57 protein-coding genes (1 of these 57 running past the window's edge) are annotated in these 54,080 nt (G+C 70.4%); 31 read left to right on the top strand and 26 right to left on the bottom strand.

Annotated features, from left to right (window positions below):
- The 4 genes from AAHM41_RS03725 to AAHM41_RS03710 form a co-directional block, all read right to left on the bottom strand.
- On the bottom strand, nucleotides 1-445 hold the 5' portion of the coding sequence (locus AAHM41_RS03725; protein ID WP_342235167.1) for an undecaprenyl-diphosphate phosphatase. Its footprint begins 350 nt before the window's first position; 445 of the gene's 795 nt are visible here — the first part of the coding sequence; the start codon lies at nucleotides 443-445; the stop codon falls past the left edge of the window.
- Nucleotides 446-566: 121 nt separating this feature from the next.
- Nucleotides 567-2,024, bottom strand: a complete 1,458-nt coding sequence (locus tag AAHM41_RS03720; protein ID WP_342235166.1) for a hypothetical protein — start codon at nucleotides 2,022-2,024, stop codon at nucleotides 567-569.
- A gap of 149 nt (nucleotides 2,025-2,173) precedes the next feature.
- A complete protein-coding gene (locus AAHM41_RS03715; protein ID WP_342235165.1) occupies nucleotides 2,174-5,290 on the bottom strand; it encodes an efflux RND transporter permease subunit in 3,117 nt (1,038 codons plus the stop codon).
- A gap of 1 nt (nucleotide 5,291) precedes the next feature.
- Complete coding sequence (locus AAHM41_RS03710; protein WP_342235164.1) at nucleotides 5,292-6,344, bottom strand: efflux RND transporter periplasmic adaptor subunit; 1,053 nt, start codon at nucleotides 6,342-6,344, stop codon at nucleotides 5,292-5,294.
- Between the two features lie 285 nt (nucleotides 6,345-6,629).
- Here AAHM41_RS03710 and AAHM41_RS03705 point away from each other — a divergent pair, with 285 nt between their 5' ends.
- Nucleotides 6,630-7,046: a response regulator gene (locus AAHM41_RS03705; RefSeq protein ID WP_342235163.1), complete on the top strand. Its 417-nt coding sequence runs from the start codon at nucleotides 6,630-6,632 to the stop codon at nucleotides 7,044-7,046.
- Nucleotides 7,047-7,058: 12 nt separating this feature from the next.
- Here AAHM41_RS03705 and AAHM41_RS03700 read toward each other — a convergent pair whose 3' ends face one another.
- Complete coding sequence (locus tag AAHM41_RS03700; protein ID WP_342235162.1) at nucleotides 7,059-8,132, bottom strand: Gfo/Idh/MocA family protein; 1,074 nt, start codon at nucleotides 8,130-8,132, stop codon at nucleotides 7,059-7,061.
- A 97-nt stretch (nucleotides 8,133-8,229) separates the two neighbouring features.
- Here AAHM41_RS03700 and AAHM41_RS03695 point away from each other — a divergent pair, with 97 nt between their 5' ends.
- Nucleotides 8,230-8,973, top strand: coding sequence for a TlyA family RNA methyltransferase (locus tag AAHM41_RS03695; protein WP_342235161.1), 744 nt, complete (start codon nucleotides 8,230-8,232; stop codon nucleotides 8,971-8,973).
- A gap of 6 nt (nucleotides 8,974-8,979) precedes the next feature.
- On the opposite strand, the gene AAHM41_RS03690 is transcribed toward AAHM41_RS03695, so the two are convergent.
- Entirely contained in the window at nucleotides 8,980-9,468 is a 489-nt protein-coding gene (locus tag AAHM41_RS03690) for a MarR family winged helix-turn-helix transcriptional regulator (RefSeq protein ID WP_342235160.1), read from the bottom strand.
- A 172-nt stretch (nucleotides 9,469-9,640) separates the two neighbouring features.
- On the opposite strand from AAHM41_RS03690, the gene AAHM41_RS03685 reads away from it, so the two are divergent.
- The 5 genes from AAHM41_RS03685 (at nucleotide 9,641) to AAHM41_RS03665 (ending at nucleotide 15,739) form a co-directional block, all read left to right on the top strand.
- Nucleotides 9,641-10,240 carry a VOC family protein gene (locus AAHM41_RS03685; RefSeq protein ID WP_342235159.1) on the top strand — a complete coding sequence of 200 codons (600 nt, stop codon included), beginning with the start codon at nucleotides 9,641-9,643 and terminating at the stop codon, nucleotides 10,238-10,240.
- Between the two features lie 320 nt (nucleotides 10,241-10,560).
- Nucleotides 10,561-12,762, top strand: coding sequence for a mechanosensitive ion channel family protein (locus AAHM41_RS03680; protein WP_342235158.1), 2,202 nt, complete (start codon nucleotides 10,561-10,563; stop codon nucleotides 12,760-12,762).
- A gap of 152 nt (nucleotides 12,763-12,914) precedes the next feature.
- Nucleotides 12,915-13,547 (top strand): MarC family protein, encoded by a 633-nt coding sequence (locus tag AAHM41_RS03675; protein WP_342235157.1) that lies wholly within the window; start codon nucleotides 12,915-12,917, stop codon nucleotides 13,545-13,547.
- A 34-nt stretch (nucleotides 13,548-13,581) separates the two neighbouring features.
- Complete coding sequence (locus AAHM41_RS03670; RefSeq protein ID WP_342235156.1) at nucleotides 13,582-14,706, top strand: HlyD family secretion protein; 1,125 nt, start codon at nucleotides 13,582-13,584, stop codon at nucleotides 14,704-14,706.
- Nucleotides 14,696-15,739 (top strand): DUF2955 domain-containing protein, encoded by a 1,044-nt coding sequence (locus AAHM41_RS03665; protein WP_342235155.1) that lies wholly within the window; start codon nucleotides 14,696-14,698, stop codon nucleotides 15,737-15,739. Before AAHM41_RS03670 ends, AAHM41_RS03665 begins: the two co-directional genes overlap by 11 nt.
- An 8-nt stretch (nucleotides 15,740-15,747) precedes the next feature.
- Here AAHM41_RS03665 and sppA read toward each other — a convergent pair whose 3' ends face one another.
- From sppA to pdxH, 4 genes are all read right to left on the bottom strand, one after another.
- Nucleotides 15,748-17,502 carry a signal peptide peptidase SppA gene (sppA, locus tag AAHM41_RS03660; protein ID WP_342235154.1) on the bottom strand — a complete coding sequence of 585 codons (1,755 nt, stop codon included), beginning with the start codon at nucleotides 17,500-17,502 and terminating at the stop codon, nucleotides 15,748-15,750.
- A 21-nt stretch (nucleotides 17,503-17,523) separates the two neighbouring features.
- Nucleotides 17,524-18,075, bottom strand: a complete 552-nt coding sequence (locus tag AAHM41_RS03655) for a peroxidase-related enzyme (RefSeq protein WP_342235153.1) — start codon at nucleotides 18,073-18,075, stop codon at nucleotides 17,524-17,526.
- 107 nt (nucleotides 18,076-18,182) lie between these two features.
- Nucleotides 18,183-19,121 carry a cation diffusion facilitator family transporter gene (locus AAHM41_RS03650; protein ID WP_342235152.1) on the bottom strand — a complete coding sequence of 313 codons (939 nt, stop codon included), beginning with the start codon at nucleotides 19,119-19,121 and terminating at the stop codon, nucleotides 18,183-18,185.
- The gene (pdxH, locus tag AAHM41_RS03645) at nucleotides 19,118-19,795 is read right to left on the bottom strand and encodes a pyridoxamine 5'-phosphate oxidase (RefSeq protein ID WP_342235151.1); all 678 of its coding nucleotides are present in this window, start codon (nucleotides 19,793-19,795) and stop codon (nucleotides 19,118-19,120) included. Before pdxH ends, AAHM41_RS03650 begins: the two co-directional genes overlap by 4 nt.
- Before the next feature lie 117 nt (nucleotides 19,796-19,912).
- Here pdxH and AAHM41_RS03640 point away from each other — a divergent pair, with 117 nt between their 5' ends.
- Nucleotides 19,913-20,389, top strand: a complete 477-nt coding sequence (locus AAHM41_RS03640; protein WP_342235150.1) for an RT0821/Lpp0805 family surface protein — start codon at nucleotides 19,913-19,915, stop codon at nucleotides 20,387-20,389.
- 42 nt (nucleotides 20,390-20,431) lie between these two features.
- Here the strand turns inward: AAHM41_RS03640 and AAHM41_RS03635 are convergent, their stop codons facing one another.
- Nucleotides 20,432-21,799 carry a YihY family inner membrane protein gene (locus AAHM41_RS03635; RefSeq protein WP_342235149.1) on the bottom strand — a complete coding sequence of 456 codons (1,368 nt, stop codon included), beginning with the start codon at nucleotides 21,797-21,799 and terminating at the stop codon, nucleotides 20,432-20,434.
- Nucleotides 21,800-21,911: 112 nt separating this feature from the next.
- On the opposite strand from AAHM41_RS03635, the gene fabI reads away from it, so the two are divergent.
- The 4 genes from fabI (at nucleotide 21,912) to AAHM41_RS03615 (ending at nucleotide 24,748) form a co-directional block, all read left to right on the top strand.
- A complete protein-coding gene (gene fabI, locus AAHM41_RS03630) occupies nucleotides 21,912-22,751 on the top strand; it encodes an enoyl-ACP reductase FabI (protein WP_342235148.1) in 840 nt (279 codons plus the stop codon).
- Nucleotides 22,748-23,242: a GNAT family N-acetyltransferase gene (locus AAHM41_RS03625; protein WP_342235147.1), complete on the top strand. Its 495-nt coding sequence runs from the start codon at nucleotides 22,748-22,750 to the stop codon at nucleotides 23,240-23,242. The genes fabI and AAHM41_RS03625 overlap by 4 nt, the downstream gene beginning before the upstream one ends.
- A 19-nt stretch (nucleotides 23,243-23,261) precedes the next feature.
- On the top strand, nucleotides 23,262-24,338 hold the full coding sequence (gene aroC, locus AAHM41_RS03620) for a chorismate synthase (RefSeq protein ID WP_342235146.1): 1,077 nt from the start codon (nucleotides 23,262-23,264) through the stop codon (nucleotides 24,336-24,338).
- 104 nt (nucleotides 24,339-24,442) lie between these two features.
- Nucleotides 24,443-24,748 (top strand): FitA-like ribbon-helix-helix domain-containing protein, encoded by a 306-nt coding sequence (locus AAHM41_RS03615; RefSeq protein WP_342235145.1) that lies wholly within the window; start codon nucleotides 24,443-24,445, stop codon nucleotides 24,746-24,748.
- Nucleotides 24,749-24,772: 24 nt separating this feature from the next.
- On the opposite strand, the gene AAHM41_RS03610 is transcribed toward AAHM41_RS03615, so the two are convergent.
- The gene (locus tag AAHM41_RS03610) at nucleotides 24,773-25,000 is read right to left on the bottom strand and encodes a hypothetical protein (protein ID WP_342235144.1); all 228 of its coding nucleotides are present in this window, start codon (nucleotides 24,998-25,000) and stop codon (nucleotides 24,773-24,775) included.
- A 282-nt stretch (nucleotides 25,001-25,282) separates the two neighbouring features.
- Between AAHM41_RS03610 and AAHM41_RS03605 the strand changes: the two genes are divergently transcribed.
- The 3 genes from AAHM41_RS03605 to AAHM41_RS03595 all read left to right on the top strand — a co-directional run bounded on the left by AAHM41_RS03605 (nucleotide 25,283) and on the right by AAHM41_RS03595 (nucleotide 27,717).
- Nucleotides 25,283-26,344: a trypsin-like peptidase domain-containing protein gene (locus AAHM41_RS03605; RefSeq protein ID WP_342235143.1), complete on the top strand. Its 1,062-nt coding sequence runs from the start codon at nucleotides 25,283-25,285 to the stop codon at nucleotides 26,342-26,344.
- 131 nt (nucleotides 26,345-26,475) lie between these two features.
- Nucleotides 26,476-27,264 (top strand): phosphodiesterase, encoded by a 789-nt coding sequence (locus AAHM41_RS03600; protein WP_342235142.1) that lies wholly within the window; start codon nucleotides 26,476-26,478, stop codon nucleotides 27,262-27,264.
- 24 nt (nucleotides 27,265-27,288) lie between these two features.
- Nucleotides 27,289-27,717 carry a GNAT family N-acetyltransferase gene (locus AAHM41_RS03595; protein ID WP_342235141.1) on the top strand — a complete coding sequence of 143 codons (429 nt, stop codon included), beginning with the start codon at nucleotides 27,289-27,291 and terminating at the stop codon, nucleotides 27,715-27,717.
- Here AAHM41_RS03595 and AAHM41_RS03590 read toward each other — a convergent pair.
- On the bottom strand, nucleotides 27,714-28,739 hold the full coding sequence (locus AAHM41_RS03590) for a LacI family DNA-binding transcriptional regulator (protein WP_342235140.1): 1,026 nt from the start codon (nucleotides 28,737-28,739) through the stop codon (nucleotides 27,714-27,716). The genes AAHM41_RS03595 and AAHM41_RS03590 overlap by 4 nt on opposite strands.
- Before the next feature lie 263 nt (nucleotides 28,740-29,002).
- Here AAHM41_RS03590 and AAHM41_RS03585 point away from each other — a divergent pair, with 263 nt between their 5' ends.
- From AAHM41_RS03585 to AAHM41_RS03550, 8 genes are all read left to right on the top strand, one after another.
- Complete coding sequence (locus AAHM41_RS03585) at nucleotides 29,003-30,268, top strand: ABC transporter substrate-binding protein (protein WP_342235139.1); 1,266 nt, start codon at nucleotides 29,003-29,005, stop codon at nucleotides 30,266-30,268.
- A gap of 137 nt (nucleotides 30,269-30,405) precedes the next feature.
- Nucleotides 30,406-31,275, top strand: a complete 870-nt coding sequence (locus AAHM41_RS03580; protein WP_342235138.1) for a carbohydrate ABC transporter permease — start codon at nucleotides 30,406-30,408, stop codon at nucleotides 31,273-31,275.
- Nucleotides 31,272-32,078, top strand: a complete 807-nt coding sequence (locus AAHM41_RS03575; protein ID WP_342235137.1) for a carbohydrate ABC transporter permease — start codon at nucleotides 31,272-31,274, stop codon at nucleotides 32,076-32,078. The genes AAHM41_RS03580 and AAHM41_RS03575 overlap by 4 nt, the downstream gene beginning before the upstream one ends.
- A gap of 92 nt (nucleotides 32,079-32,170) precedes the next feature.
- Entirely contained in the window at nucleotides 32,171-33,067 is an 897-nt protein-coding gene (locus AAHM41_RS03570; RefSeq protein ID WP_342235136.1) for a bifunctional 5,10-methylenetetrahydrofolate dehydrogenase/5,10-methenyltetrahydrofolate cyclohydrolase, read from the top strand.
- Nucleotides 33,068-33,134: 67 nt separating this feature from the next.
- Nucleotides 33,135-33,377, top strand: coding sequence for an antitoxin (locus tag AAHM41_RS03565; RefSeq protein ID WP_342235135.1), 243 nt, complete (start codon nucleotides 33,135-33,137; stop codon nucleotides 33,375-33,377).
- Between the two features lie 150 nt (nucleotides 33,378-33,527).
- Nucleotides 33,528-33,920 (top strand): hypothetical protein, encoded by a 393-nt coding sequence (locus tag AAHM41_RS03560; RefSeq protein WP_342235134.1) that lies wholly within the window; start codon nucleotides 33,528-33,530, stop codon nucleotides 33,918-33,920.
- A 68-nt stretch (nucleotides 33,921-33,988) separates the two neighbouring features.
- On the top strand, nucleotides 33,989-34,792 hold the full coding sequence (locus tag AAHM41_RS03555; RefSeq protein ID WP_342235133.1) for an FAD-binding oxidoreductase: 804 nt from the start codon (nucleotides 33,989-33,991) through the stop codon (nucleotides 34,790-34,792).
- Nucleotides 34,793-34,815: 23 nt separating this feature from the next.
- A complete protein-coding gene (locus AAHM41_RS03550; RefSeq protein ID WP_342235132.1) occupies nucleotides 34,816-35,781 on the top strand; it encodes a BBE domain-containing protein in 966 nt (321 codons plus the stop codon).
- A gap of 113 nt (nucleotides 35,782-35,894) precedes the next feature.
- Here AAHM41_RS03550 and hemA read toward each other — a convergent pair whose 3' ends face one another.
- Nucleotides 35,895-37,115, bottom strand: a complete 1,221-nt coding sequence (gene hemA / locus AAHM41_RS03545; protein WP_342235131.1) for a 5-aminolevulinate synthase — start codon at nucleotides 37,113-37,115, stop codon at nucleotides 35,895-35,897.
- A gap of 219 nt (nucleotides 37,116-37,334) precedes the next feature.
- Between hemA and AAHM41_RS03540 the strand changes: the two genes are divergently transcribed.
- From AAHM41_RS03540 to AAHM41_RS03530, 3 genes are all read left to right on the top strand, one after another.
- Nucleotides 37,335-37,829 carry a VOC family protein gene (locus AAHM41_RS03540; RefSeq protein ID WP_342235130.1) on the top strand — a complete coding sequence of 165 codons (495 nt, stop codon included), beginning with the start codon at nucleotides 37,335-37,337 and terminating at the stop codon, nucleotides 37,827-37,829.
- 141 nt (nucleotides 37,830-37,970) lie between these two features.
- Nucleotides 37,971-38,594, top strand: a complete 624-nt coding sequence (locus tag AAHM41_RS03535) for a TetR/AcrR family transcriptional regulator (protein WP_342235129.1) — start codon at nucleotides 37,971-37,973, stop codon at nucleotides 38,592-38,594.
- Nucleotides 38,595-38,671: 77 nt separating this feature from the next.
- Nucleotides 38,672-39,244 carry a hypothetical protein gene (locus tag AAHM41_RS03530; protein WP_342235128.1) on the top strand — a complete coding sequence of 191 codons (573 nt, stop codon included), beginning with the start codon at nucleotides 38,672-38,674 and terminating at the stop codon, nucleotides 39,242-39,244.
- On the opposite strand, the gene AAHM41_RS03525 is transcribed toward AAHM41_RS03530, so the two are convergent.
- On the bottom strand, nucleotides 39,245-40,450 hold the full coding sequence (locus AAHM41_RS03525) for a M20 aminoacylase family protein (RefSeq protein WP_342235127.1): 1,206 nt from the start codon (nucleotides 40,448-40,450) through the stop codon (nucleotides 39,245-39,247).
- Nucleotides 40,451-40,608: 158 nt separating this feature from the next.
- Here AAHM41_RS03525 and AAHM41_RS03520 point away from each other — a divergent pair, with 158 nt between their 5' ends.
- On the top strand, nucleotides 40,609-41,547 hold the full coding sequence (locus tag AAHM41_RS03520) for a ribokinase (protein WP_342235126.1): 939 nt from the start codon (nucleotides 40,609-40,611) through the stop codon (nucleotides 41,545-41,547).
- Nucleotides 41,548-41,553: 6 nt separating this feature from the next.
- On the opposite strand, the gene clpS is transcribed toward AAHM41_RS03520, so the two are convergent.
- A complete protein-coding gene (gene clpS / locus AAHM41_RS03515) occupies nucleotides 41,554-41,862 on the bottom strand; it encodes an ATP-dependent Clp protease adapter ClpS (protein ID WP_342235125.1) in 309 nt (102 codons plus the stop codon).
- Between the two features lie 195 nt (nucleotides 41,863-42,057).
- Between clpS and AAHM41_RS03510 the strand changes: the two genes are divergently transcribed.
- A complete protein-coding gene (locus AAHM41_RS03510; protein ID WP_342235124.1) occupies nucleotides 42,058-43,230 on the top strand; it encodes a M20 aminoacylase family protein in 1,173 nt (390 codons plus the stop codon).
- Nucleotides 43,231-43,345: 115 nt separating this feature from the next.
- On the opposite strand, the gene AAHM41_RS03505 is transcribed toward AAHM41_RS03510, so the two are convergent.
- Nucleotides 43,346-44,386: a TAXI family TRAP transporter solute-binding subunit gene (locus AAHM41_RS03505; RefSeq protein WP_342235123.1), complete on the bottom strand. Its 1,041-nt coding sequence runs from the start codon at nucleotides 44,384-44,386 to the stop codon at nucleotides 43,346-43,348.
- 35 nt (nucleotides 44,387-44,421) lie between these two features.
- A complete protein-coding gene (locus AAHM41_RS03500) occupies nucleotides 44,422-45,342 on the bottom strand; it encodes a LysR substrate-binding domain-containing protein (protein WP_342235122.1) in 921 nt (306 codons plus the stop codon).
- Between the two features lie 135 nt (nucleotides 45,343-45,477).
- Between AAHM41_RS03500 and AAHM41_RS03495 the strand changes: the two genes are divergently transcribed.
- The 3 genes from AAHM41_RS03495 (at nucleotide 45,478) to AAHM41_RS03485 (ending at nucleotide 47,129) form a co-directional block, all read left to right on the top strand.
- The gene (locus tag AAHM41_RS03495; RefSeq protein WP_342235121.1) at nucleotides 45,478-45,612 is read left to right on the top strand and encodes a hypothetical protein; all 135 of its coding nucleotides are present in this window, start codon (nucleotides 45,478-45,480) and stop codon (nucleotides 45,610-45,612) included.
- A 71-nt stretch (nucleotides 45,613-45,683) separates the two neighbouring features.
- Nucleotides 45,684-46,394: a VWA domain-containing protein gene (locus tag AAHM41_RS03490; protein WP_342235120.1), complete on the top strand. Its 711-nt coding sequence runs from the start codon at nucleotides 45,684-45,686 to the stop codon at nucleotides 46,392-46,394.
- Nucleotides 46,395-46,403: 9 nt separating this feature from the next.
- On the top strand, nucleotides 46,404-47,129 hold the full coding sequence (locus AAHM41_RS03485; protein ID WP_342235119.1) for a hypothetical protein: 726 nt from the start codon (nucleotides 46,404-46,406) through the stop codon (nucleotides 47,127-47,129).
- 3 nt (nucleotides 47,130-47,132) lie between these two features.
- Here AAHM41_RS03485 and AAHM41_RS03480 read toward each other — a convergent pair whose 3' ends face one another.
- From AAHM41_RS03480 to AAHM41_RS03445, 8 genes are all read right to left on the bottom strand, one after another.
- Nucleotides 47,133-48,578, bottom strand: coding sequence for a DHA2 family efflux MFS transporter permease subunit (locus AAHM41_RS03480; RefSeq protein WP_342235118.1), 1,446 nt, complete (start codon nucleotides 48,576-48,578; stop codon nucleotides 47,133-47,135).
- 305 nt (nucleotides 48,579-48,883) lie between these two features.
- Nucleotides 48,884-50,377: a carboxypeptidase M32 gene (locus AAHM41_RS03475; RefSeq protein ID WP_342235117.1), complete on the bottom strand. Its 1,494-nt coding sequence runs from the start codon at nucleotides 50,375-50,377 to the stop codon at nucleotides 48,884-48,886.
- Nucleotides 50,374-51,099: an SURF1 family protein gene (locus AAHM41_RS03470; RefSeq protein ID WP_342235116.1), complete on the bottom strand. Its 726-nt coding sequence runs from the start codon at nucleotides 51,097-51,099 to the stop codon at nucleotides 50,374-50,376. Before AAHM41_RS03470 ends, AAHM41_RS03475 begins: the two co-directional genes overlap by 4 nt.
- A gap of 11 nt (nucleotides 51,100-51,110) precedes the next feature.
- Nucleotides 51,111-51,458: a DUF983 domain-containing protein gene (locus AAHM41_RS03465; RefSeq protein WP_342235115.1), complete on the bottom strand. Its 348-nt coding sequence runs from the start codon at nucleotides 51,456-51,458 to the stop codon at nucleotides 51,111-51,113.
- Nucleotides 51,459-51,464: 6 nt separating this feature from the next.
- A complete protein-coding gene (locus tag AAHM41_RS03460; RefSeq protein WP_342235114.1) occupies nucleotides 51,465-52,346 on the bottom strand; it encodes a cytochrome c oxidase subunit 3 in 882 nt (293 codons plus the stop codon).
- Nucleotides 52,347-52,416: 70 nt separating this feature from the next.
- Nucleotides 52,417-53,016, bottom strand: coding sequence for a cytochrome c oxidase assembly protein (locus AAHM41_RS03455; protein WP_342235113.1), 600 nt, complete (start codon nucleotides 53,014-53,016; stop codon nucleotides 52,417-52,419).
- Between the two features lies 1 nt (nucleotide 53,017).
- The gene (locus tag AAHM41_RS03450) at nucleotides 53,018-53,164 is read right to left on the bottom strand and encodes a hypothetical protein (protein WP_342235112.1); all 147 of its coding nucleotides are present in this window, start codon (nucleotides 53,162-53,164) and stop codon (nucleotides 53,018-53,020) included.
- Nucleotide 53,165: 1 nt separating this feature from the next.
- A partial coding sequence (locus AAHM41_RS03445) for a heme o synthase (protein ID WP_342235111.1) occupies nucleotides 53,166-54,080 on the bottom strand: 915 nt, incomplete at its 5' end.

Raw genomic sequence — 54,080 nt, 5'->3', positions numbered from 1 at the left:
CGAACTGGGCCAGGCCGACCACGATCGCCACCAGCCAGGTGATCTTGTGGCTGTCGGGCAGCTTGGCGGCCTGCTGCTCGGCCCAGATCATCCAGAAACCGCCGACGACCAGCGCGATCGCGATCGGCAGCAGGTTCTCCGGCAGGTTGAAGCCCAGCTTCTTGGCGGCGAGACCGAGCACCCCGGTGATCACGAAGGCGAGCAGCAGCCGGACCGCGTAGTGGCGGTTCTCCGGCCGGCGCCAGCCCAGCACCAGGTCGAAGATCCGGCGCCAGTAGATGATGGTCACGGCCAGGATGGCGCCGGCCTGGATGACGATGTTGAAGGTGTCCGAGCGTTCGCCCAGCCAGTGCTCGGCGATGATCAGGTGGCCGGTCGAGGAGATCGGCAGAAACTCGGTGATGCCTTCGATCACCCCGAGGATGATCGCGCTCAGATAGTCCAAGACAGTGCTCCGGGGTGAAACGAGGCCGCCCCGCTTGTGAACGAAGCGGACGGGTTTGGAAAGCCCCGCCGGGGCGGCGGGACCGACCCTGACCAGAATTCACCCGGGGGGAGAGGCCGGGTCAGCCTCCGGCAGCGATGGCGGCAGCCGGCCGCGGCATGACGGCCTCGAGGTCCGGATCGCGGCCGGCACGGTAATCGGCGAAGGTGAAGGGCACCTTCACGGTCGGCGACAGTTCGCCGCCGGCCACGCCGTACAGGTAGTTCAGCCAGAAGCAGCGACCGATCTGCGCCAGGCCGCAGCCTTGGCCCCAGTCGTGGAAGGCGGTGGAATAGCGCATGGCGATGCCCGAATGCGGCAGGCTCAGCCGGCCGCCCTCGGCCCAGAAGGCCGGGAAGTCGCCGACAGGCCGGCCGACGATGGCGACCCGGTCGCCCCCGAAATGCTTCAGCCGGGCCAGGGTGGAGATCGCGGCGGAGAAGGTGTCGGGGCCGGTCAGCACCCGGATCCGGGCCTCCGGCCCCACGACCTCGGGCAGCCGGCGGGTGAAGGCGGCGGTCAGCATATAGTCGCCGCCGGGATTCGCGCGCAGGTCGACGATCACGGTCTTCGGCTTGCGCTCCGCCGCCTCCGCCAGCACCCGGTCGAGGAACGCCTCCAGGCCATCGCCTGGCCCAGCGCCGGGCGTGTCGCGGATGCGGCGCAGCTCGACGAACAGCGAGTCCGGCGCCGGATAATCGTGCCAATAGGCGCGGTCGGGGTGCTGCAGATAGAGCGGCAGCGCGTCCACCCCGCTCAGGACATGCTGCCAGGGGCCGTCATCCGCCGGCAGCGCGGTCGGCAGCAGGTCGGAGGCCGGCCACCGCACCTCGCCCTCCGGCCGGATCGCCGGCCGCGGATCGGCCTCGACCCGCCGCTCGATGCGCCGGCCGTCCGGTAGGTCGAAAGCGAGGACGGCGGCATCGGCCGCGGGCAGCAGCGCCAAAGCGTGCAGCGCGGCGGGGGAGGAGAGGAGGCTGACCGACAGCAGCCGGGCGCGGGCGTCGTTGCCGCCGATGCAGGGGCGCAGCGCGCCGGCCAGGTCCTCGGGCGTGCGGCCGCCCAGCGCGGCCACGCGGGCGCCCAGCAGCTCGGCCAGCGCCGCCCGGGCGGCGACCACGTGCAGGCCGTCGTCGAACCAGACCAGCCGCAGCGGCAGCGCGTTCAGCGACCGGCCCATGGCGGCGCCGCGGACATAGGTGTGGCCGTTGCCGGCCAAGGCGACGGCGCAGGTGATCGCCATCTCGAATCGGGCCCGATCCATCCCCGCGGGCCCCGCCGCCGACACCTGCGCCAGCAGCCCCTCGATCCGCAGGTCGAACCGTTCGCGGGCCCCGTCCGAAAAGCTGCGGTCGACCTCCGGCAGCCGGCGCAGCAGCTCGAGGTCCTGGCGGTCGGCCTCGGCCTGATTCCGCGGCGGCGCGGCCTCCAGCACCGGGACGGGCGGATAGTTGGGCCGCACCACGGCGACATAGGCGGCGGCCGGCACGGCCAGCAGGGCGGCGGCGATCCCGGCCGCAAGTTTCCATCGCTTCTTCATGGGCGTCCCCCGACGCAACGCCGCCCAAGCCGGGCGGCGGGCAGGGCCGTGCAACCGCCGTGCCAGGACGCGGCGGGGCCGTGGCCCTGCGATCCTCCTGCAGCGAGTGACGGGCAAGGCGAAAAATTCGCCGGAGGGGGTGGGTTTTCCTACTCCGCTGGCGACGAACCTTCGCTGCGATGGATCAGCAGCTGGCGCTCCAGCTCCTTGCTGGTGCGGCTGGCCGGCGAGGTGTAGCGGGCCAGGGCCCGATACAGCACCGGCACCAGATACAGCGACAGCAGGGTCGAGACCATGACGCCGCCGAAGATGACGACGCCGATCGCCTGGCGCGATTCGGCGCCGGCGCCGGTGGCGATCGCCAGCGGCAGGGCGCCCAGCGCGGTGGCGATCGAGGTCATCAGGATCGGCCGCAGCCGGGTCGCCGCGGCCTCGTGCACCGCCTGCAGCACATCCAGCCCCTCGTCGCGCAGCTGGTTGGCGAATTCGACGATCAGGATCGCGTTCTTCGCCGTCAGCCCGATCAGCATGACCATGCCGATCTGGGTGTAGATGTTCACGGTCATGCCGAGCAGCGCCACCGAGCCGAGCGCGCCGAAGATCGCCAGCGGCACGGTCAGCAGGATCGTGACCGGGTGGACGAAGCTCTCGAACTGCGCCGCGAGCACCAGGAAGACGATCAGGAGGGCGGTGCCGAAGGTGATGTAGAGCGAGGCGCTGCTCTCCAGGAACTCGCGGGTGTCGCCGTCCCAGGACAGGCGGGCCTCGGTCGGCAGCACCTCGGCGACGGCGGCGCGGATCTCGTCCACCGCGTCGCCCAGCGTGGCGCCGTCGGCCAGGCTGGCGGTGAAGGTGATGGCACGGACCCGGTCGAAGCGGCCCAGGCTGGCCGGACCGGCGACGTCCTGCAGCTTCACCAGGCTGGTCAGCGGCACCAACGTGCCGCCGGACGCGCGGACGAAGATGTTGGACAGGTCGCGCGGCGTCTGCCGGTCCTCGGCCCGGGCCTGCAGCACCACGTCGTATTCCTCGCCGTCATCCTCGTAGCGGGTGACGGCGACCGACCCGAACATGCTCTCCAGCGTCTCGCCGATGGCGCGGATCGAGATGCCGAGATCGGCGGCGCGGTTGCGGTCGATGGCGACGCGCAGCTCCGGCTTGGTCTCGTCGTAATCGGCCTGCAGGTTGCGCAGCACGCGGGAATTGCGCAGCCGATCCTCCAGCCGGTCGCGCCAGCCGATCAGCTCCTCATAGGTGTTGCCGCCGATGACGAAGCGCACCGGGGCGCCGGAACCGCGGGCGAGGCCGCTCGGGTTGATGGCGACCGCGCGGATGCCAGGGATGCCGGCCAGCTTGGCCGACAGCTCGCGCACCACCTCTTGCTGCGACCGGCTGCGTTCATCCCAGGGCTTCATCTGGCCGATGACGGTCAGCCGGTTCACCCCGGTCGGGCCCCAGGACGGCGCCAGGATGGCGAGGATGCGGGTAACGTCCTGCGCCGCGACATAGGGTGTCAACGCCGCCTCGATCCGGGTCAGCTGGCCGCTGGTATACTCCATGCTGGAGCCTTCCGGCCCGGTGGCGCTGATCACCACCCGGCCGCGATCCTCGGTCGGCACGAATTCCTGCGGCAGGCTCTGCAGCAGCGCCACGGCGCCGAGACTGAGGGCGACGGCGATGGCGCAGACCAGCAGGGGAGCGGCGAGGGCGAAGCCGAGCGTCGCCTTGTAGCCGCGGTTCAAGAGCTCGAAGCCGTGCTCGGTCACCTTGTGCAGCCAGGTCTCCTCATTGGCCGGGCGCAGCAGCCGGCTGCACATCGCCGGCGTCAGGGTCAGGGCGATCAGGGCCGAGAACAGGACCGAGGAGGCGACGGTGATGCCGAATTCGCTGAACAGCCGCCCGACATTGCCCTGCAGGAAGGAGATCGGGACGAAGACGGCGGTCAGCACCGCGGTGGTGGCGACCACGGCGAAGCCGATCTGGCGCGAGCCGAGATAGGCCGCGACCAGCGGCGGCTCGCCATGTTCGATCCGGCGGCTGATGTTCTCCAGCACGATGATGGCGTCGTCGACCACCAGGCCGATCGCCAGCACCATGGCCAGGAGGGTCAGGACGTTGATCGAATAGCCCAGTGCCGCCAGCACGATGAAGGAGGCGGTGATCGAGACCGGCACGGCGACGGCGGGGATCAGCGTGGCGCGGATGCTGCGCAGGAACACGAAGACGATGCCGATCACCAGCGCCAGCGCGATCGCCAGCGCCAGGAACACCTCCTCGATCGACTTGTCGATGAAGACGCTGTCGTCGGAGGAGATCTCGATCCGCACATCCGGCGGCAGCGACTGGCGCAGCGCGTCCATGGCGTGCCGCACGCCTTCGGCCACGTCCAGCGTGTTGGCGGTCGACTGCTTGACCACGCCGATGCCGACGGCGGGCTTGCCGTCGGCGCGGAAGCCGCTGCGGTCGTCGCGGGCGCCGACCTCGACCCTGGCCACGTCGCCCAGCCGCACCAGGGTCTCGCCCTCGCGGCGCAGCACGATGCGGGCGAACTCCTCCGGCGTCGACAGCCGGGTGTTGGTGCGCACCGTCAACTCGCGGTCGTTCGACTCGACCCGGCCAGACGGCAGCTCGACATTCTGGGCCTCGAGCGCGTCGCTGACGTCCTGCGCCGTGACCAGCCGTGCCGCCATGGCGTTGCGGTCCAGCCAGACCCGCATCGACGGCTGGCGCTCGCCGCCGATCGTCACCTGGGCGACGCCGTCCACGGCCGAGAGCGGGTCGACGACGTAGCGCTTGGCCATGTCGCTCAGCTCGATCGCCGACCGGCCGTCGCTGGTCAGGGTCGCATACATGATCGGGCTGGCGTCGGCGTCGACCTTGCGAATGATCGGGGTGTCGGCATTGTCCGGCAGCCTGGCGATCACCCGGCCGACCGAATCGCGTACGTCGTTGGTGGCGCTCTCGACATCGCGCTCGATGTCGAACTCCAGCCGGACGCTGGACCGCCCCTCCTGGCTGGTCGAGCGCATGGTGCGGATGCCGGCGACACCGGCCACGCCCTCCTCGATCACCTGGGTGATCTGGCTCTCGATCACCTGGGCCGAGGCGCCTTCATAGGTGGTGCTGATCGACACCACCGGCGGGTCGATGTTGGGGTATTCGCGGACGGTCAGCCGCTGGAAGGCGAAGACGCCCAGCACCACCAGCAGCAGGCTGACGACGACGGCGAAGACCGGGCGCTTGATGGCGGTGTCGGACAGGACCATGTCAGGTCGCCGGCGCCGTGCCGGCCCCCTGCACCTGGACCGGCACGCCGTCGCGCAGCCGTTGCGTGCCTTCGACCACCACCGATTCCCCGGCGGCCAGGCCGGACAGGATCTGCACCTGGCCGCGCAGCCGGGTGCCCAGCGTCACCTCGCGCCGCACCGCCTTGCCGTCGACCACCAGGTAAACGAACTGGCGGGTGCCCTGCGGCACCAGCGCCTGCTCCGGTACCAGCAGGGCGGACGGGTCGGTCGACAGCTGCACCCGCACGGTCATGAACATGCCGGGGCGCAGCAGCCCGTCGCGGTTGTCGATCTCCGCCACCGTGGTGACCGACCGGGTGGCCGGGTCGACGCGGGTGTCGACCGAGGTGACGACGGCAGTGAAGGCGCGGTCGGGATAGGCGTCGCTGTGGACCTCGAGGGTCAGGCCCGGGGCCAGGCGCGACAGCAGCATCTCCGGCAGGTTGAAGTCGACCTTGACCCGGCTGAGGTCGTCCAGCGTGACGATCGCGGTGCCGGGTGACACCAGCGCGCCCTGGCTGACCTTGCGGATGCCCAGCGTGCCGGCGAAGGGGGCGATGATCACACGCTCCGCCAGCCGGGCCTTCTGCGCCGCCACCGCCGCGGTCTTGACCTCGAGGTCGGAGCGCAGCGTGTCGACCTGGGCCTGCGGGATGTTGCGTGCCTTCGACAGGGTCTCGGCCCGGTCGAGCGACAGGCGGGCGTTGCGCAGCTCCGCCTCGGCCGAGGCGACGGTGGCCACCAGCTCGTCGCTGTCGAGGCGGATGATCGGGGCGCCGGCGGGCACGACCTGGCCGTCCTCGAACTCGATCCGGTCGACGATGCCGGTGGTCTTGGCGGTGATGGTCACCGCCTCGTTCGCCCGGGTGGTGCCGACGGCGTCCATCGCCTCGGTGACCGTGCCGGTGTGCACCGGGGCCAGCAGGACCGGGACCGCGATCGGGCCGCCGCGCGGCGCCACCGCGCCGTCGGCCCGGAACGGCGCATAACGCCACACGCCCGCCGCCCCCGCGGCGAGCAGGCCGATGACCACAAGCTGTTTCCACGCGCGCATGCGTCCGCGAAGCCCCCTTCCGTCCGCGCACCCGTCCTCACGGGCACATTGTAGTACCAACGGCCCGTTTCTTCTTGGTTAAAGCCGGCTGCGACTCTCACGGCACGGCGGGGAGATTCCGTCGCATCAATGTCGCGATCGGGAACAGGCCATCGAATCCGGTGTTTATGGCCATGATATGACGAATGCTCGCGCTGCGTCGCAGCGCCACTGGAAGGGACCCGGAGGAACGGCCCGCGCACGGCCGAGCCCGGGACAGGTGGAATGGGACTGCTCTACAGCGAAGCGGAGGATGCGGTCGATCTGCACGGCCGCCGCATCCTGATCGTCGAGGACGAGCAGATCGTGGCGCTCGACCTGGAGCTGACCCTGCGGACCTGGGGCGGCACCGTGGTCGGCCCGGCGACGACGGTCTCGCGCGCGGTCGAGATGGCGCGCAGCCAGACGATCGACGGCGCCATGGTCGACCTCAACCTCTCCGGCGCAGCCGCGTTCCCGGCGGTCGACATCCTGCTGCAGCGCGGCGTGCCGGTGATCCTGGCCACCAGCTATCCGCGGGAAAGCCTGCCGGCCGCCTACCGCAACCTGCCGATCCTGCCGAAGCCCTACGACCCGCGCCGCTTCTCCGGGCTGGTGCAGTCGATCTTCAACGTCCGGCACGGCGACGCCAGCGTTCACTGATACCGGCGGGCTTCAGCCGGCCCAGGGCTGCGTCTCGGTCCGCACCGCCTCGCCCGACGCCTTCGCCGCGGCGATCGACAGCGCCAGATACTGGTCCTGCGCCGCCTCGGCGAAGCTGTAGATCTCCTCCCCGGTCTCGACATAGCGGACCATGCCGGCCAGGCACGCGCCGATGGCGATCTCGTCGTCGTTCAGCCGGGTGCCGGCGAAGGGGTTGCGGTAGACCCAGTCGGTCCCGGCCAGGAAGCCGACGAGATGGTGGCCCTGGATGTCGGCGTATTGCCCGGCATCCTGGCGCAGCAGGCGCAGCGTCACCGGCGTGCGGTGGTCCTGCAGGAAGCGCAGCTCGTCATCCTTGATCTCGCCGCGCTCGCCCCGCACCAGCACGCGCGGCGACCGGATCCAGTGGTGGTACTGGTCGCTGGTGAAGTCGAACAGTGCCGAGCGGTCGCCGAAATCGAGCGTGGCGATGGTCTGCTCGGACTGGGCGATGCGGTGCTCGGCCGGCGGGCCGGCGCGGGTCGGGCCGGCGATGATCGGGCTGGTGAAGCCCTGGGCCCGGATGGTCGCGTTCTCGAAGCCGAGGCCGAGATGCCGCCGGATCAGGCTGGTGCCGTGATAGCCATGCGCCACCGCGACATGGGCGTGGCTCGGCGTGCCGATCCGGCCAGCGGCGATCAGCGCCAGCCGGGCGGCATGGGTCGGCTGCAGGAAGTACTGCTCCGCCACCTGGATGCGGGCGCCGCCGCGGACCAGTTCCCACAGCCGAAGCAGCCCGTCCAGGTCGGGTGCCGGCGGCGTCTCGGTCAGCACCGGCAGGCCGGCGGCGGCCAGCTCGGCGATCACACCGGGCGCGGCCGGCTGCGGCACCGACACCACGGCGAAGCGCGGCCGGGTCAGCCGCAGCAGCGCCTCGGTGGTGCGGAAGGTCGGTACGCCCCATTGCGCCTCGAAGGCGGCGCCACGGGCGGGGTCGCGCACCACCACCCCATCGATGCGGAAACGCTCCGGCAGGGCTTGGGCGACGCGCAGGAAGAACTCGGTGCGCCAGCCGGGGCCGACGATGGCGAAGTTGCAGGGGGGCATGCGGGATCGTTCCCTCGGGATTCGGGGTCGGAACGGAATCTCACCCCAGAACGGCAAAGGGTGTAAACCGCATCCGATGGTTTGGCGGAGGGAAACGATGGCGAAGCGGCCGCGGGCGGATCTGGTGCTGGTCGAGCGCGGCCTGGCGGAAAGCCGGGCGCGGGCCCAGGCGCTGATCCTGGCCGGGCTGGTCTATGAGGGCACGCGCCGGGTGGAGAAGCCGGGCGACGGCGTGGCCCAGCCCGAGGCGCTGTCGGTGCGCGGCCGCGACCACCCCTGGGTCAGCCGCGGCGGGCTGAAGCTGGTCAAGGGCCTCGACCATTTCGGCATCGATCCGGCCGGGCTGGTGGGGCTGGATGTCGGTGCCTCGACCGGCGGCTTCACCGATGTGCTGCTGCATCGCGGCGCCGCCAAGGTCTACGCCGTCGATGTCGGGCACGGCCAGCTGGCCTGGTCGCTGCGCCAGGACCCCCGCGTCGTGGTGCTGGAGCGGACCAATGCCCGGCACCTGGACCGGGCGCTGATCCCGGACCCGATCGGCATCGTCGTCTGCGACGCCAGCTTCATCGGGCTGGAGACGGTGCTGCCGGCGGCGCTGGGCCTGGCGGCGCCGGGAGCTTGGCTGGTGGCGCTGATCAAGCCGCAATTCGAGGTCGGACCCGACCGGGTGGGGAAGGGCGGGGTGGTGCGCGACCCGGAGCTGCACCGCGAGGTCTGCGACCGCATCGCCGCCTGGCTCGCCGCCCGCCCGGGCTGGCAGGTGCTGGGCATCACCGAAAGTCCGATCACCGGGCCCGAAGGCAATGTCGAATTCCTGATCGGCGGGCGGTTCGAGGGCTGAGCCGGCTCACCGCGTCCCGGCCTTGCGTGCCGGTTCCTCCGTGCGGGGCTCCTGCGCGTGCTTCAGCAGGCTGTTGCGCAGCTTGACGATGGCCTGCTGCAGCGCCGCGAACTCCGCCGTGTCCAGGCCCGTCGCGTCGACCAGGTCCCGCTGCCCGCCCTGCTCGCGCAGGCGGCGCCCCTCCTCGGTCAGGCTGACGATCACTTGCCGCTCGTCGGCGGGGTCGCGCCGGCGGTTGAGATAGCCGAGCTCCTCCAGCCGCTTGAGGATCGGCGTCAGCGTGTTCGATTCCAGGAACAGCTTCTCGCCGAGGCTCTTGACGGTCTGGTGGTCGTCATCCCACAGGGCGACGATGGCGATCCACTGGGTGTAGGTGATGCCGAGCTCCTCGAGGATCGGCTTGTACGCCCGCCCGAAGGCCAGATTGGCCGAATAGACCGCGAAGCACAGGAAATCGGCCAGCTTCGGCAGCGTCCGGTCATGGGATTGGGTCACAGAGGCCTCACGTCGTGTGATGGTTCCTCTATATAGGTCGCATCCGATTAAATCGGAAGGTGTTGACGTGGCAAATTACTCGGCCTATATATATCGCGTCCGATCGAAGCGGACACGATTAAAAACGGGAGATGCGCAGATCCGCGAGCTCCCGCAACCCAAGGAGCAGGACATGAGCAACGCCAATGTGCAGGCCCCCGAGCTGAAGCTCGAGGTCGTCACCATCCCGGTCTCGGATATCGACCGCGCCAAGAGCTTCTACACCGGCCTGGGCTGGCGGCTGGACGCCGACATCTCCGGCGACAATTTCCGGGTCATCCAGGTCACCCCGCCGGGCTCGCCCGCCTCGGTGATCTTCGGCCAGGGCAACACCGTGGCTCCGTATTTCATCGTCTCCGACATCGTGGCGACGCAGGCCGAGCTGGCTGCCCGCGGCGTCGACGTCAGCGAGGTCTACCATTTCGACGTGACCGGCACGCGCCGCAGCGGGCCGGAGCCGACCCGACGCAGCTACGCCTCCTGGGCCTCGTTCAAGGATCCGGACGGCAACCCCTGGCAGATCCAGGAGGTCACCCACCGCCTGCCCGGGCGGGTGGAGGCGGGCGACACCATTTTCACTTCGTCGAAGGAACTCGCGGCCACGCTGCGGCGCGCGGCGGCGGCGCATGGCGAGCATGAGAAGCGGAACGGCGGGCAGCACGATGCCAACTGGCCGGACTGGTACGCCGGGTACATCGTCCGCGAGCAGGCCGGCCAGGATCTGCCCCTGTAAGCGGGGTGCCGCCGCAGACGGTCTCCGTGCCGGCACCGCAGAGCCCCCTGCTTGGTGCCGGCACGGGTCTCCGCCGCGAGGTCTGCGACCATAAGATGGAGAACCGGCTCCCTCGCATCTCTTTGAAAACGCGCATTCTGGGATCGCACTTCGGCAACCCCCGTTTCCAGGCACCGATCCTGCCGCCCGACGCTGCCACTATCTTCGATTACCGTTATTTGATTCGTCTTCGAAATTTTGTTATAAAAGCCGAGGAATAATTGGCATGCCCGAATAATGCGGGGCCGGGACATCACGCTCGGATCCAAGGGGGCCAGACGATGACGAAGCATCTGGCCATGGCGGCTGTCCCGGCGATGCTCCGCGCCGTCCTCCGGGTGTCCGCCGCGCTCATCCTCGCAGGTCTGCTTGCAGGCGCCCCGGTCGCAGCGGCCCAGGACGCACCGCCCGCCGCGGCGGACGCCACCCAGCCGGCGGTGCGGCAGTTCCTCGACCTGCTGGGAGATCCCGTCGTGCGCGACTGGCTCGCGCAGCAGGCCGTTGCCAGCAAGGCCGCGACGACGGCATCTCCCGCCCCCATCGAGCCCCCCGCTGCGGCGGTCTCGCCCTCCCAGGATCTGTCGACGCGGCTGGAGGCGATCCGCCGCCACGTGGCAGGGCTGGTCGCGGCCCTGCCCACGCTGCCGGCCGAGTTTCGGCACGCCGGCGCCACGTTGTCTCGCGAGATCCAGGAGCGAGGTCAGCCTCGGGTTCTAGTGCTTGTGCTCGGCTTCGCCGCGCTGGGCTTCGGCGCCGAATGGCTGTTCCGGTGGGCGACGGCCGGTCTGCGCGCCTGGATCGGCACGGCCGAGGCCGGGACGGTCGGCGCCCGCCTGCGCCTGATCGGGGCTCGGCTCGGCTACGACCTCGCGGTGCTGGCGATCTTCTCGCTGGCCAGCATCGGCGCCTTCCTCGCACTCGAATGGCCCGCCCTGCTGCGGGAGCTCGTGCTGGGCTATCTCGTCGCCTTCGTCGCTCTGCGCCTCGCGCTCGTCATCAGCCGCACCCTGCTCGCACCAAGCGGCGCCGAATCCCCTCAGGCGGAGCGCCTCCGGATCGTGCCGATGGACAATGACGCCGCGCGGTTCTGGCACATCCGGCTCGGGATCTTCGCCGGCTGGTTCGCCTTCGGCTGGACCACGGTCCAGCTGCTCGAGCCGCTCGGCCTCGCCATCCCGACGCGGCAGATCGTCGCCTATGTGCTCGGTCTCGGCCTTCTGGCGCTCGGCATCGAGATCGCCTGGCGCCGGCCGCGCACAGCCGCCGACGGAATGGCGCGACCCCGCCGCCGCATCAGGTCGATCGGCGCCTGGCTCCTTTCGGCCTATTTCATCGCGTTGTGGCTGTTCTGGGTCGTCGGCGCCGCCGGGATGTTCTGGCTCGGCGTCGTGCTGGTCGGGCTGCCGGCCGCGATCCGCGTGACCCGGCGATCCGTGAACCACATCCTCCGCCCGGCCGGCGAGGTTGGGGCGGAGTCGGGCCGGAGCGTGCTCGCCATCGGCCTCGAACGGGCGGTGCGGGCCGCCCTGATCATCGGCGCCGCGCTGCTGCTCGCCCGCGGCCTGCATGTCGATCTCGGCGCCCTCACCGCCGGCGACAGCCCGCTCACCCGGTTGATCCGCGGCGCGATCAACGCCGTGATCATCATCCTTCTCGCCGACGTCGCCTGGCACATCCTGCGGACCGTGATCGACCGGACCATCGCGGCACCGGCCGCCGGCAAGCCGGACAGCGAGCCCGCCCGCCGGCAGGCGCGGCTCAGGACGCTGCTGCCGATCCTGCGCAACATCATATTCATCGTCCTGCTGGTCATGGTCGTGCTGATGGCCCTGTCGTCGCTCGGTGTCGAGATCGGGCCGCTGATCGCCGGAGCCGGCGTCGTCGGCGTCGCCATCGGCTTCGGGGCCCAGACCATCGTCAAGGACATCATCAGCGGCATGTTCTTCCTGCTCGACGACGCGTTCCGGATCGGTGAATACGTCCAGAGCGGCCCGTACAAGGGCACCGTCGAATCCTTCAGCCTGCGCTCGGTCAAGTTGCGGCATCAGCGGGGGCCGCTCTTCACCGTGCCGTTCGGCGAGCTGGGTGCGATCCAGAACATGAGCCGCGACTGGGTGATCGACAAGCTCAGCATCGGCGTCACCTACGACACCGACCTCGACCGGGTGAAGAAGCTGGTGAAGGAGATCGGCAAGGAGCTGGCGCAGGACCCCGAGCTGGCGCCGCACATCCTCGACACGCTGAAGATGCAGGGCGTGGAGCAGTTCGGCGACTACGCGATCCAGATCCGCCTGAAGCTCATGACCAAGCCCGGCGAGCAGTTCGTCATCCGCCGGCGGGCCTATGCGCTGATCAAGAAGGCGTTCGACGCCAACGGCATCAAATTCGCCTTCCCGACGGTGCAGGTCGCCGGCGGCGAGCCCTCGGCCGCCGCCGTCGCCCAGCAGGGGATCGGGCTCGTCAAGACGCCGCCGGCGGCATGAACCGGCAATTGGCACTCGAACAGGAGCCCGTTTCAGATGGATACGATTTGCGCGCCAACGAGAAAACATTGATTTGACAGAAGAATTCGCCGCCCTGGACCAGTTGCGTCTCATCGAGACCCTGACCATCGAGGCGCTGCCGGGAGGGGCCGATGACCGACGACATTGGGTTTGCGGACATCTTCGTCATCCTGCTGATCACGATCGGGCCGCTCAAGGCGACGATCGTCTATGCCAAGCTGACGGGCAAGGCCGACGCGGCCTTCAAGCGGCAGGTGGCCTTCAAGACCGTGACGGTGGCGGCCATCGTCTGCCTCGTCTTCGTCTTCGCCGGGCATTGGCTGCTCGGCGTGTTCCATGTCTCGCTGCCGGCCCTGAAGATCGCCGGCGGCCTGATCTTGCTGCTGTTCGCCCTCGACATGGTGATGGGCAGCGAGAAGAAGGCCGATGAGGGCGATGCCTTGCCCTCCGCCGACATCGCCATCTATCCGCTCGCGATGCCGCTGATGGCGACGCCGCAGGGCCTGGTGGCCATCACCACCGTCGTCGCCGCCAGGGACAGCATCGGCGAATTGATCGCCGTAGGGGTGATGGTCCTCGTGATCATGGGCGTCAACCTCGCCATCCTGCTCTCGGCCGACAGGCTGCTGAAGAAGGGCGGTGGCGGGGCCATGGTGGTCGTCGGCAAGGTCGTCGGCCTGCTGCTGGCGGCGCTCGCCGTCCAACTGATGATTTCCAGCTTCCGCGATCTCGGCGTGATCGCCGCGGCGACCGCGGCCCACTGAGAGGAGCCGGCATCCGGGCGAGGGAGGCGGGACCATGGCTGACGACAGGGCCTCTGCGGACACCCCGGCTCCCGTCGAGCCGGCGCCGGCGCAAAGGCCACCGAAAAATCCGCTGCGGCGCACCGCGCTCGTCGTCGTCGTGATCGCCATCCTGCTGTTCGCGCTCTCGGTGGCGATGGAGCGGCTGACGCCCTCCTCGTCGCAGGCCGTGATTCAGGCCTATGTGGTGCGGATGGCATCCGAAGTCGCAGGCCGGGTGCTCGAGGTCGGCGTCACCGACAATGCCCGGGTGACTGCCGGGCAGGTGCTGTTCCGCATCGATCCGAGGCCCTACGAGATCGCCGTCGCCGAGGCGGAGGCGCACCTCGAACGCATCGGCCAGACCCTCGGCGCCTCGACCCAGGCGGTGGAATCCGCCCAGGCCAAGCTGGTGAGCTCGCAGGCCGACCGCGAGAATGTGCGGGCGCAGGTGGAGCGCGCCAGGACCCTGGTCGAACGCGGCGTCTATGCCCGTGCCAGGCTCGACGAGGCGAATGCGGCGCTCGGCGTCTCGGAAGCCACCGTCACCGGCGCGGAAGCCGATCTCGCCAAGGCGCGCGAGGAGCTCGGGCCGCAGGGCAACGACAATCCGCAGTTCAAGGAAGCCCTGGCCGCCCTCGAGCGCGCCCGCCTCGACCTGCTGCACACGACCGTCCTCGCCCCGTCCGACGGCGTCGTCACCAATCTCCAGCTCGGTGTCGGCCAGGTGGTCGGCACCGGCCAGGCAGCGCTGACCTTCATCGACGCCGGCACGATCTGGGTGGCGGCCGCCTACAAGGAGAACAGCCTCGAATATGTCGCGCCCGGCGACGAGGCGGAGGTGGTGCTGGATTCGCTGCCCGGCACGGTCTTCGCCATGCGCGTCGAGAGCGTGGGCTGGGGCGTGTCCCAGGGCAGCATCGACCCCTCCACCGGCCTGCCGAGCATCCGCAACCAGAGCGGCTGGGTGCGCGAGCCGCAGCGCTTTCCCGTCCGGCTCGTCTTCAAGGACCCGCCGCCGCGCGGCATCCGCTACGGCTCGCAGGTCAATGTAGTGATCTACACCGGCAAGAATCCGGTGATGAACGCCGTCGGCCATGTCTGGATCCGGCTGATCTCGGCGCTGACCTATGTCAGCTGACGCAGCACCCGTCCGACCGGCCCTGCGGGCGAAACGGCAGGGCCTGCGCATCGCAGCTGCGGTGGCCGTCGGCTTCACCGTGGCGGTCGCGAACGGCGAAGTCCTGCCCTTCCTCGCCCCGATGTTCGCGGTGCAATTCCTCGTCGCCAGCCCGCGCCCGCTCGGGGCCAGGCAGGCGATCGGCCTGATCGTGCTGATCCTCGTCGTCGGCGAGACGCTGGTCTGGCTCACCGGTCTCTTCGGCGACCGGCCGGCCGTGCTGCTTTCGCTGCTCGGCCTGATCTACTTCGCCTGCTTTCTCTTGCAGGCGCAGGGCAAGGGCGGTGCGGCGGCCTTCCTCGTCATCGTCATCGCCGTGATGGTGCCGATGCTCGGCATCCTGCAGAAGGACCTGGGCGAGAGCATCATCCTCATCCTGTTCAAGGGGGCGCTGGGCGGCGTCGTCCTCACCTGGCTCGCCCATGCGGTCTTTCCCGATCCCGGTGGCGAGGCCCCCCAGCGGCCCGCCACGCCCAGCCTCGACCGGGCCGTCCACCGGGCCCTGGCCAACACGGCGATCCTGCTGGCCATGGTCGTCCTCTGCCTGGTCGACAGCCGCTTCTCCACGGCCATCGTCGTGCCGATCACCGTGGCTTCGCTGCTGAACCAGCTCGACCTCGCGACCAGCGGGCGTACCGCCTTCGGGCTGATGATCGTCAATCTCCTCGGCGGCATCGTCGCTTCGCTCGCCTTCGCCGTCGTCGAGCTGCGCCCGACCCTGCTGTTCCTCTTCCTGACGGTCCTCATCGTCGCCCTGCTGTTCGGAGGGCGGGCGGCGGCGGATCCCAAGGCCGGAAAGGTCTATGCCGGCGCGCTCACGACCTTCCTGATCCTGTTCGGCCTGGGCGTCTCGCCGCTGCCTGCCAGCACGCCGGACAGTTTCGCCACCCGCATCGGCCTGGTGCTGTTCGCCATCGCCTGCACCTTCTGCCTCACGGCCCTGTTGTGGGCCGCACCACCGGCAAAGGGTCGGAATCAGTCCTTGGCTGACTGATCTCGACCCTACCGTCCCAGCAGCAGCGGCTGCATTGCCGCGACCGGGCCGTCCGCCGCGGCGGCGAGGGCGCCGAAGCGTTCCGCGATCGGGCCAAGCGGGCCCAGCCCGGCCTCGAGCAGCGCCGCCCCGCCGAGCGGGCTGCCGGAGATCAGCCGGCGCAGCGTGTCCAGGGCCGAGCGCGGCCGCGGCAGGCGCACCACCGCCACCTTGGCGTCGGGGCTCAGGCCGATCGCCTGGCGGGCGATGACCATCGCCGCGTCGAGGCCGCCCAGCCGGTCCACCAGGCCGTTCTTCACCGCCTCGCTGCCGAGCCAGACCCGGCCCTGGGCGATGGCGTCGACCGCCTTCGGGTCCAGGCCGCGGCCCTTGGCCACGAGTTGCAGGAAGGCGTCGTAGCCGGCGTCGACGCCGGCCTCGAAGCGGCCCCTCTCGGTGGAGTCCATGGGCTCGTTCACGGTCCAGATGCCGGCGTTGCGGCCGCGCTGCACGCTGCCCCAGTTGACGCCGACCTTCTTCCACAGCGCCTGCAGCACCGGCTTGCCCGCGAAGATGCCGATCGATCCGGTCAGGGTCGAGGGCTCGGCCACGATCGCCTTGGCCTGGGCGGCGATCCAGTAGCCGCCGGAGGCCGCGGTCTCGCCCATCGACACCACGATCGGCTTGCCGGCGTCGCGCGCCCGCCCGACCGACCGGCCGACCAGGGCCGAGGCGACGACCGAGCCGCCGGGGCTGTCGATGCGCAGCACAATCGCCTTGACCTTCTCGTCCTCGACCGCGTCGTCGATGGTCTCGGCCAGCTCGCGGCCGACGATCTGGCGCTCCAGGCTGCTCTCCGACGGCTCGTCGACGATCGGGCCGGTGGCGTAGATCACCGCGATCCGCGGCTGGTCGCTCTTCGTCTTCGGCTCGGTCGCTTCGAGATAGGCGTCGGCCTTGACCTCGGTCAGCTTGCGGCCGGCCCGGGCGTCGACCAGCCCGTCGACCTCGTCCCAATAGGCCAGCTTGTCGACCAGCTTGGCGTCGACCGCCTCCGTGGCGGTGTAGGGCCCGCCGTCGATCAGCCGCTTGACCTGGTCCGGCGGCAGGGCGCGGCCCTGGGCGATGCCGGCGACCAGCTGGTCGTACAGGCCCTGGGCCATCGCCTCGTTCATCGCCCGGCTGGCCGGGGTGAAGTCGCGCTCGGTGAAGGTCTCGGGCGCCGATTTGTACTGGCCGCGCTTGCTGACCTCAGGCTGGACGCCGACAGTGTCCAGCAGGTCGCGCACGAACGGCACCTCGACCGAGATGCCGGTCAGGCCGACGCTGCCCTGCGGCATCATCAGGGTCTGGTCGAAGCCGGCGGCGAGGAAGACTGCGACATTGCCCGGCCCGCCGCTGCCGAGGTCGTCGGCATGGGCCACCGTCAGCTTGCCGGCCCGCCGCGCCCGGTCGATGGCGTCGCGCAGCTCCTGCGCCGAGGCCAGCGGCACCGCATCGGCCGACAGCCGGGCGACAATGGCGCCGCCCCGCGGGGCGGCGGCGGCGCGGTCGATCGCGTCGATCGTCTGGTGCAGGGTCAGCGGGCTGCGGCTCAGGCTGAAGCGCCCGGCCGGGACCCCGTCCGGCGCGCCCTTGCGCAGGTCGAGCAGCAAGGCGAGATCGCCCTTCGGCAGCTGCGGCGACCGGTCGGCCGCGTACCAGACCAGCCCGCCGGCGGCCACGATCAGCAGCAGGAACAGCACGCCGAAGATGATGAGGATGGCGCGGATGAAGCGGCCCATGAATGATTCCTGCCCGGGGGATCAGCGGTTCATCGCGTGATAGTCGCGGTTCGGCATCATGTCGACGCCCGAGGCGACCCGGTTCGACATGTTGAAGAACCCGGTCACGTCGCAGATGTCGAAGATGTCCTCGTCGGAGAAGCCGTGCTGGCGCAGCGCCGCGCGCTCGGCGTCGCCGACCCGGTGCGGCTCGGTGGTCAGCAGCCAGGCGAAGTCCAGCATGGCGCGCTGGCGCGGCGGCAGCCGGGCGACGCGGTGGTTGAAGGCCAGCATCTCGCCGAGCTCCGGGTCGTCGGCCAGGCGCCGCACCGCCTGGCCGTGCGCGACCAGGCAGTAGTAGCAGCGGTTGGCGGAGGAGACGGTGACGGCGATCATCTCCCGCTCCAGCTTCGACAGGCCGCTGTCGCCCAGCATCAGCTCGTTGTAGGTGGCGATGAAGTTGCGCAGCTTCTTCGGCCGCAGGCTGTAGGCGCGGATCACGTTCGGCACCAGCCCCAGCTTCTCCAGGCACTTGGCATAATAGGCCTTGAGGTCCTCGTCGAGCGCCGCCTCGTCCGGGATCGGAAAGGCCATGACATGATCGGGCTGCGGCACGATGGGATTCCTTTCTGGTCGCCGGCGCAGCCTAGCAGGCGGCAGGGGCCGGGTCGAACCCGGGCGGCAGCGGAGTGGGGCAGGCGCTAGCTGGTGCGCTTGTAGATGCGGTGGTCGAGGCGCTCGTCGTCCAGCCCGGCCGGCTCCTGGTGCAGGATCACCTCGGCGTCGGGGAAGGCGGCGGACAGCGCCGCCTCGACCCGGTCGCAGATGGTGTGGGCCTGCCACAGGGTCAGGCCGCCCTCCATCTCGACATGCAGCTCGATGAAGCGGGTGCCGCCGGCGCTGCGGGTGCGCATGTCGTGCAGGCCCACCACCTCCGGGTCGGCGCGGACGATGGCGGCGATCCGGTCGCGATCCTCGCGCGGCAGCTCGCGGTCCATCAGGTGGTCGACGGCGCGGCGGGCGATGCGGGCGGCGCTGACCAGCAGCCATAGCGCCACGCCGATCGCGGCGGCGGGGTCGAGCCACAGCCAGCCCGGCCGCTGGCCGATCACCAGCACCGCCAGCACCACCACGCTGGTGGCGGTGTCGCCGACATAGTTCAGCCGGTCGGCCTCGATCGCGGTCGATTCGGTGCGGCGGGCGACGCCGCGCTGGAATACGACCAGCAGGACCGTCGCCACCAGCGAGATCGACATCACGGCGACGCCGAGCGGCACCTCGACGATCGGCGTCGGGGTGATGAATCGGCCGGCCGATTCGAAGATCAGCAGCAGGGCCGAGCCGCCGACGAAGGCGGCCTGGGCGATGGCGCCCAGCGGTTCGGCCTTGCCGTGGCCGAAGCGGTGCGACCGGTCGGGCGGCCGCAGCGCGTGGCGCACGCTGATCAAGAGGATGCCGGAGGCGGCGACGTCGACCAGGCTGTCGAGCAGCGAGGACAGGATCGCGGCGGATCCGGTGACCAGCCAGGCGGCCAGCTTGAGCACGGCCAGGGTCGAGGCGACCGAGACGCTGACCGTCGTGGCCAGCCGCAGCAGCCGGTCGCGCCGGGCCTGGTCGGCGACCGGATGGGGCTCGGTCACGGATACAGCCGGTGGTGGCTCCAGCCGCTCAGGCCCGGTTCGTACACCACCCGGTCGTGCAGGCGGTACGGCCTCTCCTGCCAGAATTCGATCCGCCACGGCACCAGGCGGAAGCCGGACCAGTGCGGCGGCCGCGGCACCGGCCCGTCCGACTCCTCCGGGCCGAAGCGGCGGGTGGCCTCGTCGACCGCCTGCTCCAGCGTCGCCCGGTCGGCCAGCGGCCGCGACTGGGCTGAGGCCCAGGCGCCGATCCGGCTGCCGCGGGCCCGGCTGGCGTAGTAGGAATCGGCCTCGGCCGGCTCGACCGGCGTCACCGGCCCCTCGACCCGCACCTGCCGGCGCAGGCTCTTCCAGTAGAAGCACAGCGCCGCCCGCGGGTTGCGCGCCAGCTCCTCGCCCTTGCGGCTCTCGAGATTGGTGAAGAAGACGAAGCCGCGCGCTTCGGCCTGGGCGTCGTCGACGCCCTTCAGCAGCACCATCCGGACGGACGGCGCACCGTCGGCGGTCGCGGTCGCCAGCGCCACGGCGTTGGGGTCGTTGATCTCATGCGCCGCGGCCAGGCCGAACCAGGTTTCGAACAGCGCGAACGGGTCCGCCGGCGGAACGAAATCCCGGTTGGCGGGTTCGGTTGCGGCATTGCCGGGATTCGGGGTGGTGGAGGGGGGCGTCGTCATGGCGCACGGCCTTCATTCGGTCGAATTTTGGCTACATTAGGCATCGACGCCGTGAAGTCCATGGCGGCCAGGACAGGTCCGATGCCCGCTGCGGGCATCGCAGGAGGATCGGAGATCATGAGGAAGTACACCATCGCCGCCGTGCTCGTCGGTGCGGTCGCCTTGGCCGGGTGCCAGGACTATGGCCCGAAGCAGGGCGCCGGCACCCTGATCGGCGCCGCTGGCGGCGGCCTGCTGGGCTCGCAGTTCGGCAGCGGCACCGGCAAGCTGGCGGCAACGGCCGCGGGCGTGCTGATCGGCGGCTGGCTCGGCAACTCGGTCGGCTCCTCGCTCGACCGGTCGGACCAGCTCTATGCCGAGCGCACCTACAACCAGGCCTTCGAGAGCGCCCCCACCGGCACCTCCAGCTCCTGGCGCAACCCGGATTCGGGCAATTACGGCACGGTCACCCCGACCCGTACCTATCGGGATCAGGAATACGGGCGCGACTGCCGCGAATTCACCCAGACCATCTATGTCGAGGGCCGGGCCCAGACCGGCCGGGGCACGGCCTGCCGCGAAGGCGACGGCACCTGGCGGGTGGTCAACGGCTAAGACGCGGGATCCGAACCGTCCGACGAAGGCCCGCCGTGTCGCTCACGGCGGGCCTTCCGCATTCGGGGCGACCCGGTGCAGCGGGATCGGTGGCTTCTCCGCCCGGCCGGGCAGGCGCTCGGCCGGCGGCTCGTCGACCAGCACCGCCGCCAGCGGCACGCCCAGGCTGTCCTGATGCGCCTCCTCGGCGGCGTGGATGCGGTCGGCCAGCGCCTGCAGCCATACGCCCTCCAGCCCCGGCACCTCGCCGATCTTGCCGCGCATGCCGACGCCGAGGCCGCGCATCAGGTCGGCCAGCGTGGTGACCCGGAGATCGCGCGAGATCAGCCAGGTGTCGGAGGCGGAGCGTTCGACGAAGCGGGCGTGGCGCAGCTGCTCCAGCATGCCGTCGAGGGCGGAGATGCCGACCGGCACGCGGTCGAGCAGGGTCGGGCGATGCAGGCCGATGCCGAGCCGGCTGGCCGCCGCCAGCTCGCGCAGGATGGCGACGGCGATGGTCAGCCGCGGCCCGGGCAGGACCTTGTCGATCTCGCCGCCGAGGAGCCGGCCGGAGCGCCAGTCCGGCAGCGCCGCGGCGATCACCGCGCCGATCAGCACGATCGACCAGGCGAGGTACAGCCACAGCAGGAAGATCGGGATCGTGGCCAGGGCGCCGTAGATCGTCTCATAGGCCGGGAACTCGCGCAGATACCAGGCGAACAGGCGCTTGGAGAGGTCGAACGCCACCGCCGCGATGGCTCCGCCGATCACGGCGTCGGTCCAGCGCACCGAGCGGTTCGGGATCAGCTGGTACAACAGCGTGAAGCCGATGAACTGCAGCATCAGCGGCACGAAGCCGATGAACGGCGCCCACAGCTGCTGGGCGACGCCGCCGCTATGGCTGCCGAAGAAGCTGATGGTGAAGGAAAAGCTGGCGACCACCAGGATCGGGGTCAGGGTCAGGATCGCCCAGAAGGTGACGATCCGCACCGCCCAGGCCCGCTGCTCCTTCACCCGCCAGATGCCGTTGAAGGCGTCCTCGATGGTGGCCAGCAGCAGCACCGAGCTGACCACCAGGCCGACGATCGAGAAGGCGGTCAGCCGGCCGGTGTTCTGGCTGAAGCCCTCCAGGTAGTTCAGCACGGTGTGCCCGACCTCGGGCACCAGCATCTCGACCAGCCAGGCCTGGGCCGCGCCCTTGATCAGGCCGAAGGCGGGGAAGGCGGAAAGGATCGAGAAGGCGATGGTGGCGATCGGCACCAGCGCCAGCAGCGAGGAATAGGTCAGGGCCGAGGCGGCCTGCGCCCCACGGTCGTTCCAGAAGCGCAGCACGGCGTAGCGCGCGAAGGTGTAGATCGCCCGCGCCCAGTGACGGGCTTTCCGGCCGATACTCCGGCTCTGCTCTTGCCGATCACCCGGTCCCGATGCCATTCATCAGCCCACATTTGACCCGACAGGGCGTTCGTGTACGATCCCCGCACTTTAATCCAAGGACCCGCGGCGCGCCCCGTTCGGGCTTCCTGACCCCAACTGAGGCTCTGCAATGACGGTTCCCTCTCCGCTCCTTCAAGGCAAGCGCGGCTTGATCATGGGCGTCGCCAATGACCGGTCGATCGCCTGGGGGATCGCGTCGGCCTGTGCGGCGCATGGTGCGGAGCTCGCCTTCACCTACCAGGGTGACGCGCTGCACAAGCGTGTCAAGCCGCTCGCCGAAAGCGTCGGCTCGACCCATGTGCTGCCCTGCGACGTCACCGACCAGGCCAGCATCGACGCGGTGTTCCAGACGCTGGAGCGCGACTGGGGCCGGCTCGACTTCCTGGTGCACGGCATCGCCTTCTCCGACAAGAATGAGCTCGACGGCCTGTACCTGAACACGACGCGGGACAACTTCCTGCGCACCATGGACATCTCCTGCTACAGCTTCACCGCCGTGGCGCAGCGGGCGGTGCCGCTGATGCGCGACGGCGGCTGCCTGCTGACCCTGACCTATTACGGGGCGGAGCGGGTGATGCCGCACTACAACGTGATGGGCGTGGCCAAGGCGGCGCTGGAGGCCAGCGTGCGCTACCTCGCGGTCGATCTCGGCGGCCGCGGCATCCGGGTCAACGCCATCTCGGCCGGCCCGATCAAGACCCTGGCCGCCAGCGGCATCGGCGATTTCCGCTACATCCTGAAGTGGAACGAGTTGAACGCGCCGCTGAAGCGCAACGTCACCATCGAGCAGGTCGGCGGCGCGGGGCTGTACCTGATCTCCGAGCTCGGCTCCGGCGTGACCGGCGAGGTCCACCACGTCGACAGCGGCTACCACACCGTCGGCATGGTCTCGGTCGACGCCGCCGCGGCGACCGCCGAGCTGCTGCAGGGCCTGGCGCCGAAGTCATGAGCGCGGCCGTCACGGTCCGGCTGGCCACGGATGCCGATCGTGCGGCCGTGACGGCGGTGTTCCAGGACCTCGACCGGCACTATGCCGAAGGCCGGGTGCTCGACCCCGACACGGTCGCGGCCGAGCGGGTCGAACGCTACGTCTATGGCGAGCATCCGACCGAGATCGCCCTGGCCGAGATCGACGGCCGGGCGGTCGGTGCCGCCAGCTTCGGCATGCTGTTCCCGGGGCGGGCCCTGACCGGGCATCTGCAGCTGAAAGACCTGTATGTCTGCGACGGGGCGCGCGGGCTCGGCGCCGGCGAGGCGCTGCTGCGCTTCCTGGCGCGGCTGGCGCAGGACCGCGGCTGCACCCGCCTCGACTGGACCACCGAGACCTGGAACGAGGGAGCGCAGCGCCTCTACGACCGGATCGGCGCGGCGCGGCTGGCGCAGAAGATCTATTATCGGCTCGAGGGCGACGCCCTCGATCGCATGGCGCAAGAGGGCTGAGGCCCGGGCGGATTCGGATATGGCCGGCAACAGCTTCGGAACCCTGTTCCGCTTCACCACCTGGGGCGAAAGCCACGGGCCGGCGATCGGCGTCGTGGTCGACGGCACGCCGCCGCGGATCCCGCTGAGCGAGGCCGACATCCAGCCCTGGATGGACAAGCGCAAGCCCGGCCAGTCGCGCTTCGTCACCCAGCGGCGCGAGGCCGACGAGGTGAAGATCCTGTCCGGCGTCTATGAGGGCCAGACGACGGGCACGCCGATCTCGCTCTTGATCGAGAACACCGACCAGCGCAGCAAGGATTATTCCGACATCGCGGCCAAGTTCCGGCCGGGCCATGCCGACTACACCTACTGGAAGAAATACGGCATCCGCGACCCGCGCGGGGGCGGCCGGTCGAGCGCGCGCGAGACCGCCTGCCGGGTCGCCGCCGGCGCCGTCGCCCGAAAGATCCTGACCGGCGTGACCGTGCGCGGCGCGCTGGTGCAGATCGGCCCGCACAAGATCGATCGCGACCGCTGGGACTGGGACGAGGTCGACCGCAACCCGTTCTTCTGCCCCGACGCCGAGACCGCGTCGCGCTGGACCGACTATCTCGACGGCGTGCGCAAGGCCGGGTCCTCCACCGGTGCCGTGGTCGAGGTGGTGGCGGAGGGCGTACCGCCCGGCTGGGGCGAGCCGATCTACGACAAGCTCGACAGCGACCTGGCCCGGGCGATGATGACGATCAACGCGGTGAAGGGGGTCGAGATCGGCGCCGGCTTCGGCGCCGCGTCCCTGTCCGGCGAGGAGAACGCCGACGAGATGTTGATGGGCAATGATGGCGCCGTGCGCTTCACCGCCAACAACGCCGGCGGCATCCTCGGCGGCATCTCGACCGGCCAGCCGGTGGTGGTGCGTTTCGCGGTCAAGCCGACCAGCTCGATCCTGACGCCGCGGCGCACGGTCGACATCGAGGGCCACAACACCGAGATCCTGACCAAGGGCCGGCACGACCCCTGCGTCGGCATCCGCGCCGTGCCGGTGGGTGAGGCGATGATGGCCTGCGTCCTGGCCGACCACCTGCTGCGGCAAAGGGCGATCGAGGACCGGGGCTGAGGGCAGGGCACCCGACTTTTCAGACCTCGCCATTTGAGCCGATCTCTGCCTTCCATCCTCCCCCTCCCCTTGCGGGGGGATGGAAAGTAAAGCCGGCCCAAGACATGCAGTTGCGAAGAGATCTCTCCCGCGGGAGAATCGCGGCGCATCATCGATCGTTGGAGCCGGCCTTCGCGACTATTGCCACCGACGCCCACCTGCTGGCCCGCCTGCGTCGGCGTGCTGCCCGCAACGTCCGTTCGATCGAAGAGGAAGCGCTGGACATCCTTCGGTCTGCGCTATCGCGGGAACCCGACGGCGCTGGAAATCTGGCGGATGCGATCCGGCAGCGCTTTGCGCCGTTTGGCGGCGTCGACCTGCCGGATATGCCGAGAGAAGCGATCCGCGAGCCGTTCCGACCGGACGGATGATCGGTGTCGATGACGGCCGGCCCCTCACCGCCGGCGGACGACCCTCTGGGCGCGGATGTCGATCACCGTGAAGGCGCGGTCGGCATAGGCCTGGATGCCGCTCTCGGTCGCCGTCGACGGGTTGTCGAAGAAGCACATCACCTTGCCCCGGCGCACCAGGGCGAAGGGCGCCACGGCGGACGAGCCGGATTCGGACAAAAATTTCGCCAAAGCCTCGATATCCGCGCTGTCGGCGTGTTCGCTCGCGGTCATGAAGTCCCTCCGGATCTGAGCGGGTCGCAGCCCGACGCCTGTCGCCGACGCCGATGTCACACAGTCGTCATGTCCGACTATAGCCCGGCCGGCGGCGAGATGGGAGGGGCAGCGACGCACCGATCGCAAAACCCTTGCTCCCGGGCCGTTCTTGCCGCCACCTTGGCCAGCCGCCCGTGAACTTTCGCCGCCCTCGCGGGTTCGGTGGTCGGGAATCAACCCAATCCTGGACGCTTGGCGCAAACCGGCGCACATCTTCCAGCGGATCGGAAGGAGACATTGATGCGCCGCATCCTGACGCTGTTGGTCGTGCCTGCGATGCTGGCGCTGGCCGCCTGCAATTCGGGGGGTTCGGCCGGCTCCGCCGGCGGCGCCCTGCCGACCAGCCTCAACCCGCTGCTGACCGAGGCGATGCCGGCGGTGGTGAACGTCCAGGTCCGCGGCACCGTCCGGCCCAGCGCCGAGATGCTGCGCGATCCCGACATCCGGCGCTACTTCGGCGGCGAGAAGGAGAAGGCGTTCCGCAGCGTCGGCTCCGGCGTCATCGTCGACGCCGCCAAGGGCCTGGTCGTCACCAGCGCCCATGTGGTCGAGAACGCCACCGAGATCGGCGTCACCCTGGGCGACGGCAACGAGGTGACGGCCCAGGTCGTGGGCTCGGCGGCCGACATCGACATCGCGGTGCTGCGCATCCCGGCCAGAGGGCTGAAGACCGAGCTGCCGGTGGACGACACCGACATGCCCAAGGTCGGCGACTTCGTGGTCGCGATCGGCAACCCGTTCGGCCTGGGCCAGACCGCCTCGCTTGGCATCGTCAGCGCCACCGGCCGCAGCGGCCTGGGCATCGAGGGCTATGAGGACTTCATCCAGACCGACGCGGCGATCAACCCCGGCAGCTCCGGCGGGGCGCTGATCGACCTCAACGGCCGCCTGGTCGGCATCAACACCGCCATCCTCAGCCCGTCCGGCGCCAATGCCGGCATCGGCTTCGCCATCCCGATGCACATGGTCAAGAACTCGATCGACCAGATCGAGCAGTTCGGCTCGGTGTCGCGGGCCCGGCTCGGCGTCGCAATCGAGGACCTGACCGCGGCCAAGGCTGCGTCGCGCGGCATCTCCGTCAACCGCGGCGCGCTGATCACCGGCATCGTCCCCGGCACCGTGGCCGCCTCGGCCGGCCTCAAGGTCGGCGACGTGGTGACGGGGCTGGACGGGCACCCGATCGACGGCGCCACCGCGCTGCGCAACGCCGTCGGCCTGATGCGGCCGCAGACCTCGGTGATGCTGACCGTGGTCCGGGGCAAGGAGACGCTCAGCCTGCCGGTCGCACTCGGCGCGCAATAGCCGTATTCCCATTCCGGCGCTGGCGCTGGGCCTCGCCGTCGTTGTAACGGTCTGGGACCAAGATCAGTCGGCACGGCCCTCGCGCGACCGTGCCGATCCCGTCTCCCGCGGCGCCGAGGTACCGGACGTTCATGCTGATCGCCCAGATCACCGACACCCATGTGACCACGCCGGACGTCGCGGTCGAGACGGGGATCGACGCGCTCGGCGCGCTGCGCCGCTGCGCCGAGCATCTCGCCGCGCTGTCGCCGCGGCCGGACCTGCTGCTGGTCACCGGCGACCTGGTCGATCGTGGCGATGTCGAATCGTACCGGCTGTTCCAGAAGGCGCTGGCGCCGCTGGGCCTGCCGATGCTGGCGATCCCCGGCAACCATGATTCGCGCGAGGCGATGCGCGAGGCCTTCGCCGGCCATGCCGGGATCGGCGCCGACGGCCCGTTCCTGAATATCGCCGGCGAGACCGGGGGCCTGCGCCTGATCGGCCTCGACACCACCATCCCGGGCCGGATCGAGGGGCTGCTGTGCGACGAGCGCCTCGAATGGCTCGACGCCCGGCTGTCGGAGGCGCCGCAGCAGCCGGCGCTGGTGTTCATGCATCATCCGCCCTTCGAGACCGGACTGACCCGCATGGACGGCTGGCGCTGCGGCAATGGCGACGGCCTGGCCCGGGTGCTGGTCCGGCACCGCCAGGTGGCGCATGTGCTGTGCGGCCATGTCCACCGCGCGGTCGACACCACCTTCGCCGGCATCCCGGCCTCGATCGGGCCCAGCCCGTCGCATGCGGTCGGGTTCAACCTCGAGCAGGGAGCGGAGCTGACGGTCGGCATCGAGCCGCCGCTGGTCCGGCTGCTGTACTGGACCGGCAAGCGGCTGATCTCGCACCTGTCGCCGATCGACGGCGTGCAGCGTCGGGTGTCGTAGGTATCGATGGAGCTGGAGGCGGCCATGCCTGATCCGGAGATCGTGCTGACCGATGTCGTCGACGACCGGCTCGAAGCCATCATCGATGACGGTCTGAACGCCTATAACGACGAGGTCATCGGCTACAGCGACCGGCGGCCGCTCGCCGTGACGGTCAAGGATCCCGCGACCGGTGAGATCCTCGGCGGTGCCAAGGGACGGACATCGCTGGGGCTGCTGTTCATCGAGCTGTTCTGGCTGCCGAAGGCGCTGCGCGGCTCGGGGCTGGGCAGCCGGATCCTGCGGCTGATGGAGGAGGAGGGGCGGCGGCGTGGCTGCCGCTCCGCCGTGCTCCTCACCATCAGCTTCCAGGCGCCGGACTTCTACCGCCGCCACGGCTGGCGGGTGTTCGGCGACATTCCCTGCGACCCGCCGGGCACCAGCCGGGTGTTCATGACCAAGGATCTGGCCTAGCCGGCGACCGTGGCCCGCCGCACCAGGGTGACCGGCACCGTCTCCACCACGGCCGGCCGGGTGGGGTCCTCGGCCCGCTCCAACATCAGCGCCACGGCGCGGGCGGCGATGCGGCTGGCATCCTGGCGGATCGTGGTCAGCCGATAGGGGGCCAAGCCGGCCGGCGTCACGTCGTCGAAGCCGATGATCGAGACATCGCGCGGGGCGGCGCGGCCGGCGGCCTTTGCCCCGTCCAGGAAGCCGCAGGCCAGCACGTCGCTGGCGCAGAACAGTCCGTCCAGCGGCGCGTCCCAGGCCCGGGCGGCGGCCGCGGCGCCGGCGTCGTGGTCGGGTCCGGCGGCGACGATCGGGCGGAAGGTGGCGCGGCCGGCAGCCAGGGCCGGCGCCAGCGCGGCGACGAAGGCGGCGCTGCGGGCCAGCCCGCTATAGGTGCCGCCCTCGACCCCGAGGAATCCGAGATGCCGGCAGCCGGCGGCCAGCAGCGCCTCCGCCGCCAACCGGCCGCCGGTCTCGTTGTCCGACAGCACGGCGTCGACCCCGGGGATCGACACGGCGCGGTTCAGCGCCACCACCGGGATGCCCAGCCGGGCGCATTGCTCGGCCAGGGCGATCGGCGGCGCGCCGGAGGTCACCAGCACGCCGCTGACCCGGTACTGCAGGAAACGGGCGATGGTGCGGTCCAGCGCCGCCTCGTCGCCGACCTCGCTGACCAGCGACTGCAGGCCGCGGCCGTCGATCTCGCGCAACAGCGCCTCGAACAGGGCCGCGCGGTAGGGGTCGGTGGCGCCGCGCACGACGATGCCCACCAGGTCGGAGCGCTGGCGGTTCATGCCGCGGCCCAGCATGTTGACCTGGTAGCCGAGCGCCGAGGCCGCCTCCAGCACCCGCTCGCGGGTCTCGGCCGCCACCCGGGCCTGGCCGGACATGATGCGCGAGACCGTGGCGCGCGACACCCCGGCCCGCTCCGCCACCGCCTGGGCCGTCACCGGCCGCATCCCGCTGTTCTGCCGTCGTCGTCCCAACCGGCGCTCCCATGCCGAAGAGTCCAGGATAGCGCACACGTGTTCACGAAGGCGAGGTGCCGTAAAGTTGAAATCCGCAGGCCCGGAGGAATGTCACCGGACCGTCACGAAACATTCATTTCCTTGAAAGCGTGCGGTGTCCGGGACCATGATAGAACCGCCGCCGGAGAGCGGTGCGGCCGACGATCGGAATTGAAGGCGTATGAACACGTGTTCATGAACTGGGCGCCGCCGACCATCCTGCGGACTGGGAGGGATTGGAGATGACGACGAAGTTGATCGGCCGTGCCGTGCTCCGCACGGCGCATCGCAAAACGGCCGGCCTCGCCGGCGCGGTCGGGCTGGCGGCACTGCTGCTGGCCGGAGCCGCGCAGGCGGACGAGCTGGTGATCGCCGGCCGCGACGGCGTCTATGGCGACGCCCTGGCCTATGCCATCGACGCTTATAAGAAGGTGTCGCCGGACACCGAGGTCGAGCTGTTGAAGCTGCCCTATGGCAGCCTGTACGAGAAGCTGGTGGTGTCGCTGCGCGGCGGCGCCGACGCCTATGACGTGATCGTCGCCGACGACACCTGGATGCCGGAATTCACCGCCAATGGCTGGCTGAAGCCGGTGACCGCCGACCTGTCGGGCGTGATCCCCAGCCTGACCGCCCTGTCCAAGGGCAAGGACGGGCAGGTGGTGGCGCTGCCCTTCGCCGGCAATGTCGAGATGTTCGCCTATCGCACCGACCTGTTCCAGGCCGCCGGCCTAGCCGCGCCGAAGAGCTGGAGCGACGTGGTCAAGGCGGCCGAGGCGCTGAAGGCCAAGGACCCGAATGTCGCCGGCGTGGTGTTCCGCGGCACCAAGGGCAACCCGATCGTCACCGGCTTCCTGCCGATCTTCTGGGCCCATGGCGGCGAGATCATCGACGGCTCGGGCAAGGCGGCGCTGGCGTCGTCCGTCGGGGTCAAGGCGCTGCAGCAGTTCCTGGCGCTGAAGGCTTTCGCCCCGACCGGGGTCGAGACCTACAACGCCACCGAGGTGCGCGACGCGCTGCAGCAGGGCCGCGCCGCGATGGCGATCGAGGTCTGGCCGGCCTGGGTGCCGTCGCTGGACGACGCCGCCAAGTCCAAGGTGGTCGGCAAGGTCGCGATCGGCCCGGCCCCGGGCGAGACCAAGGGTCCGGCGCCGATGCTGGGCATCTGGCAGGTGGCGGTGCCGTCAGGCGCGCCGAATGCCGAGGGGGCGCAGAAGTTCCTGGCCTTCCTGAACGGCGCCGACATGCAGAAGGAGCTGGCACTGCGCTTCGGCCTGCCGCCGACGCTGACCGCGCTCTATGCCGACAAGGACCTGGTCGCCAAGTACCGCTGGTACCCGGACCAGCTGAAGGCGCTCGAGGCCGGCGTGTCGCGGCCGCGGATCAAGCAGTGGCCGCAGGTCGAATCGATCCTCGGCGATTACCTGCAGCTGGCTTTGGTCGGCCAGATGGCGCCGGAGGAGGCGCTGACGAAGGCCTCGGCCGACATCGACAAGGCGCTGGCGAAGTAAAACTCTGCCGCATTTTAGGTCGTCATCCCGTGCGCGCTGCGGCACATCGTGCTGCAGCGCGCACGGGATCTCTTTGAGGTCGCGAGGAGATCCCCGCTTTCGCGGGGATGACGGCAAAGAGGGTTTAAACAGCATCCATGCTCTTCACCGACCGCCGGCAGCTCATCCTGCTTCTGCTTCCCGCCGCGCTGCTGCTGATCGTGTTCGCGCTCGCGCCCGTGGTCCAGGTCGCGATCTATTCCTTCCAGGCGATCGACTTCGCGGCCGACACCTCGCGCTGGGTCGGCCTCGCCAACTACGCCACTTTGTTCGGCGACTGGTTCTTCCGGGTCGACATCGGCAACACGGTCCGGTTCGCGGTCGTGGCCTCGCTGGTCCAGGTCGGGCTCGGCACCGCCCTGGCCCTGCTGCTGAACCGCGAGTTCCGCGGCCGCGGCGCGGTGCTGTCGGTCGTGGTCTACCCGATGATGCTGTCGACCCTGGTCTGCTCGGCGATCTGGCGGTCCTGGTTCCATTACGATGTCGGGGTGCTGAACGGCGCGCTCGGCTGGCTCGGCCTGCCGCCGGTGGCCTGGCTGTCCGATCCCGGCCTGGCGCTGTGGTCGGTGATGCTGGTCGACACCTGGCAGTGGACGCCGATGACGACGCTGATCGTCCTGGCCGGGCTGCAGTCGATCCCGCCCGAGATCGTGGAGGCGGCGCGGACCGACGGCGCCCGCCCCTGGGTGCTGCTGACCCGGATCGTGCTGCCGCTGGTGCGCGGCCAGATCTTCCTGGCCCTGCTGCTGCGCCTGATCGACACCTTCAAGCTGTTCGACAAGGTCTATGCCCTGACCGGCGGCGGGCCCGGCAACGCCACCGAGACGATGTCGATGTACGTCTACCAGAAGGGCTTCAAGTTCTTCGATGTCGGCCTCGCCGCCGCCGCCTCGGTGGTGATGATGGCGATCGCCTGCGCCCTGTGCGCCGTCTATGCCGCCCAGGCGATGCGGGGGTCGACCAAGTGATCCGCCGCATCCTGCCCTATCTCGGCATCGCCCTGTTCGTGCCGGTCTTCGCCCTGCCGGTGGTGTGGATGATCGGCGCCGCCTTCGAGGACCCGGCCCGCGCCGGCCGCGGTTTCCTGCCCACCGCCCCGACGCTCGATAACATCCGGGCCGTGCTCGACGACGGCTTCCTGGTGCGGCTGAAGAACACCGCCATCGTCGCCTTCGGCGCCACCCTCCTGTCGCTGTTCGCAGGTTTCCTGGCGGCCTACGCCCTGGCCCGGTTCCGCTTCCCCAAGCGGCTGGACGTGCTGTTCCTGCTGCTGGTGCTGGTGGTCAAGCTGATGCCGCCGATCGTGGTGGCGCTGCCGCTGCACGCCCTGCTGCTCGATCTCGGCCTGCTCGGCAGCCTGTCCGGGCTGGTGCTGGTCTACCAGCTGTACACCCTGCCGTTCTGCCTGTGGATGCTGCTCGGCTTCGTGCGCGAGGTGCCGGTCGAGATCGAGGCCGCGGCGGCGATCGACGGCGCCGGGCTGGGCCGCCGCCTGTGGCACATCGTGCTGCCCCTGGCCCTGCCCGGGCTGGTGGCGACGCTGATCTTCGCCCTGATCCTGTGCTGGAACGAGTTCCTGTTCGCGCTCTTGTACCTGCAGCGCCCCAGCCGCTTCACCCTGCCGCTCTACGTCGCCACCTTCATCACCGAGGACGAGACGCTGTGGGGCCGGCTGATGGCGATCGGCCTCCTGTCCTCGCTGCCGGTGCTGCTGGTCGCGGGCTATATCCAGAAGCACCTGCTGCGCGGCTTCGCCCACCAGGCCAAATAGCGGCACAAAGGTGCCATCCGCGACCATGGGTTGACGCTGCCGCCCCAGCGGGCCACAAGCCGCGCATCGCGGATCTGGCGGCGGAGCGGGCGATGGGCGAGCGGGACCTGACCGGGCGGGCGGTGGCGGATGCCATCCTGGCCGAGGTGGCGGCGGAGGTGCAGGCGCTGGGCGAGGCGCATTGGCCGCCGAAGCTGATGTCGATCACGGTCGGCGACGAGAGCGCGGTCGACGTCTATGTCCGCAACCAGCGGCGCACGGCGGAAAGCGTCGGCATCGCCTTCGAGACCAGGCGCCTGCCGGAGCGGATCACGCAGGAGGAGCTGCGCGCCGCCATCGCCGCGCTGAACGCCGACCCGCAGGTCAGCGGCATCATCCTGCAGCGCCCGGTGCCGAAGCACATCTCGATCAAGGCGATGCAGACGGCGATCCATCCGCTGAAGGATGTCGAGGGCATGAACCCGGCCTCGATCGGCAACATCGTCTACAACGAGCTGGAGCTGGCGCCCTGCACCGCACTGGCGGCGGTCGAGATGCTGAAGCGCACCGGCCTGCAGCTGGAAGGGCTGGAGGCGGTGGTGATCGGCCATTCCGAGATCGTCGGCAAGCCGATCGCCTTCCTGCTGATGTCGGAAGGCGCGACGGTCACGGTCTGCCACCACATGACCCGCTCCGTCTCCATGCATTCGCGCCGGGCCGATGCGGTGTTCGTTGCCGTCGGCAAGCCGAAGCTGGTCACCGGCGACATGATCAAGCCGGGCGCCGCGGTGATCGACATCGGCATCAACGAGGTGCTGGACGACGACGGCAAGAGCCGGGTGGTCGGCGATGTCGACTATGACAGCGTCGCCCCGGTGGCCGGTTGGATCACCCCGGTGCCGGGCGGCGTCGGGCCGGTGACGGTGGCGGTCTTGATGCGCAACACCGTGGTCGCCACCCGCCGCCAGAAGGCGCATTACGAGGCCCGGCTGGGCGCGTCGACGTTCTGAGCTCCGCATGGCAGGCGGTGCCGTTGTCCACCAGTGTCGAATACAGTATGCGAATGGAGGCCCGGAGATGCTGACCCGGCTGTTCAGAAGCGGCAACTCCCTGGCCGTGCGCATTCCCAAAGAGCTGGCCTTCGCCGATGCGGCGCAGGATGTAGAGATCGAGCGCCGCGGCGACAGCCTGATCATCCGGCCGGTGGTGGCTCGTTCTCTGGCTGGGGTGGCGCAGGCCATCGCGTCCTTCCCGCCGGGCTTCATGGCCGAAGGCCGGGAGCACTACGAGCAGAAGGAGAGGGACTGGGGCGATTCCTGAGCCAGCCACTCGGGAGCGGGGCATCGCGAGATAGGCGCGCATGCCACGGCCGCAACCCAGTGGCGCTCGGAGGCGAGGTGCAAGCGGCCGGTGGCGGGTTAAACCCGACATATGACGGCACCGGACAGAGTCCCCGACCAGCCCCAATCCGTGACGGAGCGGGATCCGCGGCTGCGCGTGGTCATCGCGATGATCATCGCCGTCGCCTTCCTGATGGAGCAGCTCGACTCCACCATCATCATTACCGCCATCCCGGACATGGCCGTCAGCACCCTGTCCTATGCCGACATGCCGGCCGAACGGCTCAGCCGCGCCACCAGCCTGGGCGGCGTGCTGCAGCAGCTCAGCGTCAGCCTCGGCGTCTCGATGGGCGCGATGCTGCTCGGCCTCATCAGCTTCGAGAGCCATGTGCTGACGCCGGAGCGCTTCCACGAGGCGTTCCTGCTGATGGCGGCGATCCCGCTGCTGTCGATCCCGGGCTTCCTGTATCTGCGGCCGGAGGACGGCGCCCAGGTCAGTCAACACGAGCGCCGCTCCCGCTAGCCTGCCCTTGCGGCCGAAGCCTCCCGGCCATACCGTCGGGCGGGTCCGTCCTGTGGGGGAGGGGGCTGATGATCCGGCGACACTGGCTGCGCGCGGCGATCGCGGCGATCTGCGGGCTCTTCGCGGCACGGTTGCCGGGCGCCGGCCTGGCGGCGGATCCGCCCGGCAACCGCGTCCGGCCTGGCGAGCCAGGCTGGCCCGACGCCGCCGCCTGGGAGCGGCTGAACCGTGCCGCCGGCGGTCGCCTGCTGGCGGTGCGCTCGCCGCTCGAGGCCTGCCGGGAGGCGCCGGCCGGCTGCGTCCGGCTGTTCGAGTCGCTCAGGAATCCCTATTACCTCGGCGACGAGCCCGGCCTGACCCAGACGCTGGGCTGGGTCGACGCCTGGACCTTGCGGCCCAGCGCCTATGCCGTCGCCGCGCAGACGGCGGGCGACGTCGCCGCCGCGGTCGATTTCGCCCACGAGCACCGGCTGCGGCTGGTGGTGAAGGGCGGCGGCCACAGCTACAAGGGCGCGTCCAACGCCGCCGATTCGCTGCTGGTCTGGACCCGGGCGATGAACGCCATCGAGGTTCATGACGACTTCGTCCCCGCCGGCTGCGCCGAGGCACCGGTGCCGGCCGTCTCGGTCGGGGCCGGGGCGATCTGGGGCCAGGTCTATGACGCCGTCACCACCCGCGTCGGCCGCTACGTCCAGGGCGGCGGCTGCCTGACCGTCGGCGTCGCCGGGCTGGTCCAGGCCGGCGGCTTCGGCAGCTTCTCCAAGGCCTATGGCCTGGCGGCGGCGAGCCTGCTGGAGGCCGAGGTCGTCACCGCCGACGGCGCGGCCGGATCGCCAATGCCTGCACCCATCCGGACCTGTTCTGGGCGCTGAAGGCCGGCGGCGCCGGCTTCGGCGTGGTCACCCGGCTGACCCTGCGGACCCACGCGCTACCGGAGGTCTTCGGCGGCGCCTTCGCGACGGTCCAGGCCACGTCGGATACCGCCTTCCGCCGGCTGATCGGCCTCACCCTCCGCTTCTGCGGCGAGGCGCTGGTCGACCCGCGCTGGGGCGAGCAGCTCCGCTTCCGGCCCAACAACACACTCGACATCGCCATGGTGTTTCAGGGGCTCGACCAGGCCGGGGCGGAGGCGATGTGGCGCCCGTTCCTCGACTCGCTGGCCGCGTCGCCACAGGAGTTCCGCGTCGTGTCGCCACTGCAGGTTCTTGCGGCGCCGGCCCGGCGCTTCTGGGACCCGGAGTTCCTCAAGTCGATCCCCGGCCTGGTGCTGGCCGACGACCGCCCCGGCGCGCCGGCGTCGAACATCTTCTGGGCGGGCAACCGGGAGGAGGCGGCGCAGGTGCTGCACGCCTACCAGTCCGCCTGGCTGCCCGCGGCGCTGCTGCAGCCGGACCGGCAGGACGGGCTGGCAGAGGCGCTGTTCGCCGCCTCGCGGCACTGGTCGGTGTCGCTGCATCTCAACAAGGGCCTGGCCGGCGCCCCGGCCGGGGCCCTGGCCGCCGCCCGCGACACGGCGATGAACCCGGCCGTGCTCGACGCCTTCGCGTTGGCGATCAGCGCGGCCGAGGGGCCGCCGGCCTATCCCGGCATCCCGGGCCATGAGCCGGACCTCGCCGCCGCGCGCCGCGACGCCGCCACGGTCGGCCGGGCGATGGGCGCGCTGCGGGCGATCCTGCCGTCGATCGGCTGCTATAGCGCGGAGAGCGACTATTTCGAGGCGGACTGGCAGCAGGCCTTCTGGGGGCCGAACCACGCCCGGCTGCTGGCGGTGAAGGACAAATATGACCCCGACGGCCTGTTCACCGCCCACCACACCGTCGGCAGCGAGCGCTGGAGCCCCGACGGCTTCACCCGGCGCTGAGGATTCCTCAGCGCTTCGGCGACTTTGACGGAGGCTTTCCGCGAGGCGGCGCCGGCGTCTTCACCCGCGGCCGGTCCCGCGCCGGGGGCGGCGAGGGCGGCTTGCGCGGCAGGTCAGGCTGCCGCGGCGGCGACGGGGATCGAGAGCGTCGACCAGACATCGCGCAGCGCCTCGACCAGCCGCGCCATCTGCAGGTCGTCATGCAGCGGCGTCGGGGTGATGCGCAGCCGTTCCGCGCCGCGCGGCACGGTCGGGAAGTTGATCGGCTGGACGTAGATCCGATGCCGGTCCAGCAGCAGGTCGCTGGCCGCCTTGCACAGCCGGGCGTCGCCGACGAAGACCGGCACGATGTGGCTGGCCGACGGCATCACCGGCAGGCCGGCGGCGCGCAAAAGACGCTTGAGCGTCGCCGCCCGCTCCTGGTGCCGTTCGCGCTCGGCGTTGCTGGCCTTGAGGTGGCGGATCGCGGCCAGCGCCCCGGCCGCCACCACCGGCGGCAGCGAGGTGGTGAAGATGAAGCCGGGGGCGTGGCTGCGCAGCGCGTCGACCAGCATGGACGAGCCGGCGACATAGCCGCCCATCACGCCGAAGGCCTTGCCCAGCGTGCCCTCGATCACGGTCAGCCGGCGGGTCAGCCCGTCGCGCTCGGCGATGCCGCCGCCGCGCGGCCCGTACATGCCGACGGCATGGACCTCGTCGAGATAGGTCATGGCACCATGGCGGTCGGCGACGTCGCAGATCTCGGCGATCGGCGAGATGTCGCCATCCATCGAATAGACGCTCTCGAATGCCACCAGCTTCGGCCGGTTCGCCGGGAATTCCGACATCAGCCGGTCCAGATCGGCCGGGTCGTTGTGGCGGAAGATCCGCTTCTCGCAGCCGGAATGGCGGATGCCGGCGATCATCGAGGCGTGGTTCAGCGCGTCGGAGAACACGACGCAGCCGGGGATCAGCTTCGCCAGGGTCGACAGGGAAGCATCGTTGGAGACGAAGCCGGAGGTGAAGAGAAGCGCCGCCTCCTTGCCATGCAGGTCGGCCAGCTCGGCCTCCAGCGCCCGGTGGTAGATATGGGTGCCGGAGATGTTGCGGGTGCCGCCGGCGCCGGCACCGCAGCGGTCCAGCGCCTCGTGCATCGCCGCCAGCACCGCCGGGTGCTGGCCCATGCCGAGATAGTCGTTCGAGCACCAGACGGTGACGTCCGGCGCACCGTCGAGGCCGTGATGGGCGGCGCGCGGGAAGGCACCGGCGTGGCGTTCGAGCTCGGCGAAGATGCGGTAGCGGCCCTCGGCCTTCAGGGTGTCGATCGCCGTCCGGAAGATGTTCTCGTAATCCATTCCACCGTCTCGCCGTGCCTCGGGCCGGGACCCGGGCGGAAAGTGTAGCGCATCTGTTGCCGCCGCGTGAAATGGCACCATAGTCGAACCGTGCCAAGAGGTGAGGCCCGGGGCGGCTTCGGCGGCGATCCGCCGCACGAGGCGAAAAAAGTTCTCCGCCCCTGTCGGGACGCGCCTCGCCCGTCCGTCCTCGGGGCATCATCAATGGAGGAGGCCGCCTTGGCCCAGTTCACCCAGAAGATCATGCCGTTCCTGTGGTTCCTCGACGGCAAGGCCGAGGAAGCGGCCGAATTCTATGTCTCGGTCTTCGACAATTCGTGGATCACTTCCGTCCTGCGCAACGGTGACACCATGTCGGGGCCGAACGGCACCGCCCTGACCGTCGGCTTCCAGCTCGAAGGCCAGGACTTCACCGCCATCAATGGCGGCGGGGATTTCAAGTTCTCCTGGGCGGTCTCCTTCGTCGTGCTCTGCGAAACCCAGGAGGAGGTCGACCGATACTGGGCCCGGCTGGTCGAGGGCGGCGGCGAGCACAAACAGTGCGGCTGGCTGCAAGACCGGTTCGGCCTGTCCTGGCAGATCACGCCGAAGATCCTGCTCGAGCGGACTCACGACCCCGACCCGGTGAAGGCGGTCCGGGCGTTCCAGGCGATGCTGCAGATGACCAAGATCGACATCGCCGCCATCGAGCGGGCCTATCGGGGCGACGCCTGACCGCATCGCTACGGGCGTAGCCATTCGGCGCTGGGGAAACCCGCCCGTTCATGCGACGAAGAGTGTCCCCGGCGGGCTTTGCGCCCGCCGGCTTCGGCGGCATGATCCCCAGGCGTGGGGTCGCAGGGACGGGCTGGTTCGATGACGGTGCAGGATGCGGCGGCGCGGATGGCGATGACCCCGCGCGGCCGGAAGAAGCGTGAGGCGATCCTCGACGCCGGGGTCAAGGTGTTCATGGCCGAGGGCTATGCCGCCAGCATGGACCGGGTGGCGGCGGAGGCCGGCGTCGCCAAGCAGACCCTGTACAGCCATTTCGGCAGCAAGGAGGGCCTGTTCCATGCCCTGTTCGACCGCTACAAGCAGCAGACGCTGCGGGTGTTCGACCCGACGGGCGACCTGGCGACCGAGCTCGCCGCCTTCGGCGAGGACCTGCTGCGCCGGATCTTCGATCCCGAGATCCTCGGCGTGCAGCGGCTGATGATCGCCCAGGCCGCCGCCTTTCCCGATCTGGCCCGCATCTTCTATGACGCCGGCCCCGGCCATGTGCGCACGACGCTGGCGGCGTTCCTGCGCAGCAGGATGGAGGCGGGCGCGTTGCGTCCCGACGATGCCGCGGCCGCGGCGGAGGATCTGATCGGGCTGCTGCAGGGCGGCCGGCGGCAGCGTTACCTGTTCGGGGTCGAGCCGGCGCCGGAGGCGGCCGAGCTGCGGGGCATGGCCGAACGGGCCGTGACGGTTTTTTTACGCGCCTATACTACACGTTAAGGTCTTGTTTCGGCCCCTTGTTTCGCCGCAATTGCTGCTTACCTCCGGGTGCGAAGGGGCACCGACGGAGGAAGCAGATGGCGAAGTTCCGCTATTGGGGCGTGTCGGTTCTCCTGAGCCTGGGCCAGGCCGACCTTGCCGTGGCAACGGAGCGGCCACCCTATGACGATGCCCTGGCCGCCTATCTCGGCTCGGCCCGCGCGGCCAATGACGACACCGCCCTGGCCCCGCTCTATTTCTACCGCCCCGACAGCTTTGCCCGGGTCACCTTCATCGGCCATGTCGCGCCGGATGCGGTGCCGTCCTGGCGCGGCGTCGCCATCGACGGTGTCTGGCAGCCGGCGGTGACGCCGGACGATCTCGCTCCGCTGCTGCTGCCCGACACCGGCTGGGCCGCGGCGGACGAGGCGACGCGCGAGGCGATCGCCGTGCGCTGGGTCGAGGAGATCGTGCTGGCCGGCGAGGTGGTGAAGAGCGGCGCCGACCTGGTGCCGCCCGCGCCGGACGGCGCCGTCGCCCCCGCCGCCGCCCGCACCCTGCCCGACGGCTCGATCGAGGTCAGCGGCTGGGTGTCGCATCTCAGCATCGCCGGCGAGATCGCCGACCCGTTCACCGTCCGGCTGGCGCCGGACGGGACGGTGCTGGCGTAGCTACCCCTCCACCCCCAGCTCCTGCCCCACCAGCGTGACCCAGTAGGTCGAGCCCAGTGCCAGGATCTCGTCGTTGAAGTCGTAATGCGGCGTGTGGACGTAGTGGTAGCTGCCGTCCGGCTTCACGCCGTTGCCGATCATGATGAAGGCGCCGGGCCGCTTCTCCAGCATGAAGGAGAAATCCTCGGCCCCGGTGATCAGCGGGATGCGGGTCGCGACCTTATCGTCGCCGACGATCCTGCCCGCCACGCCGGCGGCGATGTCGGTCTGCTCCGGATGGTTGACCAGAGTCGGGTAGCGGCGGTCGTAATGGACCGCGGCGGTGCAGCCATAGGTCGCCGCCAGACCTTCGGCGGTCTCGCGCAGCCGGCGTTCGATAGTGTCGCGCACCTGGGGCGAATAGCTGCGGGCGGTGCCGCTGACCACCACCTCGGGCGGGATGATGTTGGGCGATCCGGCCGCGCCGCCGGAGACGTGGCCGACGCTGATCACTGCCGGCTCGACCGACGGGATGTTGCGGCCGACGATGGCCTGCACCGCCAGGATGAAATGCGCCAGCACCACGGTCGGGTCGGTCGCCAGATGCGGGGCCGAGCCGCCATGGCCGCCGGTGCCGCCGAAGGTGACGGTCCAGGTGTCGGCCGCCGCCATCATCGGGCCGGGGCGGATGCCGAACTCGCCGACCGCGCGGCCGGGGTTGTTGTGCATGCCGTAGACGGCATCGGCCGGGAACCGGTCGAACAGCCCTTCCTCGACCATCAGCCGGCCGCCGCCCTGGCCCTCCTCGGCCGGCTGGAAGATGAAGTGCACCGTGCCGGCGAAGTCCCGGTTCTCCGACAAATAGCGGGCGGCGCCCAGCAGCATGGCGGTGTGGCCGTCATGGCCGCAGGCATGCATCTTGCCGGGCACGGTCGAGGCATAGGGCAGGCCGGTCTTCTCCTCGATGAACAGCGCGTCCATGTCGGCGCGCAGCGCCACCGCCCGGTTGCCGGGCCGGGTGCCCTTCAGCGTGCCGACCACGCCGGTCTTGGCGATGCCCTCATGGGTTTCGATGCCCAGGCCGCGCAGCGTCTTCGCCACCAGCGCCGCGGTGCGCACCTCCTCGAAGCCGGTCTCCGGATGGGCGTGGATATCGCGGCGGATGGCGATCAGCTCATCCTCGTAGCCCTTGATCTCGGCCAGGATGTCCTTCGGCTCGGCGGTCACGGTCGTCCCTCTCGGTTGGTCACTGCAATTGGGAAGGAGCCGAGCTTTGCAGGTTTTTCGGCCTGCGCCCAGGGTTGGCGGGCAACTCATGTGCACATCGGTTGCGTTCCGGCCCGCGCCGCGCCAGGATCGCCCGCTTTGTCGGGGAGGACCGCCGCGTGATCCTGGATTTCGGCTCGATCAACATGGATTTGGTGATGGCGGTGGCGGCGCTGCCGCGGCCGGGCGAGACCGTGCTGTGCGACGGCTACGTCACCAAGCCCGGCGGCAAGGGGTCGAACCAGGCGGTGGCGGCGGCGCGGGCCGGGGCACGGGTGGCGATGGCCGGCGCGGTCGGCGACGACGGCTTCGGCCAGGTGATGCGCGCGACCCTGGCCAAGGAGGGCATCGACACCGGCCTGATCGCCACCAGCGACCGGCCGACCGGCGTCGCCTATATCTGCGTCGATGCCAAGGCCGAGAACTTCATCGCCGTCGGCAGCGGCGCCAATCTCGCGGTTCGCGCCGACCAGGTGCCCGATGACCGCCTGACACCCGATACCCTCCTGATCCTGCAGATGGAGCTGCCGCCGGAGCAGAACTGGGCGCTGCTGCAGCGCGCCCGGGCCCGCGGCTGCCGTGCCATCCTCAACGTCGCCCCGGCCGCTGCGGTGCCCGAGGCGGCGCTGCGCGACCTCGACCTGCTGGTGGTGAACGAGCACGAGGCGCTGGCGATCGCCGGCGGGCTCGGCCTCGACACGTCCAGCCCCCGGGCCGCAGCCCAGGCGCTGAGCGGCCGCATAAACCTGACCTGCGTCGTCACCCTCGGCGGTGAAGGCGCGATCGCGGTTGGCCCCAATCTTGGCGATTGGAATGCCGGTTTCGCCGTGCCGGCGCTGCCGATCCAGCCGGTCGACACCACCGGCGCCGGCGACACCTTCACCGGCGTGCTGGCGGCCGGGCTCGACGCCGGGCTGCCGCTCGACCAGGCGCTGCGCCGGGCCTCGACCGGCGCCGCCCTGGCCTGCCTCGCCCTCGGCGCGCAGGAAAGCATGCCGACCGCCGCGGCGATCGACGCCGCCCTGCCGCGGCTGGGCCCGACCACGCCGATCGGCTGAGCGGTCCTACGTCTCTTCCGGCTCGGTCGTGAACAGCAGCGGATAGCCCAGCTTGCGGGCGGCATCCGTTGCCCGCGTCGCCTTGGTCTCGGCGATCTCCTTGGGATAGACCGCGATGACGCAGACGCCGCGCCGATGCGCCGTCATCATCACCCGATAGGCCTGGTCCTCGCTCATCCGGAACTCGCCCTTCAGCACCACGACCACGAATTCGCGCGGCGTGTAGTCGTCGTTCAGCAGGATGACCTTGTGCAGCCGCGGCCGCTGGGTCTTCGGCCGGGTGTCGATGCGGGGCTTGGTCGTGAAGTCGCTCATCGGCTGCTCCTGGCTGGCGCAGCTACGGAAGACGGCCGCAGCTTGTCACGCTCGGCGCCGCCCGTCCACCGCCCGGGGCAGCGGCCGGTTGCCGCGCGAATGACCCCTGCGCCGCCGCGCCGGGTTGCCCCGGCGGCGCGGACGGACCAGTATCGGAGTTTCGCCATCCCAGCCAGCGCAAGACGAGACCGACCGATGCCCGTCATCAATTCGATCGCCGCCCGCAAGGAGGAGATGACCGCCTGGCGGCGCGACCTCCACGCCCATCCCGAACTCGGCTTCGAGGAGGTGCGGACCTCGGCCATCGTGGCGGAGAAGCTGGCCTCCTGGGGCATCGAGGTGCATCGCGGCCTGGCCAAGACCGGGGTCGTCGGCGTGCTCAAGGGGCGGACCGACAGCGGCCGCACCATCGGCCTGCGCGCCGACATGGATTGCCTGCCGATGGACGAGGTCAACGACTTCGCCCACAAATCGACCGTGCCCGGCAGGATGCATGCCTGCGGCCATGACGGCCACACCACCATGCTGCTCGGCGCGGCGCAGTACTTGGCCGAGACGCGGAACTTCGACGGCACCGTGCACTTTATTTTCCAGCCGGCCGAGGAAGGCGGCGGCGGCGGCGACGTGATGATCAAGGAGGGGCTGTTCGACCGCTTCCCCTGCGACGAGGTCTACGGCCTGCACAACTGGCCGCTGCTGCCGGCCGGCACGGTCGGGGTGCGGCCCGGCCCGATGATGGCGGCGGCCGACATGTTCGAGATCATGATCCGCGGCGTCGGCGGCCATGCCGCGATCCCGCAGACCGCCAAGGACCCGGTGGTGATCGCGGCCCAGCTGGTCGGCGCGCTGCAGACCCTGGTCAGCCGCAACACCAACCCGATGGATTCGGCGGTGCTGTCGATCACCCAGATCCACACCGGCAGCACCCACAACGTGATCCCGGACGAGGCCTATCTGAACGGTACGGTGCGGACCTTCCGGCCCGAGGTGCAGGAGATGATGGTCGCCGGCATCCGGCGGATCGTCGACGGCATCGCCGCCGCCTTCGACGTCGCGATCGAGATCGACTACCAGTACGGCTACCCGGCGACGGTGAACCATGCCGAGCAGGCCGAGACCGCGGCGCGGGTGGCGGAGATGGTGGTCGGCGAGGGCAATGTCCAGCGCGACGTCGAGCCGTCGCTGGGCGGCGAGGACTTCGCCTATCTGCTGAACGCCCGGCCGGGCGCCTATCTGTTCCTCGGCCAGGCCGGCGGCGCCTCGGGGGCGATGATCCACAACCCGCATTACGACTTCAACGACGAGATCCTGCCGGTCGGCGCCTCGCTGCTGGCGGGCCTGGTCGAGAGCCAGCTGAAAGCAGGATAGTCCCGAACCGTCATGGCGAGCCCCGAAGGGGCGTGGCCATCCAAGGGGCCGGTGTCGCTGGATCGCCACGTCGCTTCGCTCCTCGCGATGACGATCTATGGTCCGTTGATCGATCCTACCGCACCTGGTCCGCCGGCACCGTGACGCCCTGCGCGGCCCAGGCCGCGGCGGCGCCGCGATGGAAGGGCAGGGCGCGGTTGGTCAGCGGGTCGAGCGCCGGCGAGGCTTCGAAGCCGGCGGCCTCGGCCAGCGGTGCCGCCTCGCCGACCGCGATCTCGGTGGCGCGGCGGGCTACATCCTCCGGCAGCGCATCGGTCGCGACCAGCCAGGTCCACATTCCGGCGCTGGGTGGCAGCGGCTGCGGCGGCAGGGCTGCCGGAGCCGGCACCGCGGCGGGATCCGTCGCGGCAGCCGGATCGGCGGCCGGAGCCGGGGCGGACGGCGGTGCGGGCGGCAGCGGTACCGCGGCGGCGGCCACGCCCGGGATCGCGCCGGCCACCCGGGCGATCTCGGCGACCGTCAGGCCGAAGGTCACGGCCGGCTGCCCCGGCGGCAGGGCGAAGGGCTCGAGGCCGGTGACCGCGACCGCATCGATCTTCTTGTCGGTGAACTGCTTCGCCACCTCGGTCAGCGGCAGGCGCCGCAGCGTCGCCGCGATGCCCAGCGCCTTCAGCATCGGCTCGGTCAGGGCGTCGTCGGTGGCCAGCGCCACCCGCTTGCCGGCAAGGTCGGAGGCGCTGACGATGCCGCCGCCCGCCGGCGCTACGAAGCGCAGCACCGCGGCCGGCGCCACCGGCGCCAGGGCGCGCAAATGGTCGAACTTCAGTCCCGGTGCCATCGGGCTGCTGCCGCCCCAGGCCGCGGCGGCGACGTCGAGCGAGACGAGGCCGATCGCCACCCGGCCGCTCTGCAGCAGCGCTGTGTTCGGCAGGGGGCCGGCGGTGATCGCCTCCGACACCGGCTGGCCGGCTTCCGCCTTCAGCCGCTCGACGAAGGCGTTGCCCCAGCGCCCGAGCGGGGAGTTGACCGGGGCGGTGGCGACGATGATCTCGCGGGGCGTGGCGCTCGTGCCCTGTGCCTGGGCGCCCGGGGCAGCGAGGCCGAGGAGGAAGGCGGCGGCCAGGCCGGCGAGGAGGGGGGCGCGCGAAGAAGGCATCGTCGATCCGGAATGGTGAGGCACCGGTGGTGAGGCTAGCGGTCGGGCGCGCTTTCCGCCAGAAGCCAGCTCCGGAACGCCGCGATGCGGGACTCGTTGCCGGGCGCGCTGCGCCAGCGGATCACCTGGTGGCGGCTGCGCAGCTCCAGCTCCGGCCCGAAGGGGCGGACCAGCCTTCCCTCGGCCAGCGCCGCCCGGATCAGCTGCTCGCGGCCGAGCGCGACCCCGACCCCGTCCAGCGCCGCCGCCAGCACCAGGGTGAAATGGCTGAGGCGGATGCCGCTGCGGCGCGGCTGGTCCGCCACGCCCAGCCGCTCCAGCCACGGCTCCCAGCTCAGGGTCGAGCGCGGCGACGGCGCCTCGTCGCACTCCTCGTGCAGCAGGGTCACCAGGGCCAGGTCCGCCGGGGACCGGAGCAGCGGCAGCAGCGCCGGGCTGCACACCGGGTAGATCCGCTCCTCGAACAGCACCGCCTCGCCCTCCGGCTGCAGCGGCCGGTCCGCCTCGCGGCTCAGCACGGCGAGGTCGAGCTCGTCCTCCTCCAGGTCCGGGTTGCGCATCGCCATCGACAGCCGCACCTCGATCTCCGGATGCGCGGCGGCGAAGCGGCCGAGGCGCGGCACCAGCCAGCCGGTGGCGAAGGCGCCGCCGGCGCCGACCCGCAGCACGCCGCCGCGGCCGCAGCGCTTGGTGGTGGCCACGGCGGCGCCCAGCCGCTCCAGCGCCGCCCGAACCTCCGGCGCCAGTTGCGCCCCGGCCTCGGTCAGGGCGATGCCGGGATTCAGCCGCTTGAACAGCCGCACGCACAGGTCGGATTCGAGCGAGCGGATCTGGTGGCTGACCGCACTCTGGGTCACCGCCAGCTCGGCCGCCGCCCGGGTGAAGCTGAGATGCCGGGCCACGCTGTCGAAGGTGCGCAGCGCCGCCAGCGGCAGGTGTGGAGTTGCGTCACCCATTAGTCCTGCTCATGCCGAAGCGAGAAGCCATCATTCGCCATGGCCTTCCAGCATACCTAGGTTTGGACCGATCGGAGATCATGATGATTCTGTCTCATGGATCAGTGATCCCAGCAAGCCTCGGAGTGCACGGCCATGACCCTCGCCCTGACCCGGACCTCCCGCCGCCCCTTCCGCTTCCTGCCGCGCTGGCTGTGGACGCCGCGTCCAACCCCGCGGTCTGTCGAGACGCTGCCGGATTCGCTGCGCCGGGATGTCGGCCTGATCTGACGGTTCGCGACCCGTTCCGATTGGATTTCCGCCCGCCGGTCCCCATCATTATCAGTGATGGACACGAAGTCATGACCGGCCCCGACGACAAGCTTCCCGCCGGCCGGAACCGGTCGGAGGTCGACGCCTTCCTGCGCCGGGTGGCGGCGACGCCGGCGCGGCGCGAGGACGGGCGGCGCGGCCGGCTGATCTTCGCGCTCGACGCGACCCAGAGCCGCGAGGACACCTGGGACCGCGCCTGCCGCCTGCAGGGCGAGATGTTCACCGAGACCGCGGCGCTGGGCGGGCTCGACTTGCAGCTGGTGTTCTATCGCGGCTTCGGCGAGTGCAAGGCCACGGCCTGGGTCTCCGACGGCGTCGAGCTGGCGCGGCTGATGAGCAAGGTGCGCTGCCGGGCCGGCGAGACCCAGATCGGCCGGGTGCTGTCCCATGCCGAGGCGGAGGCCGGGCGCGGCAAGGTCGACGCCCTGGTCTTCGTCGGTGACGCCTTCGAGGAATCGCTCGACCCGGTCTGCGCTCAGGCCGGGCGGCTGGCGCTGCGCGGCGTGCCGGTGTTCCTGTTCCATGAAGGCCCCGACCCGCTGGCCGCCCGTGCCTTCCGCGAGATCGCGCGGCTGACCCGCGGCGCCTATTGCCCGTTCGATGCCTCGAGCCCGGGCCAGCTGCGCGACCTGCTGGCGGCCGTCGCGGTCTATGCCGCCGGCGGCCGCCCGGCGCTGGAGGATCTCGGCCGCCGCCGCGGCGCCGCGGTCACGGCGCTGATCGGGCGGATGGGAGGTTAGGCCGCCACCGTGCTCCAGCTTCTCATCCTGGTCCTGGCGCTCGGCATCGGGCTGCCGCTGCTCGCCCGCTGGTTCGCCAACACCGAGCCGCAGAAGGTGGTCCGCGGCGCGCGCTGGGGCGGCATCGTGCTCCTGGCCGGGCTCGGCCTGTTCCTGCTGCTGACCGGGCGGCTTTCCGGCCTCCTCGCCGTGCTCGGCGCGCTCCTGCTGTGGCTGCAGCGCCTGTCGCCGCTCCTGATCCAGGGATTGCCCTGGTTCCTGCGCTGGCGCCGCGCCCGCCAGACCGCGGCCGGCCCGACGCCCGGCGGGGCCTCGCGGCTGAAGACGCGCAGCCTCGACATCCAGCTCGACCACGGCAGTGGGGCGATGGACGGCTATGTCCTGCGCCCCGGCCCGGCGGAGGGGCGCAGCCTGGCCTCGCTGCCGCTGCCGGCGCTGCTGCGCCTGCTGTTCGAGTGCCGCGCCGACGACCCCGATTCGGCCCGGGTGCTGGAGACCTATCTCGACCGCCGCTTCGGCCCGGACTGGGCCAAGCAGGACGGGGTCGGCCCGCGCGGGGCGGAGATGTCGGAGGCGGAGGCCTACGCCTTGCTCGGCCTGCCCGCCGGCGCCTCGCCCGCGGCGGTGAAGGCGGCGCATCGGCGGATGATGAAGCGGCACCACCCGGACCGCGGCGGCTCGGCCGACATGGCGGCCAAGCTCAACGCCGCCCGTGACCGGCTGCTCGGGACCTGAGGATCATTCCCCCGGCGCGACCCGGGGAGACCCTTCCGCCGGTGCCACCGGGGCGACGGCGTGGCCCGAGACCTCGGCCCCGGCATCGGGGGCCAGGCGCAGGAACATCAGCACCGAGCCCAGCGACAGCAGGCCGACCGCGAGGAAGGCCCAGGAGAAATCGGCCGCCTGCAATTCGGCGCCGCTGCGCAGCAGCAGCGCCAGGTTCAGCAGCACTGCGCCGGTGGCGACGCCCAGGCTGGCCGACAGCTGCTGCGCCGTGCTCGAGAAGCTGGAGGCGCGGCTCATCTTCTGCGGCGGGATGTCGGCGAAGGCCAGGGTGTTCAGGCTGGTGAACTGCAGCGACCGGAAATAGCCGCCGGCCAGCAGCAGCGCCATGATCAGCAGATGCGGCGTGTCCGCCCGGAACAACGCATAGCCCATCAGGAAGATCGAGCTGACCGCCGCGTTCCACACCAGCACCCGGCGGAAGCCGAGGCCGCGGATGATCCGGGCTGCCGTCATCTTCATGCACAGCGCGCCGGCGGCGCTCATGAAGGTCAACAGGCCGGATTCGAACGGGGTCATGCCGAAGCCCAGCTGCAGCATCAGCGGCAGCAGGAACGGGATCGCGCCGATGCCGATGCGGAAGATGGTGCCGCCGACCAGCGAGATCCGGAAGGTGCGGACATGCAGCAGCTTCAGGTCGAGAATCGGCGACGGCACCCGGTGGGCGTGCCGGACATAGGCCCAGATCAGCAGTGCGCCGAAGATCAGCAGGCCGAAGGTCGCCGGCAGCGGCAGGATCGACCGGCCGAGCGTCTCGAAGCCGAACACCAGGCAGGCCAGGGCGGTGCCGGTCATCAGCAGGCCCCAGCCGTCGAGCGGCGGCCTTTCCTCCTCGCGCACGTCGTCGATGAACAGAGTGACCAGGATCACGCCGATGATCCCGATCGGCACATTGATGAAGAAGATCAGCCGCCAGGAGCTGTAGGTGGCGATGAAGCCGCCCAGCGGCGGGCCCAGCACCGGGCCCAAGAGGGCCGGGGTGGTGAAATAGGCCATCGCCCGGACCAGCTCGGATTTCGAGACGCTGCGCAGCAGCACCAGCCGGCCGACCGGCACCATCATCGCCCCGCCGATGCCCTGGACCACCCGGGCGCCGACCAGCTCGGCGGTCGAGTTCGACAGGCCGCACAGCACCGAGCCGATGGTGAAAACGATGATCGCCGCCCGGAACACGGTCTTGGCGCCGAACCGGTCGGCGATCCAGCCGCTGGCCGGGATGAAGACCGCGAGGCTGAGCAGGTAGGAGGTGATGGCGAGGCTGAGATGCAGCGGGTCGGTGCCGAAGGAATGGGCGATGTTCGGCAGCGCCGTCGCGATCACCGTGGAATCGAGATTCTCCATGAACAGCGCGCAGGCGATGATCAGGGGGACCAGCACCTGGCGCGGAAGGCGGGTCGTCATGTCTCAAGGCCGCGGCAGCGCGGCCCCCTCGGGCGGCGGGATTCCGACTCAACTCGTCTGATGAGACGAAATCCTGCGCGTCGAACCCGCATTGGAGGCATGCAAGTTTCGGGCGTCAGGCCCCCATGGGCCATCCCGTGAGGCCACTCGGGCCACAATCCCGCTGGCGTGCGCTCCAAACCAACCTTCAATTGTCATCCTCGGGCTTGACCCGAGGATCCAGGGGCCACCCAGAGTGGCATCGACAGTCTCTGGATTGCCGGGTCAAGCCCGGCAATGACAGTTTAAGATTGGAGCCGTTCTTCTTACCCCTCACTGCCATAACGCCGGCGCAGATGCGCCTTGAACACGGCGGCGTCGAGCGGCCGGCCGGTGGCGCGGGTCAGGAGCTCGTCGGTCTCCCAGCGAGAGCCCTGGCCGTGGATGTTGGCGCGCAGCCAGCCGACCAGCGGCGCGAAGTCGCCGCGGCCGATCGCGGGCAGAATGTCCGGCTCGGCCCGGTTGGCGGCGTCGAAGATCTGCGCCGCGGTCATCGCGCCCAGCGTGTAGGTCGGGAAATAGCCCCAGCCGCCGCTCGGCCAGTGGATGTCCTGCAGGCAGCCCAGCCGGTCGTTCGGCGGCACCACGCCCAGCAGCGCCTGCATGCCGTCGTTCCAGGCGGCGGGCAGGTCGGCCAGCGGCAGCTCGTCGGCGATCATCGCCTTCTCCAGCCGGTAGCGCAGGATGACATGGGCGGGGTAGGTGACCTCGTCGGCGTCGACCCGGATGAAGCCGCGCTCGACCCGGGTGTAGTGGCGCCACAGCGCCTCCGCCTCCCAGGCCGGGCCGCTGCCGGCGAAGGCGTCGCGCATCCGCGGCGTGGCGAAGGTGATGAACTCGCGGCTGCGGCAGGCCTGCATCTCCATCAGCAGCGACTGGCTCTCATGCAGGCTCATGCCGCGGGCCTGGCCGACCGGCTGGCTCATCCAGGCCTGCGGCCGGCCCTGCTCGTAGAGGGCATGGCCGGTCTCGTGCAGCACGCCCATCAAAGCGCGGGTGAAGTCGGTCTCGTCGTAGCGGGTGGTGATGCGGACGTCGTTGTCGCCGCCGCCGCAGAAGGGGTGGGTGGACACGTCCAGCCGCCCGCGCTCGAAATCGTAGCCCAGCACGCCCATCATGGCGACGCCCAGCGCCCGCTGCGACTCGACCGGGAACAGGCCCTCCGGCCGCGGCGTCGCCGGCCGGCGCGCCTGGGCCGCCAGCACCTCCTCGGTGAAGCCGGGCAGGAAGTCGGCGAGGTCGTCGAACAGCGCGTCGATCCGCTCCGACCGGCCGCCGGGCTCGTAGTCGTTCAGCAGGGCGTCATAGGCCGACAGGCCCAGCGCCTCGCCCTTGGCGCGGCCGATCTCGCGCTGCAGCCGCAGCACTTCCTGCAGCTTCGGCAGCAGCGACGCGAAGTCAGAATCGGCACGGGCCTGGCGCCACGCCATCTCGCAGGCCGAGATCGCCTTGCTCGACGCCTCGACCAGGTCGGACGGCACCACGGTCTGCACCGTCCACAGCCGCCGGATCTCGCGCAGATTGGCGCGCTCCCACTCGCCCAGCGCATTATCGGCCTCGGCCTCGGGCAGCCAGTCGGACAGGCGCGGATCGGTGACCATGCCGTGGCGCAGCACCTGCAGCAGCGCCAGGCTCTCCGCCCGGGTCTCGGCGGCGCCCCTCGGCATCATCGTGGCGTTGTCCCAGTCGAGGATGCCGATGGCGTTGGACAGCGCGGCGATGCGGCCGAAATGGGCGGCGATCTCGGCATAGGCGGTCATGCGTCGGTTCCTTTCCGGGTGGCGCGGCCGCGCCGCAGATGGTGCAGCAGGTAGATCGCGACCAGCATGAAGGCAAAGCTGAACCAGGTGATCGCGTATTCGAGATGGTCGTTCGGCAGATCGACCTTGGTCTGGCCGCCGACCGGGGGGCGGCCCCGATCCGGGCCCGCCGCCTGCTCGATCACCACCGGCGCCGCCGCGCCCAGCCCGGCCGCGGCGGCCATCGCCGGCAGGTCGGCCCAGAACCATTCATTGGTGGCCGGGCTGTTGTCGGGCTGCATCCAGCCCTGGGGCAGGGGGCGGCGGGCGACGCCCTCGACCGTCACCGTGCCGTCCGGCGGCGGGCCATAGGCGGCGGGCTTGCCGTCGGGGCCGAGCGGCACCCAGCCGCGGTTGACCATGACCGCCGGGCCGCCATCGTCGCGGAGCAGCGGCGTCACCACCTGGATGCCGGCGGCGCCGTCATTCACCCGGGCCAGCAGCCGGAAGGCGTGGGCGGCGTCGAAGCGGCCGGTGACGGTGACGTGGCGATAGTCGAAGCCGGGATCGATCTCGGCCGGCAGCGGCGCCGGCGGGGCGGCCAGGCCGCGCTCGATCCGGTCGATCAGGTCGGTCTTCCAGGCCAGGCGCTCGAGCTGCCAGACGCCGAGCCCGAGCATCAGGGCGAGGGCGGGGATCAGGAAGACGGTCGGCCAGAATTCCGGCCGGAAACGCGATGCCATTGCGGGGGCTCTCAGCCGCCGGAGCGGCGGTGCCGGTACTGCAGCGCCACGACATAGGCCTTGGCTGGGCGGATCAGAAGGGCGGTGAGCAGGACGAGGAGGACGGCGCCGATCGCGACCGGGGCCCAGTCGGGCAGGTCGAAGGCGAAGCCGAGCCAGAGGGTCAGCGGCACCATGGTGAAGCCGAGGATGAAGATCAGGAAGACGGCGGGGCCGTCACCGGAATCGACCTCCGAGAGGTCGAGGTCGCAGACCGCGCAGCGGTCGGCGACCGTCAGGAAGCCCTTGAACAGGGCACCCCGGCCACAGCGCGGGCATTTGCAGCCCAGCGCCGCGGCCAGGGGAGAGACCGGAGCCACCGAGGCTCAGTGCGCCGCGACGGCGCCGCCATGGCCGCCCCACCAGTAGATGGCGACGAACAGGAACAGCCAGACCGCGTCGACGAAGTGCCAGTACCAGGCGGCGGCCTCGAAGCCGAAATGGCTGTCCTTGGTGAAGTCGCCGCGCGCCGTCCGGAACCAGCACACCGCCAGGAAGATGGTGCCGACCAGCACATGGAAGCCGTGGAAGCCGGTGGCCATGTAGAAGGTCGACGCGAAGACGCCGTCGCGGAAGCCGAATTCGGAGTGGGTGTATTCCCACAGCTGGATGCAGGTGAAGATGGCGCCGAGGAGCACGGTGATGCCGAGCGCCTTCGCCGCCTCCTTCATGTTGCCTTCGACGATCTCGTGATGCGCCCAGGTGACGGTGCAGCCCGACAGCAGCAGCACCAGGGTCATCAGCAGCGGGAAGTGGAAGGCGTCGACAGGGGTGATGCCCTTGGGCGGCCACACGCCTCCGGTCGCCGCGACCCGGCCGTACTGCGCCGCCTCGCCGACGAACAGGCTGGAGTCGAAATAGGCCCAGAAGAACGCGACGAAGAACATCACCTCCGAGGCGATGAACAGCATCATGCCGTAGCGCAGGCCCAGCTTCACCACCGGGGTGTGCAGCTTGCGGAAGGTGGCTTCCTTGATCACGTCGCGCCACCAGCCGAACATCACCGCCAGCACGCCGAGGAATCCGGCGATCAGCAGCGCCGGCCCTTCGTCATGCATGAACAGGACGCCGCCGATCGCCATGCAGCCGGCCGCGAGCGAGCCGAGCAGGGGCCATGGGCTGGGGTCGACCAGATGATAGGGATGCGGAACCGCGTTCAGTTCGTAGCTCGTCTCGTGCCTGTCGGCATGGACGTCGGTGCTGCTCATCCTCGTGCCCCTCTCGGTCTCTCGTCCGATATCCGCTTCGGTGTTCCGCCCTGGTGCTGCCGGCAGGCCGTCAGCCGTCGTTCTTGGCCGCACGATAATAGGCGGCCACCGCATTCTCCAGCGCCTTCGAGCGCTGGCCGTAGAAGGTGTAGGACAGGGTGATGGTGCGCACGTCGCTCAGGTTCGGCTGCGCGTCCATCGCCGCGTCGACATAGAAGTAGACCGGGAACTCCACCGTCTCGCCCGGCTGGATGATCTGCTCGGTGAAGCAGAAGCACTGCACCTTCGAGAAGTAGAGCCCGACCTTGTCCGGCGTCACGTTGTAGACCGCCTGGCCGGCGGTCGGCTCGGTGGCGGTGCTGGTGGCCTGGAAGTAGATCAGCGCCGGCTCGCCCAGCCGGACCTCGACCTCGCTCTGCTCGGCCTTGAAGGTCCAGGGCAGGCCGGCATCGGTGTTGGCGACGAAGCGGACCCGCACCTTGCGGTCCAGCACCTTGCCGGACACCGAATCGGCGACCTGTGTGGTGCCGCCATAGCCGGTGACCTGGCAGAACAGCCGGTACAGCGGCGATGAGGCGAAGGCCAGCACGCCCATCGAGAAGGCGACGCCGCACAGTGTGGTCAGGATGAGGCGGTTGCGGCGCCGGATCTTCGGATCCAGGTCGGCCATGCTAGCCCCCCTTCATCTTGACGATGGTGATCACGAAGATCAGCGCCACCCAGGCCAGCAGGCCGAGGGCCAGGGCCAGGTTGCGGCCACGCAGGCGGCGCCTCGCGTCGGGCGCCGCCGCCGGGGTCGGGGTCGAACGGCTGGCCATCTCAGAGATGCACCGCGGTGTGGTCGACGATCAGCAGGCCGAAGATCGCGAACAGGTAGAAGATCGAGAAGCCGAACATCTGCTTGGCGGCGCGGTGGTTGGTGGCCGTGCCGTCCTCGCGCAGCACCCGCACGGCGCACAGGATGAACAGCGCGCCGAGCAGCGCGGCGCCGATGCCGTAGGTCAGCCCGGCGGTGCCGACCAGCCAGGGGCCGAGGCCGAGCGGGAACAGGGCCAGGGTGTAGGCCAGCATCTGGCGCTTGGTCTCGCGCGCGCCGGACACCACCGGCAGCATCGGCACCCCGGCCTTGGCGTATTCCTCGCTGCGGAACAGCGCCAGCGCCCAGAAATGCGGCGGGGTCCACATGAAGATCAGGGCGAACAGCAGCATCGACGGCACGCTGATGTCGCCGGTCACGGCGGCCCAGCCGATCATCGGCGGGAAGGAGCCGGCGGCGCCGCCGATCACGATGTTCTGCGGCGTCCGCCGCTTCAGCCAGATGGTATAGACGAAGACGTAGAAGGCCGAGGCCGAGGCCAGGACCAGGGCGGCGACCCAGTTGACCGCCAGCCCCATCACCAGCACGGCGGCGACCGACAGGAACACGCCGAAGGCCAGCGCCTCGGACGGCGCGATGCGGCCGCGCACGATCGGCCGGCCGCAGGTCCGGCTCATCACCGCGTCGATATCGCGGTCGTACCACATGTTGATCGCCCCGGCCGCGCCGGCACCGACGGCGATGCACAGCACGGCGGTGGCGGCCAGGACCGGATGCAGATGGCCCGGCGCCGCGATCAGCCCGGCGATGCCGGTGAAGACGACGAGCGTCATCACCCGCGGCTTCAAGAGCGCGAGATAGTCCTGCCAGGTGGCGCCGCCTTCGGCCTCGGCCGCGGCGGTTCGGGCTGTCCGGTC

This window comes from Inquilinus sp. OTU3971 (genome assembly GCF_038440215.1).
The sequence above is the reverse complement of the archived record's forward strand: the minus strand, read 5'-3'. Positions and strand labels throughout refer to the sequence as shown.

What these genes read in the sequence shown, in the direction of transcription:
- AAHM41_RS03705 (WP_342235163.1), top strand. Translation starts at nt 6,630, where the DNA reads ATGGGACTGCTCTACAGCGAAGCGGAGGATGCGGTCGATCTGCACGGC.
- sppA (WP_342235154.1), bottom strand. Translation starts at nt 17,502, where the DNA reads ATGGGCCGCTTCATCCGCGCCATCCTCATCATCTTCGGCGTGCTGTTC.
- AAHM41_RS03530 (WP_342235128.1), top strand. Translation starts at nt 38,672, where the DNA reads ATGGCGAAGTTCCGCTATTGGGGCGTGTCGGTTCTCCTGAGCCTGGGC.
- AAHM41_RS03510 (WP_342235124.1), top strand. Translation starts at nt 42,058, where the DNA reads ATGCCCGTCATCAATTCGATCGCCGCCCGCAAGGAGGAGATGACCGCC.
- AAHM41_RS03715 (WP_342235165.1), bottom strand. Translation starts at nt 5,290, where the DNA reads ATGGTCCTGTCCGACACCGCCATCAAGCGCCCGGTCTTCGCCGTCGTC.
- AAHM41_RS03450 (WP_342235112.1), bottom strand. Translation starts at nt 53,164, where the DNA reads ATGGCCAGCCGTTCGACCCCGACCCCGGCGGCGGCGCCCGACGCGAGG.
- AAHM41_RS03565 (WP_342235135.1), top strand. Translation starts at nt 33,135, where the DNA reads ATGCTGACCCGGCTGTTCAGAAGCGGCAACTCCCTGGCCGTGCGCATT.
- AAHM41_RS03570 (WP_342235136.1), top strand. Translation starts at nt 32,171, where the DNA reads ATGGGCGAGCGGGACCTGACCGGGCGGGCGGTGGCGGATGCCATCCTG.
- AAHM41_RS03695 (WP_342235161.1), top strand. Translation starts at nt 8,230, where the DNA reads ATGGCGAAGCGGCCGCGGGCGGATCTGGTGCTGGTCGAGCGCGGCCTG.
- AAHM41_RS03555 (WP_342235133.1), top strand. Translation starts at nt 33,989, where the DNA reads ATGATCCGGCGACACTGGCTGCGCGCGGCGATCGCGGCGATCTGCGGG.
- clpS (WP_342235125.1), bottom strand. Translation starts at nt 41,862, where the DNA reads ATGAGCGACTTCACGACCAAGCCCCGCATCGACACCCGGCCGAAGACC.
- AAHM41_RS03655 (WP_342235153.1), bottom strand. Translation starts at nt 18,075, where the DNA reads ATGGCCTTTCCGATCCCGGACGAGGCGGCGCTCGACGAGGACCTCAAG.
- pdxH (WP_342235151.1), bottom strand. Translation starts at nt 19,795, where the DNA reads ATGACGACGCCCCCCTCCACCACCCCGAATCCCGGCAATGCCGCAACC.
- AAHM41_RS03475 (WP_342235117.1), bottom strand. Translation starts at nt 50,377, where the DNA reads ATGACCGCCTATGCCGAGATCGCCGCCCATTTCGGCCGCATCGCCGCG.
- AAHM41_RS03625 (WP_342235147.1), top strand. Translation starts at nt 22,748, where the DNA reads ATGAGCGCGGCCGTCACGGTCCGGCTGGCCACGGATGCCGATCGTGCG.
- AAHM41_RS03600 (WP_342235142.1), top strand. Translation starts at nt 26,476, where the DNA reads ATGCTGATCGCCCAGATCACCGACACCCATGTGACCACGCCGGACGTC.
- AAHM41_RS03480 (WP_342235118.1), bottom strand. Translation starts at nt 48,578, where the DNA reads ATGACGACCCGCCTTCCGCGCCAGGTGCTGGTCCCCCTGATCATCGCC.
- AAHM41_RS03635 (WP_342235149.1), bottom strand. Translation starts at nt 21,799, where the DNA reads ATGGCATCGGGACCGGGTGATCGGCAAGAGCAGAGCCGGAGTATCGGC.
- fabI (WP_342235148.1), top strand. Translation starts at nt 21,912, where the DNA reads ATGACGGTTCCCTCTCCGCTCCTTCAAGGCAAGCGCGGCTTGATCATG.
- AAHM41_RS03700 (WP_342235162.1), bottom strand. Translation starts at nt 8,132, where the DNA reads ATGCCCCCCTGCAACTTCGCCATCGTCGGCCCCGGCTGGCGCACCGAG.
- AAHM41_RS03680 (WP_342235158.1), top strand. Translation starts at nt 10,561, where the DNA reads ATGACGAAGCATCTGGCCATGGCGGCTGTCCCGGCGATGCTCCGCGCC.
- AAHM41_RS03720 (WP_342235166.1), bottom strand. Translation starts at nt 2,024, where the DNA reads ATGAAGAAGCGATGGAAACTTGCGGCCGGGATCGCCGCCGCCCTGCTG.
- AAHM41_RS03585 (WP_342235139.1), top strand. Translation starts at nt 29,003, where the DNA reads ATGACGACGAAGTTGATCGGCCGTGCCGTGCTCCGCACGGCGCATCGC.
- AAHM41_RS03670 (WP_342235156.1), top strand. Translation starts at nt 13,582, where the DNA reads ATGGCTGACGACAGGGCCTCTGCGGACACCCCGGCTCCCGTCGAGCCG.
- AAHM41_RS03610 (WP_342235144.1), bottom strand. Translation starts at nt 25,000, where the DNA reads ATGACCGCGAGCGAACACGCCGACAGCGCGGATATCGAGGCTTTGGCG.
- AAHM41_RS03460 (WP_342235114.1), bottom strand. Translation starts at nt 52,346, where the DNA reads ATGAGCAGCACCGACGTCCATGCCGACAGGCACGAGACGAGCTACGAA.
- AAHM41_RS03615 (WP_342235145.1), top strand. Translation starts at nt 24,443, where the DNA reads ATGCAGTTGCGAAGAGATCTCTCCCGCGGGAGAATCGCGGCGCATCAT.
- AAHM41_RS03605 (WP_342235143.1), top strand. Translation starts at nt 25,283, where the DNA reads ATGCGCCGCATCCTGACGCTGTTGGTCGTGCCTGCGATGCTGGCGCTG.
- AAHM41_RS03490 (WP_342235120.1), top strand. Translation starts at nt 45,684, where the DNA reads ATGACCGGCCCCGACGACAAGCTTCCCGCCGGCCGGAACCGGTCGGAG.
- aroC (WP_342235146.1), top strand. Translation starts at nt 23,262, where the DNA reads ATGGCCGGCAACAGCTTCGGAACCCTGTTCCGCTTCACCACCTGGGGC.
- AAHM41_RS03505 (WP_342235123.1), bottom strand. Translation starts at nt 44,386, where the DNA reads ATGCCTTCTTCGCGCGCCCCCCTCCTCGCCGGCCTGGCCGCCGCCTTC.
- AAHM41_RS03455 (WP_342235113.1), bottom strand. Translation starts at nt 53,016, where the DNA reads ATGGCCGACCTGGATCCGAAGATCCGGCGCCGCAACCGCCTCATCCTG.
- AAHM41_RS03665 (WP_342235155.1), top strand. Translation starts at nt 14,696, where the DNA reads ATGTCAGCTGACGCAGCACCCGTCCGACCGGCCCTGCGGGCGAAACGG.
- AAHM41_RS03685 (WP_342235159.1), top strand. Translation starts at nt 9,641, where the DNA reads ATGAGCAACGCCAATGTGCAGGCCCCCGAGCTGAAGCTCGAGGTCGTC.
- AAHM41_RS03535 (WP_342235129.1), top strand. Translation starts at nt 37,971, where the DNA reads ATGACGGTGCAGGATGCGGCGGCGCGGATGGCGATGACCCCGCGCGGC.
- AAHM41_RS03500 (WP_342235122.1), bottom strand. Translation starts at nt 45,342, where the DNA reads ATGGGTGACGCAACTCCACACCTGCCGCTGGCGGCGCTGCGCACCTTC.
- AAHM41_RS03580 (WP_342235138.1), top strand. Translation starts at nt 30,406, where the DNA reads ATGCTCTTCACCGACCGCCGGCAGCTCATCCTGCTTCTGCTTCCCGCC.
- AAHM41_RS03595 (WP_342235141.1), top strand. Translation starts at nt 27,289, where the DNA reads ATGCCTGATCCGGAGATCGTGCTGACCGATGTCGTCGACGACCGGCTC.
- hemA (WP_342235131.1), bottom strand. Translation starts at nt 37,115, where the DNA reads ATGGATTACGAGAACATCTTCCGGACGGCGATCGACACCCTGAAGGCC.
- AAHM41_RS03495 (WP_342235121.1), top strand. Translation starts at nt 45,478, where the DNA reads ATGACCCTCGCCCTGACCCGGACCTCCCGCCGCCCCTTCCGCTTCCTG.
- AAHM41_RS03675 (WP_342235157.1), top strand. Translation starts at nt 12,915, where the DNA reads ATGACCGACGACATTGGGTTTGCGGACATCTTCGTCATCCTGCTGATC.
- AAHM41_RS03640 (WP_342235150.1), top strand. Translation starts at nt 19,913, where the DNA reads ATGAGGAAGTACACCATCGCCGCCGTGCTCGTCGGTGCGGTCGCCTTG.
- AAHM41_RS03470 (WP_342235116.1), bottom strand. Translation starts at nt 51,099, where the DNA reads ATGGCATCGCGTTTCCGGCCGGAATTCTGGCCGACCGTCTTCCTGATC.